This window comes from Hohaiivirga grylli, assembly GCF_039655745.1.
Classification (GTDB): domain Bacteria; phylum Pseudomonadota; class Alphaproteobacteria; order Rhizobiales; family Beijerinckiaceae; genus Hohaiivirga; species Hohaiivirga grylli.
Genome location: NZ_JBBYXI010000003.1, coordinates 461372 through 519042, shown reverse-complemented (window position 1 = coordinate 519042; position 57671 = coordinate 461372). Strand labels below are relative to the sequence as shown.

59 protein-coding genes, 1 tRNA gene and 1 pseudogene (2 of these 61 running past the window's edge) are annotated in these 57671 nt (G+C 48.3%); 28 read left to right on the top strand and 33 right to left on the bottom strand.

From position 1 onward, the window contains the following. Positions 1-98, bottom strand: partial view of an alpha/beta fold hydrolase gene (locus WJT86_RS10575; RefSeq protein WP_346337528.1) — the start only. 667 nt of this gene lie to the left of the window's left edge; 98 of the gene's 765 nt are visible here — the first part of the coding sequence; it begins with the start codon at positions 96-98; the stop codon falls past the left edge of the window. A 192-nt stretch (positions 99-290) separates the two neighbouring features. Here WJT86_RS10575 and WJT86_RS10570 point away from each other — a divergent pair, with 192 nt between their 5' ends. Next, complete coding sequence (locus tag WJT86_RS10570; RefSeq protein WP_346337527.1) at positions 291-548, top strand: zinc-finger domain-containing protein; 258 nt, start codon at positions 291-293, stop codon at positions 546-548. Position 549: 1 nt separating this feature from the next. Further along, positions 550-1728, top strand: a complete 1179-nt coding sequence (locus WJT86_RS10565; RefSeq protein ID WP_346337526.1) for an FAD-dependent oxidoreductase — start codon at positions 550-552, stop codon at positions 1726-1728. Between the two features lie 10 nt (positions 1729-1738). On the opposite strand, the gene WJT86_RS10560 is transcribed toward WJT86_RS10565, so the two are convergent. Then, positions 1739-2104: a hypothetical protein gene (locus WJT86_RS10560; RefSeq protein WP_346337525.1), complete on the bottom strand. Its 366-nt coding sequence runs from the start codon at positions 2102-2104 to the stop codon at positions 1739-1741. 27 nt (positions 2105-2131) lie between these two features. Then, positions 2132-2584: a MarR family winged helix-turn-helix transcriptional regulator gene (locus tag WJT86_RS10555; protein WP_346337524.1), complete on the bottom strand. Its 453-nt coding sequence runs from the start codon at positions 2582-2584 to the stop codon at positions 2132-2134. Between the two features lie 310 nt (positions 2585-2894). Between WJT86_RS10555 and WJT86_RS10550 the strand changes: the two genes are divergently transcribed. Further along, on the top strand, positions 2895-3110 hold the full coding sequence (locus tag WJT86_RS10550) for a hypothetical protein (RefSeq protein WP_346337523.1): 216 nt from the start codon (positions 2895-2897) through the stop codon (positions 3108-3110). 87 nt (positions 3111-3197) lie between these two features. Here the strand turns inward: WJT86_RS10550 and WJT86_RS10545 are convergent, their stop codons facing one another. Beyond that, complete coding sequence (locus WJT86_RS10545) at positions 3198-3971, bottom strand: IclR family transcriptional regulator (protein ID WP_346337522.1); 774 nt, start codon at positions 3969-3971, stop codon at positions 3198-3200. 502 nt (positions 3972-4473) lie between these two features. Here WJT86_RS10545 and WJT86_RS10540 point away from each other — a divergent pair. The 3 genes from WJT86_RS10540 (at position 4474) to WJT86_RS10530 (ending at position 6053) form a co-directional block, all read left to right on the top strand. Further along, positions 4474-4559, top strand: a tRNA-Leu gene (locus tag WJT86_RS10540). 33 nt (positions 4560-4592) lie between these two features. Further along, positions 4593-5414 (top strand): pyridoxal phosphatase, encoded by an 822-nt coding sequence (locus WJT86_RS10535; protein WP_346337520.1) that lies wholly within the window; start codon positions 4593-4595, stop codon positions 5412-5414. A gap of 69 nt (positions 5415-5483) precedes the next feature. Beyond that, entirely contained in the window at positions 5484-6053 is a 570-nt protein-coding gene (locus WJT86_RS10530) for an AAA family ATPase (protein ID WP_346337519.1), read from the top strand. On the opposite strand, the gene WJT86_RS10525 is transcribed toward WJT86_RS10530, so the two are convergent. From WJT86_RS10525 to WJT86_RS10515, 3 genes are read right to left on the bottom strand one after another with little or no spacing between them, the layout of a single operon-like run. Continuing rightward, on the bottom strand, positions 6036-7634 hold the full coding sequence (locus WJT86_RS10525; RefSeq protein WP_346337518.1) for an AMP-binding protein: 1599 nt from the start codon (positions 7632-7634) through the stop codon (positions 6036-6038). The two genes, WJT86_RS10530 and WJT86_RS10525, sit on opposite strands and share 18 nt — an antisense overlap. Next, a complete protein-coding gene (gpt, locus tag WJT86_RS10520) occupies positions 7615-8121 on the bottom strand; it encodes a xanthine phosphoribosyltransferase (protein ID WP_346337517.1) in 507 nt (168 codons plus the stop codon). Before gpt ends, WJT86_RS10525 begins: the two co-directional genes overlap by 20 nt. Positions 8122-8165: 44 nt before the next feature. Further along, positions 8166-8909 carry a competence/damage-inducible protein A gene (locus WJT86_RS10515; RefSeq protein ID WP_346337516.1) on the bottom strand — a complete coding sequence of 248 codons (744 nt, stop codon included), beginning with the start codon at positions 8907-8909 and terminating at the stop codon, positions 8166-8168. Positions 8910-9041: 132 nt separating this feature from the next. Here WJT86_RS10515 and sfsA point away from each other — a divergent pair, with 132 nt between their 5' ends. Then, positions 9042-9755 carry a DNA/RNA nuclease SfsA gene (gene sfsA, locus WJT86_RS10510; protein WP_346337515.1) on the top strand — a complete coding sequence of 238 codons (714 nt, stop codon included), beginning with the start codon at positions 9042-9044 and terminating at the stop codon, positions 9753-9755. Between the two features lie 5 nt (positions 9756-9760). Here the strand turns inward: sfsA and WJT86_RS10505 are convergent, their stop codons facing one another. Next, on the bottom strand, positions 9761-10591 hold the full coding sequence (locus WJT86_RS10505; RefSeq protein ID WP_346337514.1) for an FkbM family methyltransferase: 831 nt from the start codon (positions 10589-10591) through the stop codon (positions 9761-9763). Between the two features lie 293 nt (positions 10592-10884). Between WJT86_RS10505 and map the strand changes: the two genes are divergently transcribed. The 3 genes from map (at position 10885) to WJT86_RS10490 (ending at position 13359) form a co-directional block, all read left to right on the top strand. Beyond that, positions 10885-11703 carry a type I methionyl aminopeptidase gene (gene map / locus WJT86_RS10500; protein WP_407066946.1) on the top strand — a complete coding sequence of 273 codons (819 nt, stop codon included), beginning with the start codon at positions 10885-10887 and terminating at the stop codon, positions 11701-11703. Between the two features lie 79 nt (positions 11704-11782). Next, complete coding sequence (gene radC / locus WJT86_RS10495; protein ID WP_346337512.1) at positions 11783-12475, top strand: RadC family protein; 693 nt, start codon at positions 11783-11785, stop codon at positions 12473-12475. 56 nt (positions 12476-12531) lie between these two features. Then, entirely contained in the window at positions 12532-13359 is an 828-nt protein-coding gene (locus WJT86_RS10490; RefSeq protein WP_346337511.1) for a site-2 protease family protein, read from the top strand. A 4-nt stretch (positions 13360-13363) separates the two neighbouring features. Here the strand turns inward: WJT86_RS10490 and WJT86_RS10485 are convergent, their stop codons facing one another. Both WJT86_RS10485 and WJT86_RS10480 read right to left on the bottom strand, forming a co-directional pair. Then, positions 13364-13960 (bottom strand): exopolysaccharide biosynthesis protein, encoded by a 597-nt coding sequence (locus WJT86_RS10485; protein WP_346337510.1) that lies wholly within the window; start codon positions 13958-13960, stop codon positions 13364-13366. Between the two features lie 114 nt (positions 13961-14074). Continuing rightward, complete coding sequence (locus WJT86_RS10480) at positions 14075-14599, bottom strand: flavin reductase family protein (RefSeq protein ID WP_346337509.1); 525 nt, start codon at positions 14597-14599, stop codon at positions 14075-14077. Positions 14600-14898: 299 nt separating this feature from the next. Between WJT86_RS10480 and WJT86_RS10475 the strand changes: the two genes are divergently transcribed. From WJT86_RS10475 to WJT86_RS10450, 6 genes are all read left to right on the top strand, one after another. Then, positions 14899-15822 (top strand): ABC transporter permease subunit, encoded by a 924-nt coding sequence (locus WJT86_RS10475; protein ID WP_346337508.1) that lies wholly within the window; start codon positions 14899-14901, stop codon positions 15820-15822. Between the two features lie 13 nt (positions 15823-15835). Then, positions 15836-17263 carry a high-affinity branched-chain amino acid ABC transporter permease LivM gene (gene livM, locus WJT86_RS10470; protein ID WP_346337507.1) on the top strand — a complete coding sequence of 476 codons (1428 nt, stop codon included), beginning with the start codon at positions 15836-15838 and terminating at the stop codon, positions 17261-17263. Then, a complete protein-coding gene (locus WJT86_RS10465; protein WP_346337506.1) occupies positions 17263-18105 on the top strand; it encodes an ABC transporter ATP-binding protein in 843 nt (280 codons plus the stop codon). Before livM ends, WJT86_RS10465 begins: the two co-directional genes overlap by 1 nt. Continuing rightward, on the top strand, positions 18102-18866 hold the full coding sequence (locus WJT86_RS10460; RefSeq protein ID WP_346337505.1) for an ABC transporter ATP-binding protein: 765 nt from the start codon (positions 18102-18104) through the stop codon (positions 18864-18866). Before WJT86_RS10465 ends, WJT86_RS10460 begins: the two co-directional genes overlap by 4 nt. Continuing rightward, entirely contained in the window at positions 18866-19222 is a 357-nt protein-coding gene (locus WJT86_RS10455) for a DUF6867 family protein (RefSeq protein WP_346337504.1), read from the top strand. Before WJT86_RS10460 ends, WJT86_RS10455 begins: the two co-directional genes overlap by 1 nt. 129 nt (positions 19223-19351) lie before the next feature. After that, complete coding sequence (locus tag WJT86_RS10450; RefSeq protein WP_346337574.1) at positions 19352-20488, top strand: branched-chain amino acid ABC transporter substrate-binding protein; 1137 nt, start codon at positions 19352-19354, stop codon at positions 20486-20488. A 43-nt stretch (positions 20489-20531) separates the two neighbouring features. Here the strand turns inward: WJT86_RS10450 and WJT86_RS10445 are convergent, their stop codons facing one another. Continuing rightward, entirely contained in the window at positions 20532-21263 is a 732-nt protein-coding gene (locus WJT86_RS10445) for a cytochrome c biogenesis CcdA family protein (RefSeq protein WP_346337573.1), read from the bottom strand. 111 nt (positions 21264-21374) lie between these two features. Between WJT86_RS10445 and WJT86_RS10440 the strand changes: the two genes are divergently transcribed. From WJT86_RS10440 to WJT86_RS10420, 5 genes are all read left to right on the top strand, one after another. Continuing rightward, complete coding sequence (locus WJT86_RS10440) at positions 21375-22379, top strand: P1 family peptidase (protein WP_346337503.1); 1005 nt, start codon at positions 21375-21377, stop codon at positions 22377-22379. Positions 22380-22645: 266 nt separating this feature from the next. After that, a complete protein-coding gene (gene rpe, locus WJT86_RS10435; RefSeq protein ID WP_346337502.1) occupies positions 22646-23323 on the top strand; it encodes a ribulose-phosphate 3-epimerase in 678 nt (225 codons plus the stop codon). A gap of 41 nt (positions 23324-23364) precedes the next feature. Continuing rightward, the gene (purB, locus tag WJT86_RS10430) at positions 23365-24669 is read left to right on the top strand and encodes an adenylosuccinate lyase (RefSeq protein WP_346337501.1); all 1305 of its coding nucleotides are present in this window, start codon (positions 23365-23367) and stop codon (positions 24667-24669) included. Between the two features lie 80 nt (positions 24670-24749). Continuing rightward, complete coding sequence (locus WJT86_RS10425; protein ID WP_346337500.1) at positions 24750-25304, top strand: RBBP9/YdeN family alpha/beta hydrolase; 555 nt, start codon at positions 24750-24752, stop codon at positions 25302-25304. 139 nt (positions 25305-25443) lie between these two features. Next, positions 25444-26013: a Spy/CpxP family protein refolding chaperone gene (locus WJT86_RS10420; protein WP_346337499.1), complete on the top strand. Its 570-nt coding sequence runs from the start codon at positions 25444-25446 to the stop codon at positions 26011-26013. A gap of 123 nt (positions 26014-26136) precedes the next feature. On the opposite strand, the gene rpsD is transcribed toward WJT86_RS10420, so the two are convergent. The 4 genes from rpsD to WJT86_RS10400 form a co-directional block, all read right to left on the bottom strand. Further along, the gene (gene rpsD / locus WJT86_RS10415; protein WP_346337498.1) at positions 26137-26754 is read right to left on the bottom strand and encodes a 30S ribosomal protein S4; all 618 of its coding nucleotides are present in this window, start codon (positions 26752-26754) and stop codon (positions 26137-26139) included. A gap of 205 nt (positions 26755-26959) precedes the next feature. After that, the gene (murI, locus tag WJT86_RS10410; RefSeq protein ID WP_346337497.1) at positions 26960-27829 is read right to left on the bottom strand and encodes a glutamate racemase; all 870 of its coding nucleotides are present in this window, start codon (positions 27827-27829) and stop codon (positions 26960-26962) included. A gap of 104 nt (positions 27830-27933) precedes the next feature. After that, entirely contained in the window at positions 27934-29124 is a 1191-nt protein-coding gene (locus tag WJT86_RS10405; RefSeq protein ID WP_346337496.1) for a dienelactone hydrolase family protein, read from the bottom strand. A gap of 69 nt (positions 29125-29193) precedes the next feature. Further along, on the bottom strand, positions 29194-29967 hold the full coding sequence (locus WJT86_RS10400; protein ID WP_346337495.1) for an RNA methyltransferase: 774 nt from the start codon (positions 29965-29967) through the stop codon (positions 29194-29196). A 255-nt stretch (positions 29968-30222) separates the two neighbouring features. Here WJT86_RS10400 and WJT86_RS10395 point away from each other — a divergent pair, with 255 nt between their 5' ends. Further along, on the top strand, positions 30223-31437 hold the full coding sequence (locus WJT86_RS10395; RefSeq protein ID WP_346337494.1) for an NADP-dependent isocitrate dehydrogenase: 1215 nt from the start codon (positions 30223-30225) through the stop codon (positions 31435-31437). A 387-nt stretch (positions 31438-31824) separates the two neighbouring features. Continuing rightward, positions 31825-32295 (top strand): hypothetical protein, encoded by a 471-nt coding sequence (locus WJT86_RS10390; protein ID WP_346337493.1) that lies wholly within the window; start codon positions 31825-31827, stop codon positions 32293-32295. 124 nt (positions 32296-32419) lie between these two features. Here WJT86_RS10390 and WJT86_RS10385 read toward each other — a convergent pair whose 3' ends face one another. From WJT86_RS10385 to WJT86_RS10360, 6 genes are all read right to left on the bottom strand, one after another. Then, entirely contained in the window at positions 32420-33001 is a 582-nt protein-coding gene (locus tag WJT86_RS10385; protein ID WP_346337492.1) for a methylated-DNA--[protein]-cysteine S-methyltransferase, read from the bottom strand. 74 nt (positions 33002-33075) lie between these two features. Next, positions 33076-34407, bottom strand: coding sequence for an NAD(P)/FAD-dependent oxidoreductase (locus WJT86_RS10380; RefSeq protein ID WP_346337491.1), 1332 nt, complete (start codon positions 34405-34407; stop codon positions 33076-33078). A gap of 222 nt (positions 34408-34629) precedes the next feature. Then, a complete protein-coding gene (gene alaS, locus WJT86_RS10375; protein ID WP_346337490.1) occupies positions 34630-37278 on the bottom strand; it encodes an alanine--tRNA ligase in 2649 nt (882 codons plus the stop codon). A gap of 246 nt (positions 37279-37524) precedes the next feature. After that, the gene (gene recA / locus WJT86_RS10370; RefSeq protein ID WP_346337489.1) at positions 37525-38622 is read right to left on the bottom strand and encodes a recombinase RecA; all 1098 of its coding nucleotides are present in this window, start codon (positions 38620-38622) and stop codon (positions 37525-37527) included. Between the two features lie 263 nt (positions 38623-38885). After that, positions 38886-39899: a lipoate--protein ligase gene (locus WJT86_RS10365; protein WP_346337488.1), complete on the bottom strand. Its 1014-nt coding sequence runs from the start codon at positions 39897-39899 to the stop codon at positions 38886-38888. 123 nt (positions 39900-40022) lie between these two features. Continuing rightward, positions 40023-40994: a quinone oxidoreductase family protein gene (locus WJT86_RS10360; protein ID WP_346337487.1), complete on the bottom strand. Its 972-nt coding sequence runs from the start codon at positions 40992-40994 to the stop codon at positions 40023-40025. 329 nt (positions 40995-41323) lie between these two features. Between WJT86_RS10360 and WJT86_RS10355 the strand changes: the two genes are divergently transcribed. Then, entirely contained in the window at positions 41324-41965 is a 642-nt protein-coding gene (locus tag WJT86_RS10355; protein ID WP_346337486.1) for a DUF47 domain-containing protein, read from the top strand. A 15-nt stretch (positions 41966-41980) separates the two neighbouring features. Continuing rightward, positions 41981-42985 carry an inorganic phosphate transporter gene (locus WJT86_RS10350; RefSeq protein ID WP_346337485.1) on the top strand — a complete coding sequence of 335 codons (1005 nt, stop codon included), beginning with the start codon at positions 41981-41983 and terminating at the stop codon, positions 42983-42985. Between the two features lie 92 nt (positions 42986-43077). On the opposite strand, the gene cckA is transcribed toward WJT86_RS10350, so the two are convergent. Beyond that, positions 43078-45594 (bottom strand): cell cycle histidine kinase CckA, encoded by a 2517-nt coding sequence (gene cckA / locus WJT86_RS10345; protein WP_346337484.1) that lies wholly within the window; start codon positions 45592-45594, stop codon positions 43078-43080. Between the two features lie 368 nt (positions 45595-45962). Here cckA and WJT86_RS10340 point away from each other — a divergent pair, with 368 nt between their 5' ends. Continuing rightward, positions 45963-47390 (top strand): hypothetical protein, encoded by a 1428-nt coding sequence (locus tag WJT86_RS10340; protein WP_346337483.1) that lies wholly within the window; start codon positions 45963-45965, stop codon positions 47388-47390. Between the two features lie 76 nt (positions 47391-47466). Here WJT86_RS10340 and dksA read toward each other — a convergent pair whose 3' ends face one another. From dksA to WJT86_RS10320, 4 genes are all read right to left on the bottom strand, one after another. Further along, a complete protein-coding gene (dksA, locus tag WJT86_RS10335; RefSeq protein WP_346337482.1) occupies positions 47467-47886 on the bottom strand; it encodes an RNA polymerase-binding protein DksA in 420 nt (139 codons plus the stop codon). A gap of 286 nt (positions 47887-48172) precedes the next feature. Beyond that, positions 48173-49156, bottom strand: a complete 984-nt coding sequence (locus tag WJT86_RS10330) for a YcjF family protein (RefSeq protein WP_346337481.1) — start codon at positions 49154-49156, stop codon at positions 48173-48175. Beyond that, a complete protein-coding gene (locus tag WJT86_RS10325) occupies positions 49153-50601 on the bottom strand; it encodes a YcjX family GTP-binding protein (RefSeq protein WP_407066945.1) in 1449 nt (482 codons plus the stop codon). Before WJT86_RS10325 ends, WJT86_RS10330 begins: the two co-directional genes overlap by 4 nt. Positions 50602-50696: 95 nt before the next feature. Beyond that, complete coding sequence (locus WJT86_RS10320; protein WP_346337480.1) at positions 50697-51206, bottom strand: SixA phosphatase family protein; 510 nt, start codon at positions 51204-51206, stop codon at positions 50697-50699. A 148-nt stretch (positions 51207-51354) separates the two neighbouring features. Here WJT86_RS10320 and WJT86_RS10315 point away from each other — a divergent pair, with 148 nt between their 5' ends. Further along, on the top strand, positions 51355-51750 hold the full coding sequence (locus WJT86_RS10315) for a VOC family protein (RefSeq protein ID WP_346337479.1): 396 nt from the start codon (positions 51355-51357) through the stop codon (positions 51748-51750). Here the strand turns inward: WJT86_RS10315 and WJT86_RS10310 are convergent. After that, entirely contained in the window at positions 51702-52352 is a 651-nt protein-coding gene (locus WJT86_RS10310; RefSeq protein ID WP_346337478.1) for a helix-turn-helix domain-containing protein, read from the bottom strand. The two genes, WJT86_RS10315 and WJT86_RS10310, sit on opposite strands and share 49 nt — an antisense overlap. Before the next feature lie 119 nt (positions 52353-52471). On the opposite strand from WJT86_RS10310, the gene WJT86_RS10305 reads away from it, so the two are divergent. Further along, entirely contained in the window at positions 52472-54277 is a 1806-nt protein-coding gene (locus WJT86_RS10305; protein WP_346337477.1) for a cation:proton antiporter domain-containing protein, read from the top strand. Between the two features lie 134 nt (positions 54278-54411). On the opposite strand, the pseudogene mnhG reads toward WJT86_RS10305, so the two are convergent. The 6 genes and pseudogenes from mnhG to WJT86_RS10275 form a co-directional block, all read right to left on the bottom strand. Next, positions 54412-54741, bottom strand: a pseudogene (gene mnhG, locus WJT86_RS10300) (monovalent cation/H(+) antiporter subunit G); the annotation flags it as partial. Next, on the bottom strand, positions 54738-55019 hold the full coding sequence (locus WJT86_RS10295; protein WP_346337476.1) for a K+/H+ antiporter subunit F: 282 nt from the start codon (positions 55017-55019) through the stop codon (positions 54738-54740). The pseudogene mnhG and the gene WJT86_RS10295, both read right to left, overlap by 4 nt. After that, a complete protein-coding gene (locus tag WJT86_RS10290) occupies positions 55019-55507 on the bottom strand; it encodes a Na+/H+ antiporter subunit E (protein ID WP_346337475.1) in 489 nt (162 codons plus the stop codon). Before WJT86_RS10290 ends, WJT86_RS10295 begins: the two co-directional genes overlap by 1 nt. After that, on the bottom strand, positions 55504-57138 hold the full coding sequence (locus WJT86_RS10285) for a monovalent cation/H+ antiporter subunit D (RefSeq protein WP_346337474.1): 1635 nt from the start codon (positions 57136-57138) through the stop codon (positions 55504-55506). The genes WJT86_RS10290 and WJT86_RS10285 overlap by 4 nt, the downstream gene beginning before the upstream one ends. Next, entirely contained in the window at positions 57138-57479 is a 342-nt protein-coding gene (locus tag WJT86_RS10280) for a Na+/H+ antiporter subunit C (protein ID WP_346337473.1), read from the bottom strand. The genes WJT86_RS10285 and WJT86_RS10280 overlap by 1 nt, the downstream gene beginning before the upstream one ends. Then, positions 57479-57671, bottom strand: the 3' portion of a protein-coding gene (locus tag WJT86_RS10275) for a monovalent cation/H+ antiporter subunit A (protein ID WP_346337472.1). Its footprint extends 2714 nt past the window's final position; the window shows 193 of its 2907 coding nt (coding positions 2715-2907); its start codon lies off the right edge, out of view; the stop codon is at positions 57479-57481. Before WJT86_RS10275 ends, WJT86_RS10280 begins: the two co-directional genes overlap by 1 nt.

The window sequence follows — 57671 nt, the reverse complement described above, 5'->3', positions numbered from 1 at the left end:
GCGAAACCATGGATCAGCAGAATCGGCTCCCCCCTTCCTTGTTCAGAAGGACTGTCCATAAAAGCAATTGAGACGCCGTTAGAAGAAAAAGACTGCATGGTAATCCCGAAATTACGTTCTGAATTAAAGTCCTGCCACAATAAAAATAATGTGCGGCATCGACCCTATTGTTATTTTAATCCAAGAAAAATAGCTTTACATCAATTCGGACACTAGGCGCGAGCCGTCAAGTTGATTATGTTGCGCCCAAACAGATAGATATCCTTTTGGACAAGTTATCGAGGTATTCAATGGCCCATAACGGTATTCCCCACTTCCAGAATGAACGTGGCATCCCATCAATTCAGGTTGGTGACAAGGAGTTTATGTGCATTGGCGCCAAGCCACCACTGGATCATCCTCATATCTTTCTTGATATGGGTGCAGAAAACGAAATCGTTTGCCCCTACTGCTCAACCCTCTTCAAGTATAACCCATCCTTGAAACACGGCGCAGCAGACCCGGCTGACTGTCTTTATACAGAAATCGATTCGACAGCAGCAGCCTGACGTGTCCCATCATATAGCCATTATTGGTGCCGGTATTGGTGGCTTGACTTCTGCTCTGGCCCTCGCCAATGCCGGACACCGCATTACGCTTATTGAGCGCAGCACTGGCTTTAGCGAGGTCGGAGCCGGCTTGCAGTTATCTCCAAATGCAAGTCGCATCCTTATTGCCTTAGGACTGGGGCCAGCCCTGCAACGTGCAGCCTCAGACCCGACACGTGTTGTTATCCGCTCAATGAAATCGGGTAACCGTATCGGCGAGATTGCTCTGCGTGATCATATGCAGAGCACCTATCAGGCACCTTACTGGGTTATTCATCGCGCTGACCTCCAGACCATCCTGCTTGATGCCGTCCGCTCCCGCCCCAACATTCAGCTACTGGTTGGCAGAACAGTTACAAACGCAACCCAGGACAACACTGGTGTTAGCGTTGCCATAACCACAGCAGGCGGCGCCTTGGAAAATCTACAGGCAGATATGCTGATTGGAGCTGATGGCGTTCGCTCAACCATCCGTAAAGTCATCGGCGATACACGCTCTCCTGTTTATCAGGGCTATATCGCCTGGCGCACAACAATTGACAGCCAGCTTGCGCCTGCATCGCTGCCACGTGATGAAACCGGATTGTGGCTTGGCACTCATGGGCATGTTGTCCATTACCCGATTAAAAACGGCAGCCTGACCAATATTGTGGCCATTCAAAGAAGCAAAGAGCCCGTTGAAGGCTGGACGGCCCCCGGCAAGTTATCTGATCTTTTAGTAAGTTACGGAACAATTGCCCCAGAACTGAAACAGCTCCTCTCCAGTCAAAATGACTGGCTCCTGTGGTCCTTAGCCTATGTAACAGCCCAGAAGATGTTCCAAGGGCGCATCGCACTTCTGGGCGATGCCGTGCATCCAGTACTGCCATTTCTGGCACAAGGCGCTGCTCTGGCTATTGAAGACGCGGCCTGCATTGTTCAGGAACTGGCTGCCTCCCCCGACAATATCACGCAGGCTCTCGCAAGCTACCACGCCAAGCGTATTGATCGGGCCCGCAAGGTACAGGACAATTCAAAGCGCAATGGTAAAATCTATCATGCTCCGGCCCTGATTGCCGTGCCGCGCAACATGGTCATCAGCCGCTCCGGCCCAACAGGCATGGTCAAGCGTTACGACTGGCTATACGGCTATAAAGGCTAAAAAGGGCCGCTTACATGCGGCCCATACATTTCAAGAACAGCTCACCCTGCTGGCGAACTTCGGCAAATTTTGCCTGAAGCTGCGGGTCAGATGCGACTTTATCTTCGGTATCTGCCTGTTTGTCTTTTCTCAGGGAGCGATATTCCTGCTCAGACTGCTCATATGAAGTTCTAAAAGAAACACAATGTGTTGCAGCTATTATTTGATTCAATTCTGCAATCTTTTTGTCTTTTTCAGCCATCACTTCCTTCGTCTGGAGATAGACGTAGTAATCTTTAAAGCTCCAGACAAAAATCGCAAAAATGATCAGGAGTATAAGATAGCGATATTCCTTTATTTTCAGGTTTTCTTTCTTATCCTGAATTTCATCGCTCATTCAAATCTCCCTACATGTCGAGGATAACTATTTTTTCAGTGACGCCTGCCACTTATTCACCAGTTCTATCAGTTTATCCAGACTAGCGTGTAAATTTTCCCACTCTTCATCAGAGAAAGAACCAAAAGTGATATTTTCCAGACCGCGTCCGATAATTTCTGCTTGCTGCCAGACCTTTTCACCATCCTCAGTCAGAAAAAGGCACTGAACACGACTGTCATGTGAACTGGTTTCACGCTTTATAAGCCCCTTCTTCTCAAGAACTGCAATATTCTTCGACAGAAGAGCCTTGTCGAGGACCATTTTCCCAACCAGATCGGTAGCTGTAATCTTCGGGTAATCATGGATAAACCGCAACAATCTGATTTCACGGAGGCTTAAGCCAATATCTTTCTTATAGATACGGTCTGCCGCCTTGATAGCCTGTGTCTGTATGAGTTCCAGTTTATAGGTCAGATAAGGACCACTTGTACTTTTCATTGTCGACCAGTCTTACTTAATGCTCTCGTTTATTTACGTAGGTATTTCGCTATAACCGAGAGGCAGTTAGCACCTTATTGAGGTGACAGAAATATATAGCTTCTTTTATTGTAAACTTTGCAAGAAAAACAATATGTAATTGCTGAAAAAACAGCTAAAACCTAAAGATCAAACAACTAAAATATCAATTATATAAATTTAATGAAACCCAGAGAGATTGAACACCAATCCCAGGATGGAATATTTTCCTAAATTTTACGGAACCAGTGGTTGAGTTATTTGTTTCCTATGAACCATTTGGGAGGTTCACTTGGAAGCACATTGGAAAGCCCCATCAGAAGCTCAAGAACATATCTGGTATATCGTTTACAGACCTCAGGCTGCGAGCCAGCTTGACTTTGCCTATTTTGAAGACGGTCACTTTTATCTGAAAAGCGGCGTTATTGTTGGGGCATCTGGTATTTCTGCCATTATGGAGACCCCATCTCTTCCAAGCGAAGAGCTGCTTAAATCCTTTGAGGCATAAATCAATATACAGATAACAAAGATAAACTGCAGAGCAGGTAGACGCGAAGGACCTACAATTCTTTTTACCCTTTTAATGACCGCACTTTTAAAACTGACGCAACAGAACATCGATCTGTTCAGCTGCTTCATTCAGGGCAGGTATGATCTCCTGAATACGCTCTTCAGTCATACGGCTTATAGTTGTTGCCAGTGTTACAGCTGCAATTGGCGTGCCAATCTCTCCTATAATTGGAACACCCACACCCTTCACTCCGGGAGCTGCACGGTTGGAGATTGCGGCATAACCAACTGCATTTGACTTAAGATAATATTCCCAGACTCTGTCTGTTGTCAGGTTTCCGAACATAACCAGTCTTGGTGTAATTGCCTTGAGAACTGCGGCAGCTTCTTGTTCCGACAAAGCACTGAGGATTGCCAGCCCCCCAGCACTCACGCCCAGAGGCTGACGGCTGCCAACCGGCACAACCGGTGTCTGTATATGGTAAGGGCCCTGTTCCCGCGCCAGACATATGGCATCATCACCACTGCGCAGAAACAGGAAGGACGTATCTCCGGTTTCATCAGCCAGCTTCTTCAGGACAGGTGTGCATATATCCGCGAGATTGAAATGATGCCCTGACGTGAGGCTTAGCTCAAATACGAGAGAACCAAGATGGTAGCGATGGGAAGTATCCTGTTTTACCAGACCTTCTGCGACGAGGGCCTGCAATAGTCTGTGAGCCGTAGGCTGACCGATCTCCATCCCCCGAACAAGATCTATCAGACGCGCTCCTTCGCCTGAAAAACGGGCAATGAATTTAAGAAGGCTAATCGCCTTATGGATTGTCTGAGCGCCAGATACAGAAGCTGTTTTTTCCATAATAGTCCAAATAGTGGAATAATATTAAAGCATTAACACATTATCTTTTATGATTTTATTATTTAATAGCGCTACGGTCAATGTACTTATAAATAAAAAAGTCCATATTATGGACTATTAATAAGTAGGACTTAATATTTGACCAATGCGAATGCTCTCAATTCATTTGAGAGGCCGGATAAATATTTTGCTCTGTTAGGAGAGAACATGGAACGTAAAAATATATCAACATCCAGAGATCGGGCAGTGCAATTCTGGCTGCCTTGCTGACAATGGCTTGAGCATCAAAAGGTAAAGAAGCCAAATAAATCTCTCGGATATTTCCAATAAGTCCGGAGATTGACAACACCGCCGGGGAGTACTTCTGAAAGTACTCCCCGGTAAATCTTTCCAGTAAATGACAGGTCGGGATTCCTGAAAAACCGACTGGAATGCCATACAAAAAAACTTTCAGAGATACTATTGATCAGGTCATTGTTTCCCTTTATGTCTAGCGACACTTGCGGACGTGGCGAAACAGGTAGACGCAAGGGACTTAAAATCCCTCGGGCATAGCTCATGCGGGTTCGACCCCCGCCGTCCGCACCAATCCGATTTTTATCGGTTACGCGACAGGTCGTTATGCATTTTCAAGCAATTGCCTTTGACCTTGACGGGACATTACTGGACTCCCAGCGGCAGATACGCCCATCCAGTATTGCAGCCATTCATGCTGCCCGCGCCAAGGGTATAGAAGTGCTGATAACGACCGGGCGTCATCATATGGTAACCCGCCCCTATCATCACCAGCTAAACCTAACAACGCCTGCTATTTGCTGTAACGGCGCTTACCTTTATGATTTTTTGACCCAGTCCACTCTTGCGGCCAACCCTGTCAGTATGGCACAGGCTGAACAATTCCTGTCTCTCGCAAATCAGCATAAAATTGTTGCACGTGTTCTCACTACTGATGCACTGAACTATGTTGAACCTGACAGAACATTACGGCTCTATATTGAATGGGGCCACCAACTGCCAGAAGAATTGAAGCCCGTATTTCGGCATTTTCCTGATTATGCCGATCTTCTCGCAGAAGAACCGCTGATTTACAGCTTTGTTGTCGTCAGCGACAACTATGAGCAACTCAAAGCTTTTGAACGCGATATTGTCAGTGAAATCGGCTTAAGCTGCGAATGGTTTGCGAAAGACGGCTTTGATATCGCCAATCATGGGAACAGCAAAGGCGCCCGCCTGCTGGAATGGGCCAAGAAACAAAACATTCCGGCCGAAAGCATCATCGCTTTTGGTGACAACCATAATGATACCAGCATGCTTGAAGTTGTTGGCCTTGGTGTAGCAATGGGTAACGCAGCTGAGTACACCAAAGATGTTGCCGATATTATTGCAAATGGAACCAACAACAGCGACGTAATCGCTGATATTATTGCAAAATACGCACTTTAATTCTTCTTCCCTGTTTATTCATGCAACGCGTAAAATATTCCTTTTCTCAATACCAGAGAGGAGCATTCGATGCTGTCGATCAACTCAAATAACCTTTTCATCCTGACCGGAGGCCCCGGATCAGGTAAGACAACACTGATTAACGCTTTAGAAAATAGAGGTTTCCAGATCTCTGAAGAAACAGGCCGCCGCATAATTAAAGAGCAGGTTGCCAATAATGGAACCGCTCTCCCCTGGGAGGACAAGGCTGCATTTGCAGGACAGATGCTCAAATATGAAATTGAGAATTACAAGCTGTTTGCATCCTCCCAAAGCCCAGTATTTTTTGATCGCGGGATTCTGGACGTTATTGGATATGCAGAACTTGAGGGCTTATCTGTCTCTCAGGACATGCAGAGTGCCGCGCAAAACCATCGCTATAACCAACTGGTATTCATACTGCCGCCATGGCAGGAAATTTACGAGAATGATGCAGAGCGCAAACAGAACTTTGAAATAGCGGAGGCGACCTATAAAGCCATGCTCTCAGTCTATACCCGATACGGATATAGACTACTTGAAATTCCACGTCGTCCGATTGAAGAGCGTGTGCGCTTTATTCTGGAGCATATCCAGAACACATCACAGCATTGCCCGTAAATTTTTCACCAGCTCAACTGTTGATGCGTAATCAATCTTACCAGAGCCAAGAACCGGTATCTGGGATACAAGAATTGATTTTGGTACCCAAAGCTCTGGAAAACCCTGCTCCTGAGCAAAAACTAACAGTTCATCCTTATCAGCAGTCTCTCGGCTTGTCACAAGGATTAGCTGCTCACCTTTACGGGAATCCGGCAGCGAAATCACGACATGATTATCGTCGGGCCATAACCGCTGAACGACTGATTCAACAGCTGCCAGAGACACCATTTCTCCGCCAATCTTGGCAAAACGCTTTGCGCGCCCGCGAATCGTGATGAAGCCATCGTCGATGGAAACAATATCACCTGTATCGTGCCAGCCATCTGGCGGTGTCACAAGCTTTCCTTCACTCTCGGTTGAAAGATAGCCTTGCATGATATTCGGACCACGAACATAAAGGCGTCCACCTTCCGAAAGTCCTTCAACCTGTTCAAGCCGTGCCTCTATGCCGGGCAACAGACGACCAACCGTTCCAAGCTTGAAAGCATCCGGCAAATTGACAGCCAGAATGGGTGAACATTCCGTAACCCCGTAACCTTCAAGCAAAACAGTGCCATGTTTTTCCCAAAGTTCCCGCGTTTCAGCCCGCACAGGTTCAGCACCCGCTACAATATAGCGAACTTTTGAGAGATTATCCCCCTCACCAGCCCGTGCGTAATGGCGCGCAAATGTATCTGTCGAGACAACAATTGTTGCGCCTGTGCCTGCAATAAGTTTTGGAATCTGCCTGAAATGTAAGGGTGTTGGATACAGCACAACCTTATAGCCGCTGATCAGCCACAGAATGGCACCAGCAGTAAGACCGAAACTATGGAACATCGGCAGTGGATTGAAGATCACATCATCCTGGGTCAGAACCGGACGGACACGCCCTTCAATCTGACGGGAATTTGCCAGAAGGTTGGCATTGCTTAAAACAACACCTTTCGGCTTTCCTTCTGAGCCTGACGTAAACAGAATGGCAGCTTTATCATCCGGCTTGACTGCATATCTGGCATGCACCTGTTTCGCAAACCAAGTGCCAAGCATACCCTTCAGCTTGTCAAATGTCGTAATTGTATCTCGGATATCTTCCAGATAAACGATACGTCGGCCGTCTTCTTCAAAAGCAGCCACGATATCATCAAGCTTTCCCTGCTCAATAAAACGTTTGGATGTCAGAATAACTTTGAGGCTTGCAACCTCACAGGCTGCCTGCAAATTACGTATCCCGGCTGTATAGTTCAGCATCGCTGGAACCCGGCCAAAAGCATTCAAACCAAACAGTACTGGCACCAGCCCCTGTGCATTAGGCAACATAACGCCGATATGTTCGCCTTTTTCACTCAGGTCAGCCAGCTTCCGTCCAAGAGCCAAAGAAGCGGTAATCAGCCGTCCATAGGTCATTGGGCGACGTTCATGATCTTCCAGAATGATACGCGAAGAACCATAAAGCTTTGCTGCATCAACCAAAGCAGCAAATAACGTTGACTGCATAAGCTTGATATCAAAAGATGTTGCAGGAAACGTCTTCAGAGCCTTATCCTTTCGAACCTTCATTAATCGGAGCCTGATAGGACATCCCCATATCCCAAGGGAATAAAATCCATGTATCCTGACTGACTTCCGTTACAAAGGTATCAACCAGCGGCCGGCCAGCCGGCTTAGCATACACGGTTGCAAAATGCGCTTCTGGCAGCATATCACGCACAATACGTGCCGTTTTGCCGGTGTCTGTCAGATCATCGATGACAAGAACACCTTTTCCTTTACCACCATTACTCTGTTTAACGGAATCGGAGATATCCTTGAGAACCTTGAGTTCGCCCTGATTTTTATAATCATGGTAGCTGGCAATGCAGATTGTATCGATCATCCGGATTTCAAGCTCACGGGCAATAACGGCCGCCGGAACCAGACCACCACGTGTAATACAGATAATTGCGTGGAATGGGCCTGCATCCGTCAGACGCCAGGCTAAAGCGCGAGCGTCACGGTGAAACTGATCCCATGAAACTGGAAACATTTTGGAGGGATGCGGCGTCATTCTTAGTTCCTTGAGAGAATTTCCGGAAAGTTCGTTTCCTACACTTAAAAGCCCTGCGCTTGAAGCTCTTTAAGCAAATCATGCACTGCCTTTACGGCTTCTTTTAATAATCGACCATCCCTTGAGCGCACAACAATCTGATTAGAAAAGCCCGTTTCTGTCAGATGCGGATAAGAACCGATGGACACATCTGGAAAAGCAGAAGCAATTTTTGCAAGCCCTACGCCATAATCCCCTTCCTTAATACCAGGAACCTCAATGATCTCAGATAACACCTTGACCCCGTTTTGAAGAAGCGGTGCAACATTGTCCAGCATTGCCTGCATGATTGCCGGCACCCCGGCCATGACAAAGACATTCCCAATATTAAAGCCCGGAGCATTAGACACCGGGTTTTCAATCAGTGAGGCACCAACAGGTATACGTGCCATCCGACGACGCGCCTCATTCAAGTCCCCCTGCTTGAACCGTACAAGCAGCATCTCGATAGCTCGTGGGTCTTCATGGATTTCAACATTGAAAGCTTTCGCAACACTATCGGCTGTAATGTCATCATGAGTTGGCCCGATACCACCCGTCGTGAAGACATAGGTATAACGATGCCTGAGCGCATTAAGCGCTTCAACAATTTCAACCTCGACATCAGGTACAATCCGGACCTCACAGAGGTCTATCCCCAGTGCCGTCAGATAATCGGCGACATAACCAATATTCTTATCTTTGGTACGGCCTGAGAGTATTTCATCACCAATCACAAGAATGGCTGCTGTTACTGCGTTCTGTGTCATAACCATACCTGAATTCTGTTTGCGTCATTCATATTTAGGTTCTTGAAAGGCTATTGGGAATTGCAAAATTATTCCAGACATGCATTTTCCGATAGTAATAACACTCTTATCTGAACATATAACTGGAAACTCATGAAATTCTCAGCTCCACTTATAGAAGGACGTCTTATCCAGCGTTACAAGCGTTTTCTTGCAGATGTCGAGCTTACTGACGGAACGGTCATTACAGCCCATTGTGCAAACCCCGGCTCTATGCTCGGGCTAAAGGAAGCCGGTTCCAGAGTTTTTCTGTCAAAGTCAGATAGCCCGTCCCGAAAACTCAAATATAGCTGGGAGCTGGTAGAAGCTGCACCGGATGGGGAAAACCTGCAACTCATCGGGATTAATTCATCACTGGCCAATCGCCTCGTTGCGGAAGCTCTGGCAGATAAAAGGCTTGAGCCTTTCAAGGCTTATGATGATATCAAGGCCGAAGTTAAATACGGTGAAGCCAGTCGTGTTGATTTTCTCTTGAGAAATACTGATGCCCCTCCATGCTATCTCGAGGTCAAGAACTGCCATATGATGCGTAAAAAGGGCTTAGCTGAGTTTCCTGACAGCGTTACCAAACGCGGAGCTCGTCACCTGCGAGAACTTGCCAATATGGTCGCACAAGGTGCTCATGCCGCGCTTGTCTACGTTATCCAGATGCAAGCAGACCAATTTGATGTCGCACGGGATATTGATCCGGAATATGATCACGCCTTCAAAGAAGCGCTTGCTGCAGGTGTCAAAAGCTATGCCTATACATGCGACATCAGCCCGGAAGGCATCTCAATTGCAAAGCCTGTACCTATTGTAGCTTAATAAGATCAGGCTTCCTGCAGTTCATAGATGAGGTTAAGACGCGTACGGGTAAGCAATTTATACCCTCTTTGCGTCAACAGCTCGGGAATATCAAACTGCCAGAGGGTACCACTGTCCTCGATGATGAGCAGTTTTGGGTAAAGACGACTTTCAGCATCTCTGAAAAATGGCCCAAGGATCAGATCTTCAGATCCTTCGGCATCTATTTTCATCGCATCAATACCAGTAAGCCCCTCACCTGCAATCAGGTTCATCAAAGGCATGGCTGGTACACGTATTGTTTCTGTCTGGCTTGAGCCAACAATTTTCAAACTCGATTCACCGCGGTTAAACGGATCAAGGAATAAAGTCAGTTCACCCGGCTTATCTGCGACGGCACAGGAAAAGGCTTTGATTGTTCCGAAAGGGTTCTGGGCAATATTATAAACCAGCCGGTCAAAGATTTCAGGCTGTGGTTCAATCGCAAGAATACGCGCTGCCCCGTCAGAACGCGCGGCAACGAAGAGCGAATAGGCCCCGATATTGGCTCCAACATCAATAAAACGGAACCCTTCAGTGATCCGCTCGGCCAGAATTCCCAGCTCCACAGAATCAAAATTCTGAGGTGCAAACAATATGCGCTTTTCGCAAACATTATTGTAGGGGAACAGGCGCATTTTAACGCCAAGCGTTTCAACATCCAGCGGCGCACCTTTCAGTGCACGTATCGCCAATGTTCTCAGAAAATACGAAAACCGTTGAGCCAACCATGTCTTCGGCAATCCACGTGTACAGTTAAGCACACGGCGCACAAAACCATGTGGCGCATAGGTACCGAAGGGTTGTGAATTATCCATATAGCCGTCCAGAACGCTTGTATTTTCTCAGCTTAACGATTTTCCGAACCATACCATGTAGATGCGGATATGCCTATATACACCCCCCTTATTATATTGCCAGCTGTCCGGTGCAAATTCTCATCTATTATCGTTCGCGTATTGCATAAAGTAATTTAGCATGCCAAATCATTCTAAAGCTTCGCTCTCCCCCCTTAAAAGAGCAGGTGCAAACAACTATGTAACAGACGATGGATCAGCAATGATCTCTCAGTGTTTCAGAAGGTCTGTATCGACCTTCACCGGATATAATGATGAACGACGATATAAATCTTGAACGCAGACGCTCGCCTGAACCACCAATTTATGGTCCTGAAGCTTTTGAAGGTATGAGACGCGCCGGACGGCTTGCAGCTGAAGCTCTTGACCTGATGGTCGAGCATACAAAGCCAGGCGTTAGTACGGCCTTTCTGGATAAGCTAGCCTATGAATTCGGGCGTGATAATGGAGCCTACCCTGCCCAGCTGAACTATCGCGGCTATCGGAATTCCATCTGCGCTTCAATCAATCACGTTGTCTGTCATGGTATTCCAAATGACAAGCCATTACGCGATGGAGATATTCTCAATATCGACGTCACCTACATTCTTGATGGCTGGTATGGTGATACAAGCCGTATGTACTACATCGGTGATGTTCCCCGTAAAGCCCAGAGACTGTGCGAGATTACCTATGAATCTCTGATGCGTGGTATTGCGGCTGTTAAACCTGGTGCAACCACGGTTGATATTGCCCGCGCAATCCAGACTTATGCTGAAGCCGAGCGTTGCTCGGTTGTCCGTGATTTCTGTGGCCATGGTCTTGGACGTGTCTTCCATGACGCCCCAACCATTCTCCACTACGTCGAGCCATCATATTCTGTCACCCTGCAGCCCGGTATGATGTTTACGATTGAGCCAATGCTCAATCTGGGGCGCCCACACGTTAAGGTTCTCTCTGATGGCTGGACAGCCGTCACACGGGACCGTTCCTTATCGGCTCAGTTTGAACACTCTCTGGCTGTTACAGAAACCGGCTATGAGATTTTCACTCTGTCACCCAAGGGGCTTGATAAGCCTCCTTATGGTGGTTAGTCGGAAGTACTAAGAAGCTTTTATTGCCTTGTAAGCTTGCATTTCTTACGATCGTTCCGATTGAATGATGCAAGGTGCAATGGCAGAAAGTAATCCTGACAAACCCCATTTTCACGGGCACAGACAGCGGCTCCGCACCCGCTTTATTGAAGCTGGGACAGACGCCCTCCCTGATTATGAGCTTCTGGAACTTATCCTGTGTCGCAGCAACCAGCGTCAGGATGTTAAACCTCTTGCCAAAGCACTTATTGCGAAATTCGGAAGTTTCGCTGAAGTTCTGGCTGCCCCTATTCCCCGCTTGTTAGAATGTAAGGGAATTGGAGAAACGATCGCGCTTGACCTGAAAATTATTCAGGCTGGGGCCCAGCGTTACATCAAAGGCGCCATCACGGAAAACCGTATTCTCTCATCAATCAACGATGTCATTGATCATTGTCGCTCGGCTATGGCTTTCTCAGATCGGGAGCAGACGCGCATCCTCTTCCTCGACAAACGCAATGGATTAGTTGCCGATGAAGTCATGCATACCGGAACAATTGATCACACTCCGCTTTACCCCAGAGAGGTTATCAAACGAACATTAGAACTCTCTGCAACAGCCTTGATATTAGCGCATAATCACCCATCAGGGGATCCAACCCCATCGGAGAGTGATATTCAAACCACACGGGAGATTGTTGCAATTGCCAACTCTCTGGGCATTACAGTTCATGATCATCTTATCATTGGACGATTTGGGCATTTTAGCATGCGTGAAAACGGCTGCTTTTGATCAGCATAACAGAGAAAATAATCCCCTCGTGATTGCACGTTTGCACCAGAGCCTGTATGTGCAAACCTGAAAAGGCGCATTTTGCCCAACTGGTAACAAACCCTATGCTTAGAAAAACATCCAGCCTCAGAACACGCCATCACATCAGCCCAAGCTTTATAGGACTGGTTGCGATTATGATAATCTCTGGTGTCATGATGTATAATGACATGGCACTTTCAGAAACAATCGGGCCATTTCTCTTTGTTGTCTCTGGATGGCTTATTGCCCTGTGCCTGCATGAATTCGGGCATGCTATTGTTGCCTATAAAGGCGGAGATAAAGCCGTAGCCGATACCGGCTATCTGACACTTGATCCCCTTTCCTATACACATCCTGTTTATAGCCTGCTTATGCCAACCCTCTTTATTATCATGGGTTTCATCGCATTACCCGGAGGCGCTGTTTATATCCGCCCCAGCAGATTAAGGAGCAGAGACTGGCAAAGTGCCGTATCAGTCGCCGGCCCTTTCATGACCTTGCTATGTCTTTGTCTTACAGCCGTACCTTTTTCGCTTGGTTTGCATAAAATGGGAGGAACAGGTCTCTTCTGGTGTTCATTGGCCCTTCTGGCCGGTTTTCTTGCAATATCGCTGATCTGGAACCTGTTACCAATTCCCGGGCTGGATGGCTGGGGAATTATCGAGCCTTACCTGAGTTATGAGTTGCAAGCCATCGGGCATAAATGGCGCCAGGCTGGTCCCACCTTATTGATCATCGCCGTTTTCCTTTTCAGGCCCCTTGGCCAGTTTGTAGCAAAAGGTATGATCGCCATCATTGAATTGATGGACATTCCATCCATATATTTCTTTGCAGGTTACCAGGCCTTCTCACTATTTAAGTGAGGCCTCAGAAAATCGCACTAAATCCGGCAACAAGTGCGTATATAAAGCCATAGCTCAGGGATGCGCCAAAACCACCCAGCGCCAAACCGACACAGGAAATCAGACCATCGCGCTCAACAATCCCGAGGCCAATCAGACAAATGGCAAAACCAAGAGGTATCTGTCCAATAAAGGGGGGAGAAAAAACAAGAGCGATTGCGAGGCAGAGCAAGAGAACACCGATCATGCGATAAGCAACCGGCTCAATGAAAAATTTCAGACGAGGACGGGAATACTTTTCAAGTTTCCTGAAAATCGGAATAGCCCGGGCTGCAACACGGGCTACATCGCGACGATTAACTTCTCTGCTTAAAATAGCCCTTGGAAACCAAGGCGTTTGCCAACCTAATATCAACTGTACAGCAATAAAGGCCAGTAAAAACCCACAGATTAGAGGAATGGGCGGTGGCATCGGTAAGCAGCTTGGAATAGCGAATACGACGATCAATAACGCATAGGCACGATCACCCAGAGCCGCAATAATGTCTCTGACAGTCAGGCTGTCTTCGCTATCAACGGCTAGTTCTGCAATAACTTCAGAAGTATGGGCAACAGACGTCAAGTCGATGGTATCCAGAAAAAGAGTATTTTTATCTATCGTTTAAATTAGTGTTCGCCAAGCAGAAACCAACCTCTCATAATACAAAGGACAAATTATGGCGCCTTCCACCCATATTTACAGTTCAATCTTCCGGTAATCCCGATCAAAGTACATAAGCGGTTCTGCTTTTTGTCCCAGATGAACGGCAACAACCTCCCCCAGAAGCACACGATGGGATGCAACAATATTCTGTCCGGTAACCCGGCATTCAAATGTTGCAATTGCTGTCTTTAATACAGGCACTCCTGTTGCACCAATCTGCCATTCACCAACATCAAAACGCTTATCGCGTGGTACATCGGTATAGCCACCGAAAACTTCTGCAACATATTGATCGTCTGCTGACAGTACATTGACCGCAAACACTTCGTTCTCTTCAATAGTATGTCCCGAGCGGCTGAGGGAGTTGATACAGACAATAAGCGTAGCCGGTTGATCGGTAACGGATGTGACGGCTGTTGCAGCTAAACCTGCCTGCCCTGCCTTACCCTGTGTCGTAACAATACTGACAGCGGCACCAAGCCTGCTCATCCCTTCACGATATTGTTTAGGGTCGACAGCCGAGAGGGCGCTCTCTGAAATTTCCGCCTTTAGAGACATAATTTAACGTAACTTCCCAGTTTTATTTATGCTCAAATATGTAGCACTGAAGTCTATATAGTGCATAAACCACAGGCTGTCTCTGTGCGGTATTGAACAATACAAAAGCACGATGAAATCAAAATAGGCATAAACGATAAAATCCTTTTATACAAACGGCTTAGAGCCATCTGGCTATTGTACGAATTGCCTAGTCTCTCAGATTTGCCGCGTCAGAATGCTGTCCTAGCTCTTCAAGACAGGATCACTGGTGATGAACCAGCGATGTCATCAAAGGCGCAATGCCTTGAGGAGGGATTTTGGAGATATTCGCCCAACAGCTCATTAATGGACTGACCCTCGGCTCTATCTATGGCTTGATTGCCATCGGTTACTCCATGGTTTTCGGTATTATCGGAATGGTCAACTTTGCCCATGGCGACGTTTTCATGCTTTCAGCGTTCATCGCACTTATTCTGTTTCTTGCAGTGACAACATTCCTTGGTATCTCATCAATTGCACTCGCCCTGATGATTGTTCTGATTGGGGCGGTCCTCCTGACAGCCTTATGGGGATGGGCCATCGAGAGAACGGCCTATAAGCCACTCAGGGGTTCTTTCCGCCTTGCACCACTGATCTCAGCAATCGGTGTCTCAATTTTCCTGTCAAATTTTGTTCGCGTCGCTCAGGACCCAAGCGGCAAGAACCTGTCTGACAATATCCAGATTCACGGCGTTCATGTTCTTTTTGAAAGTAATGGTTTTCCTGTAACCATCGCCAACAAACAGATACTGATCTGGGCAACAACTCTCATTGTTCTGCTTGTTTTCCGCTACATCGTTCAGAAAACGCCTTTAGGACGTGCCCAACGCGCCTGCGAGCAGGACAGACGTATGGCATCACTTCTGGGTATCAATGTTGACCGCACCATCGCCCTGACCTTCGTATTTGGCGCAGGTCTCGCAGCTGTTGCAGGGGTCATGCACCTTCTCTACTACAACAACATCAACTTCGCCGATGGCTTCATCCCCGGCATCAAGGCATTTACTGCCGCTGTTCTGGGCGGCATTGGCTCCCTGCCCGGTGCCGTGCTTGGTGCGATGATCATCGCCTTTGTTGAGGTATTCTGGTCGAACTATGTCGGTGTTGCCTACAAAGATGTAGCGGCATTCTCGATTCTGGCAATCGTATTGATCTTCATGCCGTCCGGTATTCTCGGACGTCCAGAGATTGAGAAGGTCTGAGATGGGAACGCCTATGAATATACATCAGCTCCCACCAACCACAGCAGCCAGCCGAAAACAGATCACGGATCGACTTAAAACCATTGATCTTGAAGGCCTCGCTAAAGATTCAGCCCTGACCGCAATTATTGTTCTGCTCCTGTGTGTCCCGATCATTGGGTTCAAACTGGAGAAGAACCAGTTCAATATTCTTGAGCTGGCATCTCACTGGGGCTGGGTTGTGACCTTTGTTATCGCAACCTTCCTGTTCCGGTTTGTTCGACTTGCCAGCGCAACATATCGAAACAGAACGAAAGAAAGCAGCCCAACAAGCGCAAAACCGCAAATTGAGGAAGAAAGCAGTTTATCTGCAAAGCTACTTCCCCTGACCGGCTACATTCTTGTTGGTATTGCATTCACCTTCCCAATCATTGCAGCTGTCGCAACAGGAGGCCTCGCAGCCTCCAGATCCTGGCTCGATCTGGCAATTCTGGCTCTGACTTACGTCATGTTGGGCTGGGGACTGAATATCGTTGTTGGTCTCGCTGGTCTGCTCGACCTTGGGTATGTCGCGTTTTACGCAGTAGGTGCCTACACCTATGCCCTGCTGGCAACAAATTTTGGTGTCTCATTCTGGATATGTCTGCCGCTTGCTGGCATACTGGCTGCCTTCTGGGGGATTATCCTCGGCTTCCCGATTTTGCGCCTGCGGGGTGACTATCTGGCGATTGTGACGCTTGCTTTCGGTGAAATCACCCGCCTTGTTCTCCTGAACTGGGAAAGTTTCTCCAACGGCGCCAATGGGATCTCCTCAATCCCGAAAGTCACCTTCTTCGGTATTCCTTTCACAAGTGCAGACAACGGATTTGCCGCAACATTTGGCCTGCCTTATGACGCAATGCATCGCTGGATATTTCTGTATTATCTTATTCTTGCACTCGCACTACTGACAAACTTCATCACAATACGCATGCGTCGTCTCCCTATTGGTCGCGCATGGGAAGCTTTGCGTGAAGACGAAACAGCCTGTCGGTCTCTTGGTATCAATACTCGCAATACCAAGCTCACCGCCTTTGCAATCGGCGCAATGTTCGGTGGTATTGCCGGTGCCTTCTTCTCGGCACGTCAGGGCTTCGTTTCCCCTGAAAGTTTCAACTTCATGGAATCGGCAATCATTCTGGCAATTGTCGTGCTTGGAGGTATGGGGTCCCAGGTCGGTGTCGCAATCGCCGCTGTTGTCCTGACCGTTGCGCCTGAACTGTTGCGCAATATGACATTCCTCAAAAATTTCTTCGGCGATTCATTTGACCCGAGTGAATATCGTTTGCTGCTTTTCGGTCTAGCAATGGTCGCCATGATGGTCTGGCGTCCACGCGGGCTCATATCTGTCAGAAACCCAACTGTTTCCATCAATAAAACCAAAGCAATCGGTGCAAACCTCGTCAAGGAAGGACACGGCTAATGCGTTGGCTTTCAGACCCTGTATTGACGGTTGAGCACCTGACCATGCGTTTTGACGGGCTCACGGCAATTAACGACCTATCATTAAATGTTGGCAGAGGAGATATTACGGCAGTCATCGGCCCCAATGGTGCAGGCAAGACAACCGTCTTTAACTGCATCACTGGTTTCTATCGCCCCACAGAAGGCATGTTATCTCTGAAAGACAAAACAGGCAGTACGCACCTGCTTGAAAGATTGCCGGGCCATGACATTACATGGAAAGCAAAAGTCGCCAGAACATTCCAGAATATCCGCCTGTTCTCAGGTATGACGGTTCTCGAAAACCTTCTGGTTGCTCAGCATAATAATCTGATGATTTCATCAGGTTTTTCCATCCTCGGCCTCCTCGGCACACGTGGCTACAGGAATGCCGAGAAACAAGCGATCGACAAGGCCATGCTCTGGCTTGAGCGCACAGGTCTGACATCATGGGCAGATGAGCCCGCTGGCGCCCTCGCTTACGGAGACCAGCGCCGTCTTGAAATCGCCCGGGCCATGTGTACGGAGCCTTCCCTGCTCTGTCTGGATGAGCCTGCAGCCGGTCTCAACCCGAAGGAGAGTTCTCAACTCAATGAGCTTCTCCTCGCTATCTGTAACCATCACAATACATCTGTGCTGCTGATTGAGCACGATATGTCAGTGGTGATGCAGATATCAGATCATATCATCGTTCTGGATTACGGCTCAAAGATTGCTGACGGTACGCCTGAAGAAATCAAGAACGATCCCAAAGTTATCGCAGCCTATCTCGGTGTTGATGATGAAGAACTCGAGAAGTTGGAAACGGAGGCACAAATATGATGCAAGTTTCAGTTCCTGTTCCAGCCCCGTCTTATGATCCGCAACCTTTATTGAGCATTCGAGGCGTTAAAGCCAGTTATGGCCATATCGCAGCCCTGAAAGGTATTAATCTGGATATTTTCGAGGGTGAAATTGTCTCGCTGATCGGCGCCAATGGTGCCGGTAAGTCAACACTCATGATGACAATCTGCGGCTCTCCTCAGGCGAATGCTGGCGAAATACTGTATTGCGGACGTAATATCGAAAAACTCCCAACCCATGAGATTTCACGGCTAGCAATTGCACAATCCCCTGAAGGCCGGCGCATATTTCCCAGAATGACGGTTTATGAAAACCTTCAGATGGGAACTGTCGTTGTTGACCAACAGTATTTTGAGGAAGACGTTGAGCGCGTCTGTACGATCTTCCCCCGCCTGAAAGAGCGTCTCCATCAACGCGGTGGCACACTTTCAGGCGGTGAGCAGCAGATGCTTGCCATTGCCCGTGCACTCATCAGCCGCCCTAAACTCCTGCTACTCGATGAACCCTCCCTTGGGCTCGCTCCATTAGTTGTAAAGCAGATATTCAATACCATCCGCGATCTGAACCGCCGGGATGGTATGACTGTCTTTCTGGTTGAGCAGAATGCCTATCATGCCCTGAAACTCGCCCATCGCGGTTACGTGATGGTCAATGGGCTGATTACCATGAGCGGTACAGGTCAGGAGCTTCTTGAAAACGAGCAGGTCCGTGCGGCTTATCTTGAAGGAGGAGCACATTAATGTCGAACCTGTTTTTTCAGGAGAACTCTGTCTGGCCGTTCATTCTGATATCCGTCATTATTGGCGGCTGGTTTGCATGGATGACGGGGCGAGCCATGGCTCTCACCTGGCGCAGCTATCTGGCAACAATCCCATGCCTGTTCATTACCACCATTGGTGTTCGTTTTCTGCATTTTGCAATATTTCAAGGCACATTCCTGTCACTACACTACTACTTCGTAGATCTGGTGATTGCCATTGTCATCGGCAGTCTGGGTTATCGGTTTACCAGAACACGCATGATGACCCGTCAGTATCGCTGGCTCTATGAGCGAACATCTCCTTTCACATGGCGTGCCAAAAACAGCGCCATATGAAGACTGGTCATTCCAGCGAATGACCACAACCAATCGGTATGCAAAAGCCTGCCGAAAACTCCCGTGAAGAGACGCCATTAAAAACGGAAATCTTCAAAGGACCAAGACACCAAGAGAGGAAACCCCATGATGAAGAGACTGCTGTTATCAAGTGCAATCCCTGCTGTTTTACTTGGCCTGAGCATGGCAACAGCCGCTCATGCGGAGATCAAGCTTGGTCTTGGTGCCCCGATTACTGGCCCCAATGCCGCTGTCGGTGCTCAGCTCAAGAACGGTGCGGAGCAGGCAATTGCAGATATTAATGCTGCTGGCGGCATTCTTGGCGAAAAGGTTGTTCTGGCAACGGGTGATGACGCTTCTGACCCTAAACAAGGCGTATCAGTTGCTAATAAGTTTGCGGGTGACGGCGTTAAAGCTGTTGTCGGTCACTATAACTCCAGCGTCTCCATTCCCGCTTCAGAAGTTTATGAAGAAAGCGGAATTATTCAGATATCACCCGGCTCAACAAACCCGACCCTGACAGATCGCAACATGTGGAATGTTTTCCGGACATGTGGTCGTGATGATCAGCAGGGCGCCGTCGCTGCCGAATATATTGCAAAGCACTACAAAGATAAAAAAGTCGCCGTTATTCACGACAAGACAACCTATGGTAAAGGCCTCGCCGATGTGACCAAGAAGGTTCTGAATGACAAGGGTATCGCCGAAGTCATCTATGAAGGCATCAACACGGGCGAAAAAGACTTCTCAGCTCTTGTTTCGAAGATCAAGCAGGCCAATGTTGATATCGTTTATTTCGGTGGTCTGTTTACAGAAGCCGGACTGCTTGTTCGCCAGATGGGCGATCAGGGCCTTAAAACCAAACTGATGTCTGGTGACGGCATTGTCTCAACCGAGTTTGCAGCTATTGCTGGCCCGGGCGCTGCTGGCACAACCATGACTTTCTCTGCCGATCCAAGAAAAAACCCGGCAGCTAAAGAAGCCGTTGCAGCCTTCAATGCCAAGAATATCGACCCGGAAGCTTACACGCTCTACAGCTATGCTTCTTTCCAGATTCTGAAGGATGCCATGACCGAAGCGAAGACAACAACTGACATGAAAAAAGTTGCGGAAGTGATTCATTCAGGTCGTGTTTTCAAGACAGTCATCGGTGATCTTTCCTACGATAAGAAAGGCGATATCACCCGCCCGGATTACATTGTCTATGAGTGGAAGAAAGCTCCAGACGGGCGCATCGACTACACAGGGAATGAAGTCACAGAGTAAGTCTCAAGGAAAAACCCCGATCAAGAGATCGGGGTTTTTCCATTTAACCGAAGGTTGAAAGAACCGGAAAGGTCTCCAAGAGCCAGTTGGCAAAACTTGCAACCCAGCCAAACAGGAAACCAAAACCTGTCAGAACGAGAAAAACGCCCATAATCTTTTCAATCACACCAAGTGATGAACGCATCCGTTTCAGAAAAACAGCAAAAGGCCCCATCGCAGCCGCTGCCAGAATAAACGGAATACCCAGCCCTGCAGAATAAACAGCAAGCAGAATAGCCCCATGAGCAACATCAGCTTCAGAACCCGCGACAGTCAGAATTGCCGCAAGAATAGGCCCTAAACACGGTGTCCAGCCAAAAGCGAAGGCCAACCCCATCAGGTAAGCGCCCCAAAGACCAGCAGGCTTTTCAACGTCCACGCGAGCTTCACGATAAAGTAGTCCGATTCTGAATATACCGATAAAATGCAAGCCCATAATAATAATGGCAATTGCCGCAACGGTTGTCAGAATATCAAGATAATGCCGAACAACCTGTCCAGCAGCCGACGCTGTCGCACCAAGAATAACAAAAACCGTTGTAAACCCTGCAACAAAAAGCAAAGCTGCCGTTATCGTCCGCATTGTAATGGCAAACTTGTCTTCCTCTGCTCTTGCCTGACCAAGGCTGGTTCCAGCCATATATGACAGATAAGGCGGTACCAGAGGTAAAACGCACGGGCTGAGAAAGCTGATCAGCCCACCAAAAAGGGCTACTGAAAAGGTAATATTCACTATAAGACTTTTCTGGTTAGCAATAACTTGTCGTAAAGCTGGTTAGCACGTTTCCACGCAATTGACAGCACCGAGGTTTTTGCAATCATTTAAGGCAACAAAAGGGAGGCCTTCATGGCAGCATTAAAAAACCTTATCACCGATGTTGAAGGCCTGTCAGTTGGTAATGCACATGATGTGCATGTCGCATCAGGGGTTACAGCGATCCTGTTTGATAAGCCGACCGTTGCCTCCAGTGCCGTTCTTGGTGGCGCTGCCGCCACCCGTGATCGTGATTGCCTTGAACCTGATGCCAGCGTTCCCGGAGTGAATGCCATTGTATTTTCAGGGGGGTCAGGTTTCGGGCTTGATGCCGCCTCCGGTGTACAGGCTTATCTGCGGGAACAGAATATCGGCTTTGCAGTTGGCGGTATGATTGTTCCGATTGTGCCACAAGCCATTCTTTTTGACCTGCTGAATGGTGGTAATAAAGATTGGGGACGCTACCCGCCTTACCGTGAACTTGGCTTTGCGGCTGCCGAGAAAAGCGCCCCGGATTTCACTCTGGGAAATCAGGGTGCAGGGTATGGTGCAACAACAGCCAACCTTAAGGGTGGCTTAGGCTCAGCAAGTGCACAAACATCTTCAGGCCTGACAGTTGGCGCATTAGTTGCCGTCAATGCATTAGGATCAACGACAATCGGTGACAGCCAGCATTTCTGGGCTGCTCCGCTTGAGCAGAATGGTGAATTTGGTGGACTTGGTTTTCCATCACCCTTGCCCGCTAATGCGCAATCCCTGATCTGGAAAGGTCACCTGCAACCGGCAACAACAATTGCCCTTGTCGCAACCGATGCCATTTTGACGAAAGCTCAGGCAAAGCGCCTGGCGATTGCAGCCCATGATGGATTAGCTCGCGCCTTACGGTTAGCACACGCCCCTATGGATGGTGATACCGTTTTCAGTGCCGCAACGGCCAAGAAACCATTACGTAACGAAGTTGATGATATGGTTGAGTTATGTGCATTAGGAGCGGATTGCCTGAGCCGTGCAATTGCACGAGGGGTTTTCGAAGCTGAGACCTTACCATTTCCGGATGCAGCGAAAAGTTGGCGCGACACATTCAAAACCAAAAATTAACTATAAAATTCAGACAACTATCACGAAATTCTGAATCACTTTCACAAGCACAAAACCCACTTGAATCACCTTACCAAGACATTCCACCAAACCTCTGAAAAGACTCACCAAAACCACATAAACAGCATTTCACCAGAAACTGATTCAATACTTTCGACAAGTTAGGCAAAGGATTCAAAGGATTCATCTTTTCAAATTCCAGCTAAACAGCCTATAAGGACGCATACGCTTCTGTACTGGAATTTCCTCTTATCCGGATGCATCCCATGAAACACTCCATACGTATCGCCCCTTCCATTCTGTCATCCGACTTTGCCAGACTTGGGGAAGAGATACGTGCCATTGATGCAGCAGGTGCGGACTGGATGCATATTGATGTCATGGATGGACACTTTGTTCCCAACATCACGATTGGGCCGCTGATTGTGCAGGCAATTCGCAGCTATTCAAACAAAGTCTTTGATACGCACCTGATGATCTCTCCGGCTGATCCGTACCTTGAGGCTTTTGCCAAGGCCGGCTCAGATATCATTTCGGTACACGCAGAAGCCGGCCCCCACCTGCACCGCTCATTGCAGACTATCCGCAATCTCGGCAAAAAGGCCGGTGTTGTTATCAATCCCGGTACACCTGCTGCCATGATCGGCCCTGTTATTGATGGCGTTGACCTCGTACTCTGCATGAGCGTGAACCCCGGATTTGGTGGGCAGGCCTTCATTCCTTCCGCCTGCGATACAATCCGTCAGGTTCGCCAGATTGTTGGTGATCGCCAGATTGATATTGAGGTTGATGGTGGCGTTACACCTGAAACGGCTCCATTGGTTGCTGCTGCTGGCGCCAATGTTTTAGTTGCCGGAACAGCTGCCTTTAAAGGCGGCCCCAGTAAATATGCAGAGAATATCGCTGCTATTCGGCAAGCAGCCGAAGCCGCCTATAAAAGCTGAACCACCTTTCCCTTTTCAACCCTTAGATTGAGGAAATAAGCATGATCCCCCGTTACAGCCGTCCGGATATGGTATCCATCTGGTCACCGGAAACCAAGTTCCGCATCTGGTTTGAAATTGAGGCCCATGCAACGACTGCCCTTGCAGATCTTGGTGTTGTGCCCAAAGAGGCAGCTCAAAAGGTTTGGGACGAAGGCTCAAAAGCCGTCTTTGATATTGAACGCATCGATGAGATTGAACGTGAAGTCAAACATGATGTTATCGCGTTTCTCACCCATCTTTCAGAAATCGTTGGCCCGGAAGCACGTTTCGTCCATCAAGGCATGACATCCTCCGACGTTCTGGATACCTGCCTTAGTATCCAGATGGCTCGCGCTGCTGATCTTCTGCTGAAAGATCTGGATGGCCTTCTGGCAGCCATCAAGCGTCGTGCCTATGAACACAAGACAACCCCAACCATCGGCCGTTCTCATGGCATCCATGCAGAGCCTACAACATTTGGCATCAAGCTTGCTCAAGCCTACGCCGAGTTTGACCGCTGCAAGCAGCGCCTTGAAGCTGCACGTAAAGAAATTGCAACATGCGCGATCTCCGGTGCTGTCGGCACATTTGCCAATATTGACCCTGCCGTTGAAGAATACGTTGCCAAACAAATGGGACTGACACCGGAACCTGTATCCACACAGGTTATTCCACGTGATCGCCATGCCATGTTCTTCGCGACACTCGGTGTCATTGCATCTTCAGTTGAGCGTCTGGCCACTGAGATTCGCCACCTGCAGCGCACTGAGGTTCTGGAAGCTGAGGAATATTTCTCTGCTGGCCAGAAAGGCTCTTCAGCCATGCCTCATAAGCGTAACCCGGTTCTGACAGAAAACCTGACAGGGCTTGCACGCCTTGTTCGTGGTTATGTCACCCCTGCCCTTGAGAACGTTGCTCTATGGCATGAACGCGATATCTCTCACTCTTCTGTAGAACGTATGATTGGCCCTGATGCGACAATCGTTCTGGATTTTGCGCTGGCACGTCTGACAAGTGTTGTCGACAAACTGCTGGTCTATCCGGAAAACATGCAGAAGAACCTTGATCTGCTCGGTGGTCTTGTACACTCCCAGCGCGTTCTTCTCGCCTTGACCCAGAAAGGCGTCTCTCGCGAAGATTCCTATCGCCTGGTACAGCGTAACGCGATGCCGGTATGGCGCGGCGAAGGTGATTTCCTTACCCTTCTCAAGGAAGACCCGGATGTCAGTAAAGCCCTGACAGCTGAGGAAATCGAAGCCTGCTTCAATCTTGACTATCACTTCAAGCATGTCGATACGATCTTCAAACGGGTTTTCGGCGAATAACTGAATTAAAAGCGGGGCATGACCCCGCTTTTTTCTTAAGCCCCCTCGACGAAACGCGATCAAGATATTATCTCTGTCTTATGCGTACTTCAGAAGCTGACATTTTTATCCTGCCCGGCTACACAAACTCGGGCGAAGACCACTGGCAAACGCGCTGGGAGAGAAAGCTCGCCACTGCACAACGCGTTGTGCAGGATGACTGGCACGCCCCAAAGCGTGAAGACTGGACAAAGCGTATCGTTCATCAGGTCTCACAAGCCCAACGTCCGGCAATTCTGGTTGCGCATAGCCTCGGAGTACTTGCAGCACTCCATGCCGCCCACGACATCCCTAAAGGCCTCGTAAAGGGTGCTTTTCTTGTCGCCCCACCAGATTTGCATCTGGAAGGTGCACCGGAATCTATTGATAAAGACTTCGCTCACTCATTCAGCGAACGGCCATTCCCCTTCCCATCTGTTCTGGTAGCCAGTCAGAATGATCCTTACTGCTCTTTTGAACAGGCTCAGAAGCTGGCAGAGAAATGGGGCTCAACACTCGCGGATGCTGGTCATGTCGGTCATATTAATACCGAAAGTGGACACGGGCCATGGCCTGAAGGCCTCATGAGATTTGCAGGCTTTCTGCAAGGTCTCTGACCGACTTATTCAAACATGACAAAAATTTCATCTACTCTTCATCAAGGAGAGAGATTGCCTACGTCATTATAGCGCCATGTTCTTGAAACACTATTCTCCTGAAAGTGAATAGAAGTCGTTTTAGCAAAGGAGCTATTAAATGAAAAAGTTCGCTACTCTCACAGCCGCTGCCGCACTTCTTGCGATGTCTGGCACTGTTGCTTACGCCCAGACTGAAGATGCCACAGACAAGGGCCCATCCGTTCAGACAGAACGCATGAGCAAGAAAATTGACTGGAAAGCAAAGCGCGCTGACATGCAGGCTTATGCAGAGGCTCGTCTAGCCGGTGTTCCAGCCGGCCTTAAGCTGACAGCTGACCAGCAGAAGCTTTGGGCTCCGGTTGAAACAGCCCTTAAAGACAATATGAAAGCCCGCAGCGATTTCATGGATAAAATGCGTGAAGCACGTAAAGACTCCAAAGAACGCCCTGATTTCATGCAACGCCTTGAAACACGTGCAGATATGAGCCAGCAGATGGCTGAAGGCAGCAAGAAACTGCTCGATGCGATGAAGCCTCTATGGGCAAGCCTTGATGATGGCCAGAAGAAGCTTTTACCTCAGCTTCTGCGTCCATTCGAAATGCAGCACGGCCCTAGAAAGCCTGGCATGCATAAACAGGGTGGCCCACGTCACGAAGGTCATAGAGCTGGCCCACATCGCGCACTCTAAGACATAATTTAATACCCCCTGTCTGATCTTGCTTCAGCCCCCCCCTCGCAAGATCAGACAAACAAAGAAAAACCCCTGCAACTGAGCTGCAGGGGTTTTTCTTTTTGAGATGTATTCAGGCGATTAGCGTGAATAGAACTCGACAACCAGATTTGGTTCCATCTGAACCGGATAAGGAACCTCAGAAAGGCTCGGTACGCGGTTGTACTTAGCTGTCATCTTGCCGTGATCGACTTCGATGTAATCTGGAACATCACGTTCAGCAGACTGAGAAGCAACCAGAACCATCTCGATCTGACGGGAAGATTCCTTAACTTCGATCACATCACCAATCTTAACCTGGTAGCTAGCGATGTTAACGCGGCGACCATTGACCTTAATGTGGCCGTGGTTGATGAACTGGCGAGCAGCAAACGGTGTTGGAACGAACTTGGCGCGGTAGATAACCGCATCGAGACGACGCTCGAGCAAGCCAATCATGTTTTCACCGGAGTCGCCCTTCAGGCGGACAGCTTCCGTGTAAATACGACGGAACTGCTTCTCGGTAATATTTGCATAGTAGCCCTTCAGCTTCTGCTTAGCGCGGAGCTGTGTACCGTAGTCGGAGAGCTTGCCTTTACGGCGCTGACCGTGCTGGCCTGGACCATATTCACGGCGATTAACAGGGCTCTTTGGGCGGCCCCAGATGTTCTGGCCCATACGACGGTCAAGTTTATACTTGGCCTGAATGCGTTTTGACATCGCGATTCCTCTTGAGTTTAGAATAGGTGCTTTTGAGGAACGCGCCCTCCTCCTTTTTCTTTTCAGGCAAGCCTTTCAAGAAAACGACAGTTGCCAGCGCAAACTGGAAACACGGGTGCGTATAAAAGCTCACGCGGCCGAAAACGACCGCGAGATTGGGTTTTCCTATAGGGTCAGAATGGAATTGTCAATCTCTGAACGCCTTTTAGGCTATCAGAAGTGGAATAGATTCGACCTCAAGCTTAGGTAAGCCACGCTTCTCAAGGGCACCCTTTAAATCAGCACTCAGGTTTTCACCCGACGTAAAAACAGCAAATGCATCCTCATCAGTTTCATGTCCGGCAAGCGGAGCACCAATCAACTGAACAACCCGTTTTGCAATCGCCGGTGCCGGATCAAGCCATATTACAGGCCATGGCGCAAGCTTTTGAAAGCGCTCAAGCAAAAGCGGATAATGCGTGCAGCCTAATGCAATAATATCTGTTTTACGACCATCTTTATCAACGAAACACGGCATTAACTCTGCCAGAAGCATTTCATCAGGGACAGGAGCGCCACGCAATTCTGCTTCAGCCATTCCAGCCAGATTTGGAGAACCTATAAGTTCAACATCGCAGCCGGAGGCAAAAGTATTGATCAGTTCATGAGTGTAATCACGCGCAACAGTTCCCGGTGTTGCCAAAACACTGATCCGTCGGCTCTTGGTCATCAAGGCCGCAGGCTTAATAGCAGGCACAGTACCGACAAATGGTATTGGGAAACGACAACGTAAATGCGGCATTACCAGCGTAGAGGCCGTATTGCAGGCAATGATCACGATATCAGGCGAATGCAGCTCAATCAGCCTCTCCATGACGCTCAGCAAACGGGCTACAAGATCTCTCTCACTTAACCGGCCATAAGGAAAGCCAGCATCATCGGCTGCATAGATAAAACGTGCGTCTGGGCGTGCTTTAAACACTTCGGCAAAAACAGTAAGTCCCCCTAATCCGGAGTCAAATACTAGAATTGTCGGAACCTGACGTGGCATTGGTACAGCGGCCTCTGCCGCTCCTGCTAATAAATCGTAACGCATGTTTATTGCTTCATATACTCAATAAAGCAATCATACGCAGAACAAGTTAAAGATTTTGGAATCTATCAACCCCAAAAACCGGCTTATAAAATAATTTTTACAATTTAGAAACGACGCCGTTTTGTTGCTGCAGTTGTATCTGCTTCTTCGCGACCATCCTTAGGGCTGTCAGCACTTAAACGACGTACAGGCCAGCCATCACTCCATATTCCCATGTCCAGAAAAGCAGGATTGGCTTTAAGCGTAACTGCCTCTTTCCCGGCAAAGGCAGCATCCGTTACGAGATCAAGCGTTTTCCAGAAGGCCCGGTAATCCAGATTATCCGTTCCATTATTACCTAACATCATCGTCAGGGTAGATTGAGGCCCTGTTAAAGCCATATCGGAAGTCCATTTCACACGTGGATCTTTCTGAGCAGCCTTCTTGCCCTTCCCTTTGCCCTTAACAGGTGCCAGTGTTTCTTCAACAGCAGCAGATGGTGGCAGAGGAATTTTATCAGCCGCATACTCCTCATTTACCGCACCCGGAGCAACCAGTGTGGCAGAAAGCGGCGGATAACCATGTCTATCTGATACCACACGCATAAACAGTTTCTGTGCAGCAGGAACACCCGTACTCTCTGCCATGATACGTTTGACGAGACGATCAGCCGGAACGTGATCCTGATCACCATTCATGGTTATCAACATCGTGGAGGTTGGAATATTCGAAAGATCGGGCATAGGAATGCCCTTACTGTCACCTTCTTTAGCCACCCCACCGGGCATCAGACTCATAACGAGTTTTGGCTCTGGTAAATCATAGCCTTTCGCACCAGCGGCAAGATCCAGAGCAACGATTGAGCCCGCAAGATAACCAACAAAAGCAATTTTATCCTTATCCGGGCGAACCTGATCATCCTCGGATAAAGCCTTCAATGCACTGCTTACCATACGGGAGGCAATTGTTGTTGCATCCATTGGCCGGGTTTTATTCACTTCCTGAAACTTCGGAAAAAGAACCAAGTTTCCTTTACGTGCAAGATGCTCAATCCAGTTACCGAAATACCGCGGATTATTACCACCCCATGAGTGGAAGAAAACAATAACGGGCCGTGGCTCTGTTCCACCTTCTTTTGCATAAAATACAAAGATAGGTTCTTCGGCACTACCAACAGAACGCTTGATAACTTCTGAACCAGTATAATCCATTCCACCGGCTCCCTGCTCTGCCTGTGTTGGCGGAACAGCAGCATGCGCATATGAGGCTGTGGCTAGAATTGCAAAAGTCAGAGCTACAAGCGTTTTTGCGTGCATAACGGCCTCTTCAAGAAGGAGAATGACTACCACTGGCAACACTATGCACCAGAGTATCCTTGCATATCGTTAATTTATTTGAGATTTACGAGATCTTCTTGTTTCAACCAGAACACGCACGGCGCCCCTGAGCGTTCGAACATCCTGTTCAGTCATCTCAAGCCTATAAAATATGTCACGCATGTTACGTGTCATCGTTGGTTTCTTGTCTGGCGGATAAAAATTTGCAGCTTCCAGCTCACTCTCAAGATATTCAAAGAAAGAAAGCACCATTTCTTTATTAGCCGGAGGCGTCTGTGGCTCACCATCAAAAGGTAAGGCTTCTTTCGTTACATTCTTATACCATTCATAACCTACAAGCAGGACGGCCTGAGCAAGGTTCAGTGAAGAAAAATCCGGATCAACCGGAAAAGTTATAATCGCATCAGCCAGTGCAACCTCATCATTTTCCAGACCGGTGCGCTCACGCCCAAACATAATACCAACACGCTGGCCTGCCGTATTGCGCTCTATGGTCTTTAATGCGGCCTCAGCCGGCGCATACACCCGCTTCATCTGTCCGCGTTCGCGTGCAGTTGTCGCAAAAACAAACTGCAAATCAGCAACGGCCTCTTCTGCAGTATCATAAAGGGCAGCATCTTTCAGAATATGAGTAGCACCGGAAGCTGCAGAATGAGCCCCTTTCTTGGGCCAGCCACCTCGTGGAGAGACAAGACGGAGCTCCGATAAGCCAAAATTCGCCATCGCACGGGCAACCATACCAATATTCTCGGCCATCTGAGGCCCAACAAGAATAATTACTGGCTTCTGAGAAAGATTTCTGGGCTGGTCTGTATCCGTCATGGCAACCATATCATTATTAAAGTACAAGAATTTTTCGACTTACCTTATCACCAAAGAGGTAACATTAGCTTTTAAGGCTTATAAACCGGCATTTTTAATGCATACATGGTATCTATTAGCTTAAAGTATGCACATACCCCACCAAAGCATATAACAATTTTACTTCCGTAGGCCGTTTTGTCGCGGTATTAGCCAGAGGTATTAGTTTCATAGGCAGGTCTACTGCCAATCTGTTTCTCCAGCCAGAGGTGAGTGATGGCCAAGATTAAAGTTGCCAACCCTGTCGTCGATCTAGACGGCGATGAAATGACCCGTATCATTTGGCAGTACATCAAGGACAAGCTGATCCACCCTTACCTTGATCTCAATATCGAATATTACGATCTGAGCGTCGAGAACCGCGATGCAACCAACGATCAGGTAACGGTTGATGCCGCCAATGCGATTAAAAAGCATGGCGTAGGTATCAAGTGTGCAACCATCACACCTGATGAAGCACGCGTTGAAGAGTTCAAGCTCAAGGAAATGTGGAAGTCCCCGAACGGTACAATCCGCAACATCCTTGGTGGTGTGATTTTCCGTGAGCCAATCATCTGCAAGAACGTTCCACGTCTTGTTCCTGGCTGGACACAGCCAATCGTTGTCGGTCGTCATGCTTTCGGTGACCAGTATCGCGCAACGGATTTCAAGGTTCCGGGCAAAGGCCGTCTGACAATCAAGTTTGAAGGCGAAGACGGTACTGTCATTGAGAAGGAAGTCTTCAAGTTCCCGGATGCTGGCGTGGCTATGGCTATGTACAACCTCGACGATTCTATTCGTGAGTTCGCCCGCGCTTCCATGAACTACGGCCTGATGCGCAAGTATCCTGTCTATCTGTCAACCAAGAACACAATCCTGAAAGCCTATGACGGTCGCTTCAAGGATCTGTTCCAGGAAGTCTTCGACAACGAATTTGCTGCCAAGTTCAAAGAAGCCGGTATCACTTATGAGCACCGTCTGATTGACGACATGGTCGCCTCTGCCCTCAAGTGGTCTGGCGGTTATGTCTGGGCCTGTAAGAACTACGATGGTGACGTGCAGTCCGATATCGTTGCTCAGGGCTTTGGCTCGCTTGGCCTGATGACATCAGTTCTGATGACACCAGACGGAAAGACCGTTGAAGCAGAAGCAGCCCACGGCACAGTGACCCGTCACTACCGTGAGCACCAGAAGGGTCAGGAAACCTCCACAAACTCCATCGCATCAATCTTTGCATGGACACGTGGCCTCGCCCACCGCGCCAAGCTCGACAACAATGCTGAGCTCGCTCGCTTTGCTTCAACCCTTGAGAAGGTCTGTGTCGATACCGTTGAATCCGGTTTCATGACGAAAGATCTGGCCTTGCTGGTTGGTGCAGACCAGAAGTGGCTCTCAACCATTGGCTTCCTCGACAAGATTGACGAGAACCTCAAGAAGGCAATGGCTGCCTGATTATATCAAAAACAAAGAGCCCGGCCTTACCGCCGGGCTCATACTTCTGACAATGCGACAGCACTTTTGATTGCGGCAAAACAGGTTTCACGGAAAAACGATTTTTAACATCTCCGGAAAAGCTGATATCCGCTACGACCCTTCAAATATCTGACAGTTCTTTGTTACAGCCTTATCATTGTATGAGTTTCGGCTGGCATCTGATGCCATATCAATAACTTAAAAAAGAACGGCACAGCTTGCCCAAACGGGTTTCTCCCCTAGTTTGGTAATAGCGGGCATACCTTCCAGACAAAATTCGCCCCCGCAATCTACAACTCTCGGATGAAATCGCGATCCTCAGATAATCTGACTACGATATCCGATAAATGAGAAGGACAATACGAAATGACTTTCCGCATGATGAAATATGGCATGTTAGGTATTGCCAGTCTTGTAGCTGCTGCAACCTATACTCCTCAGGATGCCTTTGCGCGCAGCAAACATACAACACGCGAAAGACCATCCTGTACGGTTTCCATTCACTCGGTAAACGTTGCCTTTATTGGTGGCGGCGGTGGTGGTGAAGGCGTGCTGAATTGTGGCGGCAAAAAACGGGCGTTCACCATCGGTGGCGGCGGCATCGGCTCAATTGGTGCTTCGGAAATGCGTGCTTCCGGCTCGGTCTACAGACTCGACAATCCATCTGACTTCGAAGGCGTCTACGGTCAGGTTCGCGCAGGTGGTGCAGTTGGCCCTAAGGGCGGAGAAGTCCTTATGCTGGAAAATGAACATGGCGTCATCATGCGTCTGAAAGCCAAGTCACGCGGCTTGTCTCTTTCACTTGGCGGCGAAGCAATGATCGTGAAATTCAAATAGTCTGACCTGAAAAAGCCGGGGTTTACACAACTCCGGCTTATATTACCGGAAGCAAGCCAGCTCCTTCCCAAGCTGATAATCGTCAGTTTCAGATCACAACGTAGGTCACATGCAAGGCTGCATCTTAAGATGCCTTCGCATACTTTCTCTCGTGCTCCAGCAGCCAGCGTTTACGATCAAGCCCACCACCATAGTCAACAAGCGAACCATCCTTCGCAACAAGGCGGTGGCAGGGAACAATAATCGCAATACGATTAGCACCATTCGCCGCTGCAACGGCACGAACGGCCGCAGGCTTACCCAAGTTTTCAGCCTGTTCAAGATAGGAAAGCGTCTTGCCATAAGGCACCTTCAACAAGGCTTTCCATGCCAACTGTCGAAATTCTGTCCCGGGCATATGCAATGGCACGTCAAAGCTCTGACGGTTCCCGTCGAGATATTCAGTGATCTCTTTTCGCACCTGCCGAATGTACCTGTTTTCACCAATAATTATTCGGCTTTTAAGTAAGCGCTGCAAGTCAGAAAACTGTTTGAGCAGTATCCGGCGATTCGTAAATTCCAACAGGCAAATGCCCTGCTCTGTTGCGCAGACAATCATCGGGCCGATCAAGGTTTCAAACTTATGGATCAGAATATGTGGCTCAATGGGAGACTCTTCAGTTCGAAACCCGAAATCACTTAACGATTTATCGTTATTATCAAACATCGCTCTCCCGGATTCTCTTCAATTGCATTTCAATTGATAGAAGTGATCTCCTGAGAATACTTCTTGAAGCTAACTCAGAAACCGCATTCAACAACAGTTTTAGTCCCATCTGAAAAACGTGACAGGCGAAAATTGTGAGGATCAACCAATGGTTTCTCCCCTGTTACGAGATTTGCCATGAGACGCCCTGCGGCTGGGCCAATCCCAAAGCCATGGCCAGAGAATCCTGTTGCTACGAAAAGCCCCGGAATCTTCTCTATTGGTGAAATAACCGGAACAGCATCCGGAACTGTATCAATATAACCACCCCAACGTTGTGCAACCTTTGTTTTCCTAAAGACCGGCATTGTGCGGCACGCAGCCTCAAATGCCCGATCTAGAATCTTTCGGGAAGGAACAGGATCAAGACTGCGGTGATACTCGAAAGGACTTTCTTCATTTAAAGCCCATTTGTTCGGTATGCGTGCTTCTTCAAAGAAACGGCTTGAGAAACGCAAGGAGAGAGCACGCCACTCATGCTTTAGGGTTGGAAGATAATCAATAAAATAGCTGAAGGACTTAGGGACAACATCGACAAGATTGGCCTGACCAGAAGCGATCGTATATCCGCCATCTTTGCGTTTACGTGCCGCAAAATCCCATGTCCAGAGCGTTGTATCTGGTCCACCCTCCAGCGGCTCAGTACGTAAAACCGAGTTCAATACCCGCAGTTGAGGTAGACGCACTCCCAAAGAACCAAGAAACAGACTTGACCATGCACCGCCTGCAAGAACAATCGCCTGACAGGCAATCGTTCCGCGCTCTGTTACAACAGCAGATACCTGCCCAGCAGTTGTCTCCAGACCGCGAACAGCACATTCTGTAAGGATATAACAACCCTTGGCACGCGCACCTTCTGCAATCGCGGCAGTGGCCAGCTGAGGCTCTGCACATCCATCATCCGGTGTGTAGTGCCCCCCTTTGACATCAAGGGTATTACCGGGAAACAACTTCTTATATTCCCCTGCAGAAATCATGCGAGAATCAACGTCTAACCCCTTGAGGTTTTCGAGCCATGCTTCGTAACGCGCATATTCAGCATCAGATGTACATGAAAATACAATCCCACAACGGTTATACCCCGTAGCATGACCTGTACGCTTCTCTAGTTCAGGCCATAAACGCAAGGCTTCAGCCATCAGAGGAACCTCGCGTGAATCCCTGCGGCCTATACGCACCCAGCCCCAGTTTTGTCCGGACTGCTCGCGCCCAATATTACCTTTTTCACAAACAGCAACTTTTAATCCGCGTTCAGCCAATTCCAATGCAGTAGAACAACCTATGATCCCTCCCCCGATGACAACCACATCAACTTTCTCGGGTAGAGTTTCATCACCAATAACTGGAACCGAACGTGGAGAAGGCATAATTTTATCCTGAAGTGCTCACTGACAAAAATTTCTTATGTGACGCTTCCTAGCTCAATTCGTTCTTTATATCAAATATATTGTCCATATTATAGAACTCAAATGTTTTAGCGAATTGTCGCAGGTTCTCGTGGCATAACCGGTTCATCTCCCAAATCTTAATAAAAAAGGGCCATATCAAAGGAGATATGGCCCTGTATTGTTTAAATTCTAACAGAGGTCTCAGATAGCTGCCTCAACAGCCTTGAGAGCTTCTTCAGCCTGAGCTCCATCCGGGCCACCAGCCTGTGCCATGTCTTTACGACCTCCGCCACCTTTGCCGCCGAGCTTTTCAGAACCGGCACGAACCAGTGTGACCGCATCAAACTTCTCAGTCAGATCTTCCGTCACACCAACAACCAGGCCGGCCTTGCCATCTTCGGCGACACCGACAATGGCAACGATACCAGAACCAATACGCTTCTTGCCTTCATCGGCAAGGCTCTTGAGATCTTTCATCTCGATACCAGTGACAACTTTAGCCATCAGCTTCACGCCTTTGACATCCTTGAACTCATCGGCATCAGCTCCAGCCCCACCCATAGCGAGCTTACGACGAACATCAGCCAATTCACGCTCAAGCTTGCGCTTCTCTTCAACAAGAGCAGAAACACGCTCAGACGCATCATTGACAGGTGCCTTGAGGATATCTGCAACTTCATGCAGCTTACGTCCCTGCTCTGCAATGTAATGGCGAGCTGCGTTACCTGTCATCGCTTCAATACGACGAACACCAGCTGCAACGGCACCTTCTGAGACAACCGAGATCAGGCCGATATCACCCGTACGAGCCACATGCGTACCACCACAAAGCTCAACAGAGAATGCGCGGTTAGATGAGCCTTGCGGATCAAGCCCCATGGAGACAACACGAACTTCCTCGCCGTACTTCTCACCAAAGAGCGCACGGGCACCGGATTCAATGGCTTCATCGACGGCCATCAGCTTCGTTACAACCGGCTGGTTCTCCAGCAAGATCTTATTGGCAATATCCTCAACCCGTTGCAGCTCTTCTGCAGAAATCGGTGTTGGCTGCGCAAAGTCAAAACGCAGACGCTCTGGAGCAACCAAAGAGCCCTTCTGAGCAACGTGATCACCAAGAACCTGACGAAGGGCCTCATGCAGCAAGTGGGTTGCCGAATGGTTTGCACGGATGGCGGAACGGCGTCCATGATCAACACTAAGCTCCACAGCAGAACCAACCTTCAGCTCACCTTCACGTACAGTGACATGATGAACGAAAAGATCACCCAGCTTCTTCTCAGTTGCTGTTACCTCAACCTTGATACCTTCACCGCTCATGACGCCGGTATCACCAACCTGACCACCGGATTCACCATAAAAAGGTGTCTGATTGAGAATAGCGATACCTGTATCACCTGCTTTGAGCGAAGTGACTTCACTACCATCTTTCAGCAAAGCAGTGATAACGCCTTCAGCCTTTTCAGTATCATAACCAAGGAACTCGGTTGCACCGACCTTTTCTTTCACACCGAACCAGACGGTCTCAGTTGCGGCCTCACCTGAACCGGCCCAAGCAGCACGGGCCATTTCACGCTGACGTTCCATAGCGACATTAAAAGCATCCGTATCAACATCGATGTTACGGGATTTCAACGCATCCTGTGTCAGATCAAGCGGAAAGCCATAGGTATCATAGAGTGTAAAGGCGACCTCACCAGACAGCTTGGCACCGGGAACAAGTGTACGTGTTTCTTCATCAAGAATACCAAGACCACGAACAAGTGTCTTACGGAAGCGTGTCTCTTCGAGCTTCAGTGTTTCTGTAATGAGTGCCTCTGCACGGATAAGCTCAGGATACGCCTGTCCCATTTCACGAACAAGAGCTGGGACGAGACGATACATCAACGGCTCTTTAGCACCAAGAAGCTGCGCATGGCGCATGGCGCGGCGCATAATGCGGCGCAGAACGTAACCGCGGCCTTCATTGGACGGCAGAACGCCGTCAGATACAAGGAAGGAAGATGCACGCAGGTGATCTGCAATCACGCGATGTGACGCCTTCTGTGGGCCATTGGCATCCACATTGGTAAGGCTTTCAACAACACCAATCAAACCACGCATCATATCGGTTTCGTAGTTATCATGTGTACCTTGAAGAACAGCCGAAATACGCTCCAGCCCCATACCCGTATCAATAGATGGACGTGGCAGAGCAATGCGCTCACCCGGCTTCAGCTGCTCGTATTGCATGAACACGAGGTTCCAGATTTCAATGAAGCGATCACCATCTTCATCAGGGGAACCGGGAGGGCCACCGGGAATATGGTCGCCATGATCAAAGAAGATTTCAGAACAAGGACCACACGGACCAGTATCGCCCATCTGCCAGAAATTGTCGGATGTCGAAATACGGATAATCTTGTCATCCGTCAGGCCAGCAATCTTTTTCCATAGGGTCGCTGCTTCTTCGTCTTCAGAGTAAACTGTGACCAGAAGCTTTTCTTTTGGAAGTTCAAACTCTTTGGTCACCAGATTCCAAGCAAGCTCAATGGCACGATCCTTGAAGTAATCTCCGAATGAAAAGTTCCCGAGCATTTCAAAGAAAGTGTGATGGCGGGCTGTATAGCCGACATTATCAAGGTCGTTATGTTTACCGCCGGCACGAACGCACTTCTGAGATGTGACCGCCGTGCTGTAAGGGCGTTTTTCCGCTCCGGTAAATACGTTCTTGAACTGAACCATACCCGCGTTGGTGAACATCAGGGTTGGGTCGTTGCGCGGTACAAGCGGACTTGAAGGAACAACTTCATGCCCGTTCTTGGCAAAGTAATTAAGAAAAGCCGACCGGATTTCGTTTACGCCGCTCATGGAATGCTCGAACTCTCAAAATTGATAAACAACGACCTACGGGCAATTACCCCCTAGGTCTAAAGTGCTTTTAGAGCATGATTAGGAAAAGTGTAAGCGCTTTTCCATAGGATTTATGCCAATCATTAACGGAAATAAGGCTTAATCACCTCTTTCATAACATTTCCGGATATAAAAAAGCGCTCCGTGTCTTGTGGGAGACGACGGAACGCTTTCTGAAAGCAGCTTATAAAGCGGCTTTATTTCTTATTCTTCTGGCTTCCCTTCATCCAGATCATCGGCTGTAGGCTCAACGGCCTCCAGAATCTGATCGGCAAGCAGGCCTGCATTCTGACGAATCTGGCTCTCGATCTTTTCAGCAACGTCAGGATTATCCTTCAGAAACTGCTTGGCGTTTTCACGCCCCTGACCAAGACGCTGGCTGTCATATGAGAACCAGGAACCTGATTTCTCAACAATCCCGGCCTTAACACCGAGATCAACCAGTTCACCCATCTTGGAAATACCTTCACCAAACATGATGTCGAATTCGACCTGTTTGAAAGGAGGTGCAACCTTGTTCTTGACGACCTTCACACGCACGTTGTTACCAACGGCTTCTTCACGGTCTTTCAGAGTTGAAACACGACGGATATCCAGACGAACAGAAGCATAGAACTTCAGAGCGTTACCGCCTGTTGTCGTCTCTGGAGAACCATACATGACACCAATCTTCATACGAACCTGATTGATGAAGATGACCATCGTGTTGGAACGGGAAATTGAACCGGTCAGTTTGCGAAGCGCCTGGCTCATCAGACGTGCCTGAAGACCAGGCTGCATGTCACCCATTTCGCCATCAAGCTCAGCGCGTGGTGTCAGAGCGGCAACAGAGTCAACAACCAGAACGTCAATCGCGCCTGAACGCACAAGCGTATCTGCAATCTCAAGCGCCTGCTCACCTGTATCTGGCTGAGAGATCAGGAGATCATCAAGCTGGACGCCCAGTTTGCGGGCATAAACAGTATCAAGAGCATGCTCAGCATCAACGAAAGCACAAACACCGCCACGCTTTTGAGCCTCAGCAACAGTATGCAGGGCAAGCGTTGTCTTACCGGATGATTCCGGGCCGTAGATTTCAATCACGCGGCCACGTGGCAGACCGCCAACGCCAAGAGCGATATCAAGCCCTAACGAGCCTGTTGAAATTGTCTCAATCTCTACCGGAGCCTGGTTTTTACCAAGCCGCATAATCGAGCCTTTGCCAAAAGCACGTTCAATCTGAGAGAGAGCAGCGTCGAGCGCCTTAGATTTGTCTTTGTCCATTGAAGAATTTTCCACCAAACGCAATGCAGCCTGATTCATTATCGGACATCCTTATGGCAGGGGCCTGAAAAAATCACAACGTAGTCTTTAATTGCTACATCGTCATATGTACTCATTTTGTTCTCATTTGCAAGTTCTTTTTTTGTTCTCATTTATTTTATTTGTTTTCAATAAGTTATGTCGTGGAAAAATCTCACCACACCTTCTCTTTCTCCCTTCAAAAGAAAGTGTCCCGTCCACAACAGATACCTGTGCTTTTATGGATATAGAAAGACCAATACCATTCTGGCCCTCAAATATGACTAGCGAATCTCCTGCACAATCCAGCTGGAGACATCCGCAAGCTCTGGCATATCAGGATAGCCTGCCTGCCACTGTGCAAGCTTCTCCTGCATCGCATCAGGCCGATAGACAGTACCCGGCAACATCTCTGCCAAGCCTTCGAGCGGTGTCGGATTCATACTATCGGTAAATATTTGTGCGCGACTAATCTCTCCGCCCCTGTCGACATCAAAGTGGAGCTCAATACCTGCCCATGGAAATCTCGTATCCATCAGATGCGAGAAGGATGGAGCATCACCAAAATTCCATTGCCAACTGCTCTGGAAAGCAAACTGCTCTTCAAAGCGTGGCAAATCCGGGGTTTTCTCTGGTGAGATGTATTCCACCTCTGCTGTGCGGCCATAGTGTTTAAAGAATGCCTGACTAACTGCCTGACAAATCCGGGCATGATCAATATCTGGAATAAACTCATCAAGGTTGGCAACACGCGAAGTGACAGACGTAATCCCCTTCGACAAAAGCTTCTTCGGGTCCGGATTCAGATAATGGGCCAATCGGCTCAGGTCAGAATGCAGCAGTAATGTTCCGTGATGGAAACCACGATCAGACGTTTCCTTATAAGCAGAGCCTGATATCTTCCGCTGCCCTTCCGGGGTTTCAACGACAATATCATTTCGCCCTGATGCAGAAGCCTCAATACCAAGAGCTTTTAACGCCTCCAGAATAATGCCCGTTGAAACCGTCTTATCGTATCCGGGCTTTCCGGCCATAAACGTGAAGCAGCTGTTTCCAAGATCGTGAAAAACAGCCCCGCCCCCACTCTGGCGACGCGCTAACTTGATACCGTCCTGCTCCATAATACGGGTATTACATTCTTTCCATGGGTTCTGGGACCGACCAATCACGACCGTATCAGCGTTCTGCCAAAGAAACAGAACGCATTGATCTGCTGGCAACTGACGGAAGATGCAATCTTCAACAGCAAGGTTGAACCACGGGTTATGGGAAAGGGAATGCAATACACGCAGGCGCATCAGAAACTCATCAAACGAATTAAATCTGGCGCAAACTAACACACTCACCAGAATATGAAAGTTCTCCAAAATGAAAAACAGCCGGACAATGCCGGCTGTTTGAATATCAAGCAGCATCACACTTTATGGGAGAAGAACCATAGCCCCTGTTGTCTGACGTGATTCAAGTGCCTCGTGAGCCTGTCGGGCTTCTGATAGCTTATAGCGGGCATGAAGAGGTATTTTAACCGCACCACTTTTCACAACAGAAAAGAGATCAGCGGCCATCTCATCCAGAACTTTGCGATCAGCAACATGCGCACCAAGACTTGGACGGGTCGCATAGAGAGAGCCCTTCTGGGCAAGTAACCCAAGGTTAAAGGCATCAACGGGGCCAGAAGCATTACCAAAGCTGACAAACATTCCAAAAGGCTTCAGGCAGTCCAGAGAACCGGGGAATGTGGATTTTCCAACACCATCATAAACAACATCACAGCGCTTGCCGCCTGTAATCTCATTAACACGGGCAACAAAGTCTTCATCACGATAAAGGATAACGTGATCACAACCATTATCTTTGGCAAGCTGCACTTTATCCTGAGAACCGACCGTACCAATAACCGTTGCGCCAAGATGCTTGGCCCACTGGCAGGCAATCAAACCAACACCACCAGCTGCAGCATGAAACAAAATAGTGTGACCGGGCTTAACCGGGAATGTCCGACGCAGAAGATATTGTGCTGTCAGCCCCTTCAACATCATGGAAGCGGCAATCTCATCAGAAATACCTTCGGGAATATGCACGAGTATCTTTTCATCAACAACGCGTTCTTCCGCATAGGCACCGGATGACATGCCATAGGCAACACGATCACCCTTTTTAAAATGGCTAACGCCCGGCCCGACTTCGAGAACAACACCTGCCCCTTCGCTCCCGGGAACGAATGGGAGTTGAGATGGATAAAGGCCACTTCGATAATAAACGTCAATAAAATTCACACCAATTGCGTTTTGACGAATGAGAACCTGCCCTTCACGGGGCCTGGCAACAGGTACATCACAATATTCCAGAACCTCAGGGCCACCATTTGCCTTTACCAGAATACCTTTAGCCATCACGTACCTCCGCAATTGAAGATCATATTGATCACATATCTAGCATGTCTGAAGATATAATGCGTCTCTATCGGATACCTTTGTGCCATGAAGCACAATTTAATATCTCAAGCGCTTGATGTCAGAGCCTAAAAACAGACCTAGACGATGCGCCTGTCAATTATTTACGATTATTTAACGAATGCTCTATCCAGAAACATCTTATTTCTTTATTAGGAGGGTGCTTATACCTCGGTCTGCACTACGTAGATAACCGTATGTATAGCTTCCTACTCCCTGCTCCGGGGATAATTAAAACCGGATTACTAATTCTATATGAGGCGGTTACGATGCGTTGGTTCCAAGCTCTTATGCCTAAGGAAGAGCGTTTTTTTGAACTCTTTGCCCGTCATTCCCATCTTATTGTTGGTGCGGCAAACGCTCTACGCAACGTCATGGAAGGTGGTGAGAAGGTCCCCTTCTACTGTCAGGAAGTTATCCGTTTTGAGCATGAGGCTGATGTTGTCGCCCATGAAATCAACCGGGCAGTACGTCGTTCTTTCATTACACCATTTGATCGTGGCGATATTAAAGACCTTATCACCTCGATGGATGATGCTGTCGATCAGATGAACAAAACCGCAAAAGCCATTTTACTCTTTGAGGTTCGGACCTTTGAACCCCAGATGAAAGAAATGGGTGATTTGATTGTTCAGGCTTCTCAGCTGACATTTGAAGCCGTTCCACTACTTGGCTCAATCAATAAAGAAGTTGTCAAAATCGGTGCAATTACTGAGCGTATGACACGACTGGAAGAACGCTCTGATATTCTTGAAGAAGAAGGCATCAAGGCCCTCTTCCTTAATCACGGCAAGACAGATCCGATGTCCTATATCATTGGACACGAGATTTATGATCACCTTGAGAAAGTCGTTGATCGCTTTGAAGATGTCGCCAATGAAATCAGCGGCATTGTCATTGAACACGTCTAATCTAGGATCGGGCTCATGGGTTTTGAAATCTCCTTACCAATCCTGATTGCCCTTATCGGCGTCGCACTCCTATTCGATTTTCTGAACGGTCTTCACGATGCTGCAAATTCTATTGCAACCATCGTTGCTACCCGTGTTCTTCGCCCACAATACGCTGTTTTCTGGGCTGCATTCTTCAACTTTATCGCCTTTATGTTCTTTGGCCTGCATGTCGCCCAGACAATTGGTACCGGCATCATTGCAGCTAATATCATTGATGCGCATGTGGTCTTTGGCGCCTTGATGGGCGCCATTATCTGGAATGTCATCACTTGGCAGCTTGGTATTCCATCAAGTAGCTCACACGCCCTAATTGGGGGCCTTCTTGGCGCTGGTCTTGCCAAGGCTGGTTTTAGTTCAATTGTCTGGTCAGGTGTTTTTAAAACAGTTGGTGCGATTGTTATGTCACCAACAATTGGCTTCCTGCTGGCACTGACGTTGGTTCTTTTGGTGTCATGGCTGTTTGTCCGTGCGACCCCAATGGCAGTCGACAGCACCTTCCGTATCATGCAGTTCATCTCTGCATCGCTCTACTCTTTGGGCCACGGTGGTAATGACGCCCAGAAAACAATGGGTATTATTGCTGTTCTTCTGTATTCTTCAGGTTATCTGGAAGGCGAGTTTTCAGTTCCAATGTGGGTTGTTCTGAGTTGTCAGTTTGCAATGGCAGCTGGTACACTCTGCGGCGGCTGGAAGATCGTTCATACAATGGGCTCAAAGATCACCCGCCTCACACCAACGCAAGGTTTCTGCGCTGAAACCGGTGGTGCGATTACTTTGTTTGCCGCAACATGGCTTGGCATTCCTGTTTCCACGACTCACACCATTACGGGTGCAATCATTGGTGTTGGTGCAGCCCGTCGCGTCTCTGCAGTTCGCTGGAATATCGCCAGTAACATCGTTGTTGCCTGGGTCATCACACTACCTGCTGCCGCTGTTATTGGTGCCCTGTCTTATTGGCTGGCAGGTTTACTGAGCTGATAACCTAGCCAATTGACATAAGCTTTTAGGTATAAAAAATCACCCTGTCCGAATGTTTAGGGTGATTTTTTATATCCAGCAATGATGATTTATTAGCCACGCATAACCTGTTTTACGGTTTCGACCAGTTGCTTCAGGCCAAATGGCTTCGGCAGGAAGTTGAAGTCCTCACCTTCAGGAAGATGCTTCCGGAACGCTTCTTCTGCATATCCAGAAACAAAGATCACCTTGAGATTAGCATAGCGCTGACGTAACTCACCCAGCAGCGTTGGCCCGTCCATCTCCGGCATGACAACATCAGATATAACAAGATCAACAGGCGTTTCACGCTGAGACACAATCTCAAGTGCTTCAACACCAGATGCGGCCTCCAGAACAGTATAACCACGTGCTGTCAGCGCGCGGGCATTCACAGCACGAACCGGGTCTTCATCCTCAACCAGAAGGATGACGCCCTGACCTGTCATATCCATTGCAGGGGCATTGCTCGAAACAGGTTTTTCTTCAACCTCAACGTCGGTTTCCTTGGGGATATGACGTGGCAGGTAAATCAGGAAGCGCGTTCCCTCACCAACTGTGGAGCGCACATCAATAAAGCCATTTGACTGTTTCACGATACCAAATACCGTGGAGAGACCAAGGCCTGTTCCCTTACCGATATCTTTAGTCGTGAAGAATGGTTCGAATATCTTCTCAACGACTTCAGCAGGCATGCCTGTACCGGTATCCCCTGTTTCAATCAGAACATAATCACCAGCCGTCATGCCCGGAACATTCAGCTTTGCGGCAACATCGGACGGAATATTTTCTGTGCGGATGGACAAATGTCCGCCATCTGGCATCGCATCGCGGGCATTCACGGCCAAATTCATCATGACCTGTTCAAGCTGATGCACATCGGCCAGTACGGGCCAAAGATCACGCCCATGCCTGAAATCAAGCTCAACCCGTTCACCAAGCAGACGCTTCAGGAAGGTTGTCAGGTCAGATAATCTGTCAGACAGGTTCAGAACTTCCGGACGCAGGGTTTGACGACGGGAGAATGCCAGAAGCTGGCGTACAAGACTCGCCGCACGGTTAGCATTCTGCTTAATCTGCATAATATCCTGAAATGAAGGATCCGTTGGACGATGATTCCCCAACAGCAGATCGCAGTAACCGATAATAGCCTGCAGAACGTTATTGAAATCGTGAGCAACACCACCAGCCAATTGGCCAATGGCATTCATTTTCTGGGCTTGAGCCAGTTGCTCCTCGACCTGACGAAACTCTGTTGTATCCAGAGCATAGAGTATGGTGCTCTCACCATGGCTGCCATCATCCCCTGCAGAGCTGATCCAGACACGGGCCGAACGGCTTCCATCCTGACCAATAGACAGTTCCAGTGGCTGGCTGACGGCACGTCCAGAACTTGCCTCCAAAACAGCCGCAGCCAGTTCTTCTCTTTGTCCTTCAGAAATCCAATCCGTCAGCTTCTGACGGTTTTCACCATTACCGGTCGCCACCCGAACTCCGAACAAACGCGCAAAAGCTGAATTAGCGCGGAAGATTTCACCGTTACGCGCAAGTGTTGCTATCGCAATTGGCGTATTATTGAAGAACCGAGCAAATGGCATATCCGAGGTCGGAGCAACATCACTTGTTTCAGCAACCTCCGAACGCTTGAGAACAAGCGTTCGTGATTCGCTGGCTGAACCATCCTGCCCATAGGCTAACCTGTGATAAATTCTTACAGGAAGATGCTGACCATTACGCCCCAGTAAATCGAGGTCAAAAGTCTGTGTGAAGACTTCACCTGCCTCACCTGCTGCCGTCCAGACCATAACATTGGATGGATCAGCAAGAATATCCGAGACCTCAAGTCCACCAGAGCCAACCTTTGCAAGATCATAGTCGAGCCATTCCGCAAGGGTTGCGTTCATATAGACGATTGCACCTTTGGGATTGACGGAGAGGAAACCCGCAGGCGCATGATCAAGATAATCAATGGCATGCTGAAGTTCCTGAAAAACATTCTCCTGACGTTGCCGCTCACTCGTCACATCCGTAACAGTCCAGAGTGTGCAGGAGCCTTTTCCCAGTGGCCGTACTCTCAACCGATACCAGGCAAAATCATGTTTATGGGTCAGCGAACGTGCAACACGCATTTCCTCAACGGATTCGCGCCGCTCACGTGCAGCCTGTGCCAGGCGATAGACAATGTCTGCAATTTCAGGAGCACCGGAGAACAGGCGCTCAACGGTTTGCACCTCACCATTAGGGAAGAAAGAACGGTAGGTTTTATTGGCATAAGTAACCCGTTCATTTTCAACAATAACATAACCTTCATTAACAGCATCAAGCAAATCATCCGGGAAAACTGTTTCTGGCCCCGCACTGGAAAGCCGGACAACCCCAGCGGCAATCGCAAACAGAAAGAAAACACCGGCAACAGCCAATGCTGAGAGAAGCATTACAATAACGATATTCATGTAATCAGGAGCAACCAGACGTACCAAGGCCAAAGCAGCTATGAGAAAAAGCGCGAGAATAAAAACAAAGCGTATCCGTCCAGTATTGGAGGCCCCCCCTGTTTTACCCGCTTCAGTATCTCCGCTGTTAAACGTCATATTTCAGTATACTCCAGCACAAGATTAACATGCATATTGTCTGATCACCCTCGTCATCAAACGCCCGAACAAAGGCATGCAAGATAGGCTACATAAGGTCAAACACTGTTTGTACTACATCACCATGATTTCATGTATCCCGACACAAATAATACGCCTGTCATACTGAAATTGGAGCTATTTGACTTATTTATCTCTTAAAATCCGTTTAAGAATAGTGATTATTAAACAGGAAAAGTAATATGGCAGGCCATAGCGAGTTGCGCAGCATGGTAATATCGTAATACTTACAATAGTTTTTATGCGTCTTTTAATAGACGATTGTTTCAGAATAGGATGCAGCCTTGTCTTCGATATTCGGATCAGACATGTCACAACTGCTCAAATTTGCTCTCAGCCTGATAATCATTCTGGCTGTTGTGGGGGCTTTTGTTGTTATTCTCCGCAGAGTAACAGGTGGCAAACTCATATCTTCGGAAGCTGACCGTAGCAGAAATCGTCAGCCCCGCCTTGGTGTTGTTGATATTTACGATCTGGATCGGTCACGGCAGCTTGTTTTGCTCCGTCGGGATAATGTTGAACATCTTGTACTGATTGGCGGTCCAAACGATGTTGTTGTTGAATCCAACATCGTCCGTGTTTCAAACAGCAGAGTTCATTCTCCGGCAGATAATGCTTTCGAGCGCCAGGAAACAGCCGATATTGCTCAGGCAAAGCTTATCCCTGAGCAGCCCGTCAGACCTGTGGTTGATAGCTTTTTCAAAAACAATCAATCAGAGCCATTCGGTGAACAGCCTTCATACATCGAACCACGTGTTGCAGAACCTGAAGCTTATCAGCCAGCTCAACAGCAAGATGAACAAGCATCTCTCGCATCTCAGGCAACAGTTGCAGCAGCATCAATCGCGGCAGTCGCAGCAGCGACTCAATATGGCCATGAGCTTGCAGAGACAGTTGAGGAAAGCGTTCCTGACTTCCTCAAGGGCAGTAGTAGCACAGATAACAGCTATGAGCCTGTAGAGCCCCCTGCTCAAGAAGCAGCTTACCAAAGCTACACAGCACCTGTAGAGGCCGCAGAACCGATTGTAGAAGCCGCAGAGCCAGCTGTTGAAGCCGCAGCTCCTGTACAAACGAATGGAAACCGTTTCAATACGGCTTACCTTTCAAATCCATACCTTTCCACGCCAGCTGCCCCAGTAGCAGACGCTCCCCTGAGCAGCCTGCATGTGCAGGAAGAGCTGCAGCCAGAAATGACTGAGCCTGCGGAAGAGACTCTTCCGGAAGAATCAGATGCCATTGCCTTTGAAGAAGTGGCGGTTGCTCCTGATCACCCGATAGAAGAACCAGCTCCTAAGGCTCATATTGAAGAAATTCTGACTGAAAACGTTGTTCTCGAAGAACCGGAAGCTTCAATAACTGAAACGGTTGAAGAAGAAACTCAGGAAAGCACACCAGAGGTTCAGATTGATGAAGCACTGTTCTCGGATATGGCTCGTCAGCTTGAAGAGGCTCTGAAGACTTCTACAGCACCTTCAGAAGCAGAAGAGATTACTCAGCCTGTTGAAGTTGCTGAAGAGGAAGTCTCAGCCATCAGTGAGGAAGTGACTGCTGATGCTGTGACAGAAGTAGAAACTGCTGAAGATCAGGAAACTGTAGCCTCAGCAGAGCAGGAAGAAAGCAAGGAAGAAACAGTATCTAAGACAGAGAAAGAGGCAGATCCATTTTCTCTTGATGATATTGAAGCAGAATTTGCCCGCCTCCTCGGCCGGTCAGACAAGAAGTCCGACAACTCCTGATCAGAGACCGGTCAGATAAATTAAAAAAGCTGCGAAAACGCAGCTTTTTTTTATGTTTCAAGTTGAACGATGCAACCTAGTCATCGCGATAAACACGTTCATTACGCTCATGTCTTTCCTGGGCTTCAATAGACAGCGTTGCAATCGGGCGTGCTTCAAGGCGCTTTAAAGAAATAGGCTCACCTGTTTCTTCACAGTAGCCATAAGTACCATCTTCAATGCGGGCGAGAGCAGCATCAATCTTCGAAATAAGTTTGCGCTGGCGGTCTCTTGCGCGCAACTCGATAGCACGATCACTTTCCGAAGAAGCACGATCTGCGATATCCGGGTGATTCTCACTTTCGGATTGCAAATTGCTTAGCGTATCTTTCGCTTCCTTAAGTATTTCATCTTTCCACCCTAAGAGCTTGAGACGAAAGTACTCTTTCTGCCGTTCATTCATGAACGGCTCGTCTTCTGTTGGGTGGTAGGTCTTATCAATTGACAGGTCGGCCATGTATCTTTCCTTCCCCCCGAATTTTATGTGCTTTGTGCCTATATAACGTCACAGCAGCAACCTCAATATTTCAATTGCTCAATATAATTTCCTATCTGGATTTTAGCCCACAAAATAGGATTAAAAATATTATGAAAAATATAAAATAACCTTTTTAAAACAATACATTAGTTTTCCACTCTTGCTGATTTTATTGTTGAATAACTTTTTTTAAATAAAGCTTATAAGTTTTGCTCATTGCTACTTGCAAACAGTGACCTAGGTATACTGCTTTCCAACCCATTCATCATTGTTCGTCACTCTTTTTAACTAATTCTCCAGCAACCTCACCCAAACGGGGAGGCTCAACACCAATGAAGGGTAATGGGCGGCAAACAGAGATCGCAGCAAGACCAAATCGTGCTGTCATTAAGCCGTTGAGAGCACCCTCTCCTAATCTTGCAGAGATCTTGGCGGCAAAACCCAGCCCAAAGACCTGCTGCAGCAGGCCATCGCCAACAGCCAAACCGCCCGTAACAGCAAGATGAGCAAACGCAGATTTTGCCAGACGGAAAAAACTCCACGCACCAGGTCTGCCACCATAAAGCCGGGAGAGCTGTCTGAGCATTCTTGTTGCTGCATAAATCACAAAGATAAGGTCAACAAGTGCACGAGGACTTAATGCCGTCACGATAGAGACCTGTTTGGCAGCCGAGGCAACAATACGTTTAGCTTCTGCATCAATCGGACTGAGAAGTTCTCTTTCAGCAAAGATCAGCCGATCTTCCGGAGCCATAATCTCTCCTGAAACAGATCGGATTTTTGTCTGTGCCTCTATAAACCGGCTTTGCCCGTATAAATCTGCGAGCTTACCAACCAGATTTTTTGCCTCGACTTCATTACCGGCCGTCAGAATTTCAACGGCATCATCCCTTAAACGTTCGATACGCCGTTCTCTGGTTATTCCTTTAATTTCCCTAACAAGTATGACCAACGCCGCAAGAACAGCAACAACAGCTGCTCCAATAGCCACCCCGCCAAGCCAGATAGAATCTGACAGGAGCTCAAGTATCAGCTTGTAGCTTGATTGCCCTGCACCTAACAAAAGCAGAATAAGAACAGCAGATATGAATATCAGAAACCAGCGCCCGCCTTTTGAGGGGCTGGCAGGTTGAGGAACGATAATCTGCTGATCAAAAACCTCAAAGGGATCGTCTTCTATAACAACACCTTTAGGCTTATTATCTGTCTTGTGCGCATCCACTCGAAAAGCACGTGGGCGATTGGTCATATCAGTTGATCTCCAATCAAAAATTCCAGAGCACGATCCAGACGAATATGTGGAAGAGATTCAAAACGCATGGATGTATCATTCAGTTGTGGCGGACGAAATCTTGGGAACCGTAATGAGCCTGGCACAATGGCCCCCTTAATCACCTCAGCAGGTTCGCTTGGCAGTTCGCCCGGAAAAACAACGGCTTCACTTTCACCATCAAAAAGCTCATCCCCGACAAGCTCCCCTGCTTCCGGGATACCGGAAACAGCTTTGAGAATATCACGGCCATCACGAACAGTTGTTTCTCTCGTTGCCCGGACTGATGCCAAGGCAAGAGATGCGACCCGCGCACCTGTTGCTTCCGTCCGGCGAACAGCACGAGCAACCAGAAATCTCAGGAAGGCTTCCAGTCTGTCATGTTGGATATGATGAATGTGATCAGCTTTTGTTGCAGCAAAGAGGACGCGCTCCGCACGTGGTGAAAATATTTTTGAGAACAGAGAGTTCTTTCCAGTACGGAAGGCCAACAGCACCTGATCAATCGCTTCTTCCAGTTCAGCAATGGCAGCAGGCCCTTCATCGAGAGCTGAAAGTACATCAACCAGTACAATCTGGCGGTCGATACGTTGGAAGTGCTCTCTAAAGAATGGGCGAATAACGAGCCGTTTATAAGCCTCAAAACGACGCTCCATAAGCTGGGCAAGACTACCCGTCTGAATGGGTTCTCCCTCAGTCAGTATCAGGGGAGCAAATGTCAGGGCGGGCGCTCCTTGCAAATCCCCCGGCATCAGAAAACGCCCTGGAGGCACTGTTGCAACAGCCTGAGGCCTTTGATGAAGAGCGAGCAGATAGTCTTTGAAAAGCTGACTGGCCTCTTCCGCAACAAGCTCATCAGCCAGGATCGACGGATTAATCCCCCTCACATATTCAAGCCACGTCTCGGCCTGGGGCAGATTATCAGCCCGGCGACTTAACTGAACGGCCTTACGGGACCACTCATAATATGAGGTATCTATCAGAGCGAGATCGAGTATCCATTCCCCGGGGTAATCAACAATATCAAGCGTTAGGGCTCCCGGGCCTGAACGCCAGCCACGTTTGCGTTCATATTCAATATCAAGCCGTAATTCACTTATCTGCGTCGTCGAACTTGGCCACTGCCGCTTATCAATTAAAGCGTTGACATGTTGCTCATACGGAAAACGCGGCACCCCATCATCCGGTTGAGGTGTTAACCTCGCCCTTCTAATACGTCCTTCAGCTGCAGCACGGAAAGCAGGCATATTGTTCAAACCACCGGTCAGATGGTGAACAAGTGCTGTAGTAAAAACTGTTTTGCCAGAGCGTGATAGCCCCGTCACCCCTAACCGAAGAGATGGACTAAACAAATCATTGGATATGCTTCGGACAGAATAGGCCAGATCGCCTGTTATGTCTGCAATATCAGAAAAAATAGACAACAACCTGCCCCGTATTTGAAATTAGATAATAAAAATGGGGTTTCTCATCAGCTGATACAAGTGTCAGGCAGGATAAAACATTTGAGAACAATACGTTAAGCGGAGAAAACTTTCGGGTATACAAAAGCTGATAACGTACCTGGAGCGGATTTGATATCGCGCCAGCTGGTAATATCAAAATCAAGAACAGCCATGGCAGAGGTCGGATATTTACTTGCAATATCTTCCAGTACCGCTTTCTCGCCAAAATCAGCCAGACTGTTTGCAAGAAAGGCAATACTCGGATTATGCCCGACAACCATTAAGGTCGAGACATTACTTTCAACTGATTCAATAACGGACAGAATGCCTTCAGGTGATACGTTATAGAGTTCTCGCATTGATCGCGTCTGCGTATTACCTGTGTAAGCCTTTACAATATCCCATGTCTGTGAAGTTCGGACAGCAGCTGAAACAAGAGCGACCTCCGGGCGAAAGCGCTGGCTCGCAATATAGCCTCCCATCATTGTCGCATCTTCACGGCCCTTAGCGGCAAGCGGGCGGTCAAAGTCTTCATATTCAGCGGAGTGGGTAGCCTTGGCATGGCGCATAAGCATAAGCCGCATGGTTGTTCCCTACCTTGTTTCCATCAAAACGTGACATACCATCTAAAAACGGCGTTACCAACACATAGACAAATGTGTCGCAATTCTTCAAGAACAAGCAAACCCGTTTCGTTATGATCATAGCGCTTAACGAAGAGGTGAACAGCCAATGATTTTCAAATATACAATTCTCTATGTCGACGATGTAGAAGTTTCTGCAAACTTCTTTACTCAGGCTTTGGGCATTAAAACAGCTTTCATCCATGAAAGCGGAGATTATGCTGAGCTCGATACAGGAACAACTAAGCTTTCCCTTTCATCTCGAGCCCTATTGAAAAGTGGTGGCATTGATGCACACCAACCATCTGTATCACAGCCAACCTTTGAAATCGCTTTTGAAACAGATGATGTGGCAGGCGCTCTCAAAATGGCACTGGCAGCTGGTGCAACACTTCTTAAAGACCTTAAAAATGAAGAATGGGGCCAGACAACAGCCTATATCAGCGACAGGAACGGTTATCTGATTGAGCTGTGTTCTCCAATCCAGTTACCTAATCCGGGTTGAGCCAGCAGGTTTAGCTGGTCCTTATTACGCCTAAGTTGAGAAGGCGGCATTCCAAACCAGCGAACAAACTCACGCGTCATATGAGACTGATCACTAAAGCCATAATCGAGAGCGAAATCAGCCAAGACTGGATAGCTCGGTAATGCACTTGCTGCTTGCCGGGCTCTCCCAAGCAGTTTCCAAAACTCAGGGCGGAGCAATTCTTTATCTGAGAACCAGCGCTGAAGTGTTCTTGGCGAAACCCAAGCACGCTTTGCCACCTGCTTAATACTGGTTCTGGCATCACTAAGCTCAGCAACAATGTCTTCTATTTCGGTGTTACGCTTCAAACCAGATGCTACTACCTCATCAACATAATTGATGTTCTGCGAGAGCTCCTGATAATCAATATCGTTGAAGAGAACACCGGGTTTACAGCGGTAACCACGAAAACTCTCTCCCTGCTCAATACAAATTTGTCTTGGAGAAACATCCCAATTTGTGAGAATAATATTCTCACAACCATTGTTATCTGTAACGATGATTATATCTACGCATCCGTCAGGAAGAATGACATGGTCTTTAGTTTCCGGTGCAATGAATGACCATTTGACGGATACCACGTCGACTCCTTAACGATCGCCCTTATAACTATTAGAAGTATGCTTATTCAGATGAATAGCCTGCCGCTTTTTGCGATGCCAGACTATATATATACCTATGGCATCAGAGAGGAAACCAGATGTCAGAGCCGGTTCCAATAACTGACTTAAAAGAACTTGTCCTGTTTCTGGGTACTGCTGGTGTTATCGTACCAATATTCTCAAAACTGAAAATCAGCCCGGTTTTGGGCTTTCTGGGTGCAGGTGCACTTCTTGGCCCTTTTGGGCTTGGGCAGTTAAGTTCTGACATTCCATGGCTTCACTGGGTTACATTTCCTAACAAAGAAGACATTTCTCACTTTGCCGAACTTGGCGTTGTCTTTCTGCTGTTCACCATTGGTATTGAGCTTTCCTGGCAACGTCTGAGGGCGCTTAAACGCTATGTTTTCGGGGTTGGCAGCTTACAGGTCCTTCTATCAACCATTGCTCTGGGAGCTGTCTGCTATTACGCAACTGGCCTCTTGCTCGCATCAGCAATTATTGGCCTGACCCTATCACTGTCATCCACCGCCATTGCTCTGCCTGTCCTTGCTGAGCAAAAACGTCTCCAGTCACCAGCCGGGCGTATCAGCTTTGCCATACTGCTATTTCAGGATCTGGCTGCTGCACCAATTCTTTTTGCAGTGGGCCTATTCTCCTCAGGGCAGCCCGATAATCTTCTCTGGTCCTTCTTGTGGGCCTTCGGACAAGCAGCCTTAGCTGTTTTCGTCATCTTTATTGCTGGCCGACTTATTCTCAGGCCAATCTTCAAGCTTGCTGCCAATACACTCAGCACTGAGTTCTTCATGGCGGCCTGTCTTCTGGTTGTACTCCTTTCTTCAATTCTTGCTGCTGCTAGCGGCCTATCAATGGCTCTTGGAGCCTTCATCGCAGGGTTACTGCTGGCAGAAACAGAATACAGGCGCGCGATCCTTGCAACAATTGAGCCATTCAAAGGCCTGCTGCTCGGCCTGTTTTTCATAACCATCGGCATGGATATCAATGTCGGCAGCCTCCTGAACAAACCATTGACCATTCTTGCTGCAACAATCAGCCTTATTGTCATTAAAACAATGATTGTTTACGCAATTGCCCGCGCATTCCATCTTGCCCATTCAGTTGCCATAGAAACAGCTCTGGTTATTGGTCCGGCTGGTGAATTCGCCTTTGTCATCATTGGCAGTGCCGTTTCAGCCCAGCTTTTACCAAACTCTCTCGCTCAACCCGTTTTACTGCTCGTAACATTATCAATGATCGTACTTCCGGTTCTGGCCCGTATCGGAACAAAAATTGGAAAACGTCTTGTGCAGCAGAAAGCTCAAGCGGATGAAACAATCGCTATTTCCAATGCCCCTGTTAATGCCAAATCTCATGTGATCGTCATTGGTTATGGACGTGTTGGGCAGCTCGTTTCAGAGATGCTGGAGCGTCATGACGTTCCCTATATCGTCATCGACGCGAACCCAAGTCGGGTTAGCTCTGCGCGAAAAGCCGGCTATCCGGTTTACTTCGGAGATTCTTCTGCTCCGAACCTGCTCCATGCCTGCGGCATTGAAAATGCGAAAGCTCTTGTCCTTTCCATCGACAATCCGAAACTCGCAGAACAGGTCGTTAGCACTGCCCGTCGTCAGAAACCGGATTTAACAATTGTGGCCAGGGCAGTTGATGCCAGACACGCCACTCTTCTGTACGAGATGGGGGTCGATAATGCAGTACCGGAAAGCATCGAAGCATCACTTCAGTTGAGCGAAGCTGTACTGGTTGATATCGGGATTGCCATGGGGAAAGTTCTTACCTCAATTCATGAGCGGCGCGATGAATTCCGGAGTATCCTGAACCCTAAGAAAGATCAGAGCCGAGCAGAGAGGACGGAGTTCAAGGCCCGTCGATCATCACACAAAAATTAAGACAAAATTATTTAAAAACATAAAGATAGAATAATATATTAATCTTTTTCTATAACTTTATCTTCCTGGCTGATTACGATAGCTTTATCTCCGATCAGCCTCACAGTGCCATTGACGATTGTGATGGCACCTGGCACCTCCGGACTACCCTGAGATCTGTCACGATGCAGAGCTGCACGAACAAGAAGCAGCAGCGGAACCGGTGTTGTGACAGTAATAAAAACGGCAATGACAATCTCATGAACCGCAGGTCGTGTTCCGGTAACCGAGAAGAAGATAATGGACGCCATAAGGATAAAACCAATCCCCAGCGTTGACCCGAGTGTCGGTGCATGCGCACGCTGATAAAAGCTCTTCATTGTCAGCATACCAACGGCACCAGTCAGCGACAAAGCAGCACCACCAAGGACGAACACAGCCGTCAAAATAGCAGCCCAGAGGGGAATATCCGTTGCCCCGATCATTCGATCACCTCACCGCGCATCAGAACTTTTGCTAAAGCAGCAGTTGCAACGAAGCCAAGCATGGCAATAACCAAAGCGGCTTCAAAATAATGGGTACTGCTGTAGCGAATACCGAATGTCAGCAGCAGCATTGTGGCATTCAGGTAGAGATTATCGAGACCGAGAACGCGATCCTGAGCCTTTGGGCCAAACAACATGCGATAGGCACCAATCACCATCGCACAGGCTAATAATACCTGCGCCCCAACAACTGCCCAGAAGATAATCAGAACGCTCATTACTCGAATATCTCCATCAATAGTCTTTCATAGCCATGTTTGATTGTCTTAATCCATGTCTCCTCATCAACGAGATCAAGCACATGAATCAGCAGATTACCCGTCGAGGAGTCAAAGTTGACCCAAAGAGTTCCCGGTGTTGATGTCATGATTGTTGCTAAAGCAGCCAATCCATACTGGTTTTTCATATCCAGTTTTATGGTCATAAATCCGGATATATAACCCGGCGCATTAGGCCGAACGATCAGCTTGGCAACAGCAATATTAGAACGCACGATATCGCGCAGAACCATTACCAAAAGCGTTCCAATCGCCCGCAAATTACGGATACGTAATTCTGGTGGCCGCAGTGCAGCAAAAGCAATGGCACCAATAAAACCAACAAGCAGGCCAAGGATAACATGACCAAGCGAAAGTGACTGGTTCAAAAACAGCCACAGAACCATCAGAAAAAGGCTAAGGAATGGATGCGGAAAGATGCGTCTCATTGTGTGACACCTCCGTCTTTCCCGGGCTTTCCATAAGGTGTTTCCAGCACATCGGTAATATAAGTCTTTGGCAGATTGAGGGCACTTGCCGTTTCATGCAAATAACCAATGACCGAGCCACCACGAATGGTCATTACCAAGCACAGGAATAAAAGCCCCATAATCGGCATGATCTCAATGACCTTTACATGGGGCACCTGACGCCCAACAGTAGCCCAGAAAGAACGCATACCGGCACGTGTCATGGCAATCAGGGCAGCCAGTCCTGAGAGGATGAGCAATGCCATGAATACCCAGCTGACCGTAGTAATAACGGCGCCATAGCTGAAAACAGCTTTTAGGAGAGCAAACTTGGCAATAAACCCTGACAAAGGCGGCAGGCCGGCGATGAGCAATGCGCAGGAGATAAAACATATACCAAGAACCGCAATGGTACCGGGCGTAGCAACACCGATATCATCATCGAAGACTTTATCATCGTCGTCTTCAGCAAAGGCTTCCATCGTTACGGCCAGAACGTCCGCACCCGCCTCACGCCCCCTCTCAACCAGCTCGATCAGCAAGAACAGGGCACCTGCGCTAAATGTTGAGCTGACAAGGTAATACAGCGCCCCTGTCGTTACATCCACAGTACCAAGGCCAATTGCAGCCAAAAGCGTGCCAGATGAAACAACGATGCTGGCGCTGGCCAGACGTGTCAAATCCTGAGAAGCCAGAACAGCTGTTGCCCCAAAGCCAATTGTCAGCATGCCACCGATCAGCAGCCAGCTTGAACCGAAATAGGCAGATTCTCCTGCCCCTGCCCCAAAGGCCAACATCCATAATCGCAGAATGACATAGACGCCAACTTTCGTCATGATTGCGAACATGGCAGCCACAGGCGCGCAAGCTGCTGAATAGGTTTTTGGCAGCCAGAAGCCAAGCGGCCACATACCTGCTTTGACCAGGAAGGCAACACCCAGAACGGAAGCACCAACCTCAAATAAAACGCGGCTTTCAGGCTCTAAAGAGGCCACCTTATTCGCCAGATCAGCCATATTCAGACTGCCTGTTACGCTATAAATCAGGCTTACCCCGACAAGAAACAGGGATGATGCCGCCAGATTAATTGCAATGTAATGCAACCCCGCCTTAACGCGAGGTGCGCCAGAGCCATGCATGGCCAAGCCGTATGAGGCTGCCAGCATCACCTCAAAGAAAACGAATAGATTAAACAGGTCACCCGTCAGGAAGGCACCATTCAGCCCCATCAACTGAAACTGGAATAAGGCAAAGAAGTTGATACCGACACTATACCAGCGCGCGAATGAGTAGATGAGTGCTGCTAAACCAAGCAGCGACGTCATAAGAACCATCATCGCGGATAAACGGTCCAGAACCAGTACAATACCAAAACGCGCGGGCCAGTCTCCCAGCAGATAGGTGGAGACGAAACCAGACCACTTTTCGTCAACAGGAGCATCTGCGGCAGCAACCAATATGGTGCCGACGACAACAAGCAGAAGAGTTGAAACAAGGCTGATAGCCCCCTTCAGCTTTCTGTTAGCCCCATCGACGATAAGCGACAGCGCACCGGCAACCAGCGGGATAATAATAGGAGCAATGATGAGATGGTGCACCCAACCAGCCATCAATCCTCCTCCTTCTTGCCGTCAACATGGTCAGTACCTGAGAAACCACGGGACGCGAGCATGACAACAAGAAACAAGGCCGTCATAGCAAAACCAATTACGATTGCCGTCAGCACAAGCGCTTGCGGCAACGGATCAGCGTACCAGGAAATGCCAATAGAACCGGAACGTAAAATAGGCTCGGCACCCACCTTCAAGCGCCCCATGGCAAACATGAAGAGGTTCACGGCATAGGATATCAATGACAACCCAATAATGACCTCAAAGGTACGGGGTCGCAGAAGCAACCAGATCCCTGAGGAGCAAAGGATACCAATAGCAAAGGCAATAACAGCTTCCATTACGTATCCTTTCCTGAACGGGAGGCACGCAGGGATTGGTGCGCAAGAGCAATCAAGATCAGTACCGTCGCCCCGACAACAAGTGAGTAGACACCAAGGTCAAATAGCAGGGCACTAGCGGCAGGAACCTTATCGAGGAAAGGTAGATCAACGTACGAGAAGTAAGTTGTCAGGAATGGGCGTCCAAACAGC

Bases quoted from the DNA above. Each gene is read 5' to 3' on its own strand.
- WJT86_RS10320 (WP_346337480.1), bottom strand. From the start codon at position 51,206: ATGCGGCTTATGCTTATGCGCCATGCCAAGGCTACCCACTCCGCTGAA.
- rpsD (WP_346337498.1), bottom strand. From the start codon at position 26,754: ATGTCAAAACGCATTCAGGCCAAGTATAAACTTGACCGTCGTATGGGC.
- WJT86_RS10385 (WP_346337492.1), bottom strand. From the start codon at position 33,001: ATGTTTGATAATAACGATAAATCGTTAAGTGATTTCGGGTTTCGAACT.
- WJT86_RS10480 (WP_346337509.1), bottom strand. From the start codon at position 14,599: ATGTCTCTAAAGGCGGAAATTTCAGAGAGCGCCCTCTCGGCTGTCGAC.
- WJT86_RS10355 (WP_346337486.1), top strand. From the start codon at position 41,324: ATGCGTTGGTTCCAAGCTCTTATGCCTAAGGAAGAGCGTTTTTTTGAA.
- WJT86_RS10440 (WP_346337503.1), top strand. From the start codon at position 21,375: ATGGCAGCATTAAAAAACCTTATCACCGATGTTGAAGGCCTGTCAGTT.
- alaS (WP_346337490.1), bottom strand. From the start codon at position 37,278: ATGAGCGGCGTAAACGAAATCCGGTCGGCTTTTCTTAATTACTTTGCC.
- WJT86_RS10535 (WP_346337520.1), top strand. From the start codon at position 4,593: ATGCATTTTCAAGCAATTGCCTTTGACCTTGACGGGACATTACTGGAC.
- WJT86_RS10450 (WP_346337574.1), top strand. From the start codon at position 19,352: ATGAAGAGACTGCTGTTATCAAGTGCAATCCCTGCTGTTTTACTTGGC.
- murI (WP_346337497.1), bottom strand. From the start codon at position 27,829: ATGCGTTACGATTTATTAGCAGGAGCGGCAGAGGCCGCTGTACCAATG.
- WJT86_RS10425 (WP_346337500.1), top strand. From the start codon at position 24,750: ATGCGTACTTCAGAAGCTGACATTTTTATCCTGCCCGGCTACACAAAC.
- WJT86_RS10350 (WP_346337485.1), top strand. From the start codon at position 41,981: ATGGGTTTTGAAATCTCCTTACCAATCCTGATTGCCCTTATCGGCGTC.
- WJT86_RS10490 (WP_346337511.1), top strand. From the start codon at position 12,532: ATGTGCAAACCTGAAAAGGCGCATTTTGCCCAACTGGTAACAAACCCT.
- livM (WP_346337507.1), top strand. From the start codon at position 15,836: ATGAATATACATCAGCTCCCACCAACCACAGCAGCCAGCCGAAAACAG.
- WJT86_RS10570 (WP_346337527.1), top strand. From the start codon at position 291: ATGGCCCATAACGGTATTCCCCACTTCCAGAATGAACGTGGCATCCCA.
- WJT86_RS10460 (WP_346337505.1), top strand. From the start codon at position 18,102: ATGATGCAAGTTTCAGTTCCTGTTCCAGCCCCGTCTTATGATCCGCAA.
- WJT86_RS10525 (WP_346337518.1), bottom strand. From the start codon at position 7,634: ATGAAGGTTCGAAAGGATAAGGCTCTGAAGACGTTTCCTGCAACATCT.
- WJT86_RS10420 (WP_346337499.1), top strand. From the start codon at position 25,444: ATGAAAAAGTTCGCTACTCTCACAGCCGCTGCCGCACTTCTTGCGATG.
- recA (WP_346337489.1), bottom strand. From the start codon at position 38,622: ATGAATCAGGCTGCATTGCGTTTGGTGGAAAATTCTTCAATGGACAAA.
- WJT86_RS10280 (WP_346337473.1), bottom strand. From the start codon at position 57,479: ATGGAAGCTGTTATTGCCTTTGCTATTGGTATCCTTTGCTCCTCAGGG.
- dksA (WP_346337482.1), bottom strand. From the start codon at position 47,886: ATGGCCGACCTGTCAATTGATAAGACCTACCACCCAACAGAAGACGAG.
- WJT86_RS10360 (WP_346337487.1), bottom strand. From the start codon at position 40,994: ATGGCTAAAGGTATTCTGGTAAAGGCAAATGGTGGCCCTGAGGTTCTG.
- WJT86_RS10515 (WP_346337516.1), bottom strand. From the start codon at position 8,909: ATGACACAGAACGCAGTAACAGCAGCCATTCTTGTGATTGGTGATGAA.
- WJT86_RS10305 (WP_346337477.1), top strand. From the start codon at position 52,472: ATGTCAGAGCCGGTTCCAATAACTGACTTAAAAGAACTTGTCCTGTTT.
- WJT86_RS10340 (WP_346337483.1), top strand. From the start codon at position 45,963: ATGTCACAACTGCTCAAATTTGCTCTCAGCCTGATAATCATTCTGGCT.
- purB (WP_346337501.1), top strand. From the start codon at position 23,365: ATGATCCCCCGTTACAGCCGTCCGGATATGGTATCCATCTGGTCACCG.
- WJT86_RS10295 (WP_346337476.1), bottom strand. From the start codon at position 55,019: ATGAGCGTTCTGATTATCTTCTGGGCAGTTGTTGGGGCGCAGGTATTA.
- WJT86_RS10455 (WP_346337504.1), top strand. From the start codon at position 18,866: ATGTCGAACCTGTTTTTTCAGGAGAACTCTGTCTGGCCGTTCATTCTG.
- map (WP_407066946.1), top strand. From the start codon at position 10,885: ATGAACGACGATATAAATCTTGAACGCAGACGCTCGCCTGAACCACCA.
- radC (WP_346337512.1), top strand. From the start codon at position 11,783: ATGGCAGAAAGTAATCCTGACAAACCCCATTTTCACGGGCACAGACAG.
- WJT86_RS10505 (WP_346337514.1), bottom strand. From the start codon at position 10,591: ATGGATAATTCACAACCCTTCGGTACCTATGCGCCACATGGTTTTGTG.
- WJT86_RS10400 (WP_346337495.1), bottom strand. From the start codon at position 29,967: ATGACGGATACAGACCAGCCCAGAAATCTTTCTCAGAAGCCAGTAATT.
- WJT86_RS10395 (WP_346337494.1), top strand. From the start codon at position 30,223: ATGGCCAAGATTAAAGTTGCCAACCCTGTCGTCGATCTAGACGGCGAT.
- WJT86_RS10530 (WP_346337519.1), top strand. From the start codon at position 5,484: ATGCTGTCGATCAACTCAAATAACCTTTTCATCCTGACCGGAGGCCCC.
- sfsA (WP_346337515.1), top strand. From the start codon at position 9,042: ATGAAATTCTCAGCTCCACTTATAGAAGGACGTCTTATCCAGCGTTAC.
- WJT86_RS10390 (WP_346337493.1), top strand. From the start codon at position 31,825: ATGACTTTCCGCATGATGAAATATGGCATGTTAGGTATTGCCAGTCTT.
- cckA (WP_346337484.1), bottom strand. From the start codon at position 45,594: ATGACGTTTAACAGCGGAGATACTGAAGCGGGTAAAACAGGGGGGGCC.
- gpt (WP_346337517.1), bottom strand. From the start codon at position 8,121: ATGACGCCGCATCCCTCCAAAATGTTTCCAGTTTCATGGGATCAGTTT.
- rpe (WP_346337502.1), top strand. From the start codon at position 22,646: ATGAAACACTCCATACGTATCGCCCCTTCCATTCTGTCATCCGACTTT.
- WJT86_RS10315 (WP_346337479.1), top strand. From the start codon at position 51,355: ATGATTTTCAAATATACAATTCTCTATGTCGACGATGTAGAAGTTTCT.
- WJT86_RS10465 (WP_346337506.1), top strand. From the start codon at position 17,263: ATGCGTTGGCTTTCAGACCCTGTATTGACGGTTGAGCACCTGACCATG.
- WJT86_RS10405 (WP_346337496.1), bottom strand. From the start codon at position 29,124: ATGCACGCAAAAACGCTTGTAGCTCTGACTTTTGCAATTCTAGCCACA.
- WJT86_RS10330 (WP_346337481.1), bottom strand. From the start codon at position 49,156: ATGACCAATCGCCCACGTGCTTTTCGAGTGGATGCGCACAAGACAGAT.
- WJT86_RS10560 (WP_346337525.1), bottom strand. From the start codon at position 2,104: ATGAGCGATGAAATTCAGGATAAGAAAGAAAACCTGAAAATAAAGGAA.
- WJT86_RS10365 (WP_346337488.1), bottom strand. From the start codon at position 39,899: ATGCGCCTGCGTGTATTGCATTCCCTTTCCCATAACCCGTGGTTCAAC.
- WJT86_RS10555 (WP_346337524.1), bottom strand. From the start codon at position 2,584: ATGAAAAGTACAAGTGGTCCTTATCTGACCTATAAACTGGAACTCATA.
- WJT86_RS10545 (WP_346337522.1), bottom strand. From the start codon at position 3,971: ATGGAAAAAACAGCTTCTGTATCTGGCGCTCAGACAATCCATAAGGCG.
- WJT86_RS10380 (WP_346337491.1), bottom strand. From the start codon at position 34,407: ATGCCTTCTCCACGTTCGGTTCCAGTTATTGGTGATGAAACTCTACCC.
- WJT86_RS10285 (WP_346337474.1), bottom strand. From the start codon at position 57,138: ATGGCTGGTTGGGTGCACCATCTCATCATTGCTCCTATTATTATCCCG.
- WJT86_RS10290 (WP_346337475.1), bottom strand. From the start codon at position 55,507: ATGAGACGCATCTTTCCGCATCCATTCCTTAGCCTTTTTCTGATGGTT.